This window comes from Mesorhizobium sp. CA16 (assembly GCF_020165175.1).
Classification (GTDB): Bacteria; Pseudomonadota; Alphaproteobacteria; order Rhizobiales; family Rhizobiaceae; genus Mesorhizobium.
Genome location: NZ_JAIUHP010000001.1, coordinates 618,231 through 675,901, shown reverse-complemented (window position 1 = coordinate 675,901; position 57,671 = coordinate 618,231). Strand labels below are relative to the sequence as shown.

Sequence of the window (57,671 nt, the reverse complement as noted above, 5' to 3'; positions counted from 1 at the left end):
ATGCCGTGCTGATCGACTGCCACTCGATGCCGGCCAGTATACGCGTCGGCGACAACGGCGTGCGGCCCGACTTCATCATCGGCGATCGGTTCGGAATTTCGGCCTCGCCGGCGCTCACCGAGATGGCCATCGGCCTGCTTGTCCGCATGGGCTACACCGTCGCGCATAACAAGCCCTATGCGGGAGGGTTCATCACCGAACATTACGGCAGGCCGGCGCGGCATCTGCATGCGTTGCAGATCGAGGTCAATCGCGGGCTTTACATGGACGAGCGGACGTTCCAGAAATCGGCCGGCTTCGACGCCTTGGCCTGCGACCTGACCCGCTTCTCGGCCGACCTGATGTCGATGCCCGACCACCATTTCGTCGATTTGCCGCTTGCGGCGGAATGACGGCGCGGTTGGCGCGCCGAGTTCTTGTATACGCAATTCCGGACGGAAAACCGCTTCACATTTTTCCTGGAATTGCCTGAAAAAAAGACCGCATCGTTTTCACGACACGGTCGAAGTCTAGGGAGGAAACGCCCAAGGAGGGCATGGACAGGAAAACCTGTCCGATGACAAAATTATTGTGCGCCGCACAAATGTCAATCGACAGCGGGCTTTTTTAATTCAATATGATGTGGAAATTCCGCTTCGGCGGCTCAGATGTGACATTCGGGCAACAGAAAACGGGCGTCTGACCGGTCTTCAGCGCGCCTGTTCGGCGAGAAACAGGCAGCCGGCAACGGCCGCGATGGGGGAGAGCGACTTGGATATCAGCACCGATTTCATGCGGCGCATCGCGCATGCCGCCGCCGCCGAAACCCTGCCGCGCTTCCGCAGCCAGGGGGCGGTCACCAACAAGCTTACGGGAAGCTTCGATCCGGTAACGGAGGCCGATCGCGAAGCCGAGCGCGCGATCCGGACGCTGATTTCGTCCGAATATCCCGAGCACGGCATCCTCGGCGAGGAGCATGGCAGCCACAACCTCGCCAGCCGACATGTCTGGGTGATCGACCCGATCGACGGCACCCGCGCGTTCATTTCCGGCATCCCGGTGTGGGGAACGCTGGTCGGGCTGACCGTCGACGGCGAGGCGGTCGCCGGCATGATGTCGCAACCCTTCACCGGTGAGCTGTTCTACGCCAACGCTTCCGGGTCGCATTATGAAGGACCGGGCGGCCCGCGCCGGCTCGCGACCCGCAAGACGACCGAACTCGCGCAAGCGACGCTGTTCACGACTACGCCGGCATTGTTCCAGGGCGATGCGCGCAAGCGCTATGACCAGTTCGAGACAAAGGTGCAGCTCGCCCGCTACGGCACCGATTGCTACGCCTTCGCCATGCTGGCGGCCGGCAGCATCGACATCGTCGCCGACCCGGGCCTGAAGCCCTACGACATCGTCGCGCTGATCCCGATCATTGAGAAGGCCGGCGGCGTCATCACCACTTTCGAAGGCGGGCCGGCGGAGAAGGGCGGCGATATACTGGCGGCCGCGACGCCCGAGCTTCATGCGGCAGCGATGGCGGCGCTGCGCGGCTGATCGGGCGCGCTCAGGGAGCATCACCCGTGCCGGGGATGAAGGCGTCGAAAGCCGCCAGGAGCTGCTCGCGGTAGATGTCCTTCTCCTGCAGGATCTCGTGTTGCGCGCCGTCAATCATCAACAGCGAGCCGACGCGCAGTTTCCTGGCATAGGCCTCCACCGCCTTGGTCGAGACCACCCGGTCGGCGCCGGCGGCGACGATCAGCATCGGCACCTTCACCCTTGCCATGAAATCCGGATCGCTGACGGCTTTCGCGGCCGCGGCGGCGGCCCTCAGCCAGCGGATGGTTGGACCGCCGAGCGCGAGCTGCGGCCAGGCCTCGTAGATTCCGACATTGCGCCGGTAGCGCGCAGGATCCGAGGTCACCTTGTTCACCTCGAAAGCGGGCGGCACTTTCGGGCGCGGACCGAGCGCGGCATAGAGCCGGCCGAGACCCAGCGCGCAGAAAACCGTGCAGACGCGCCGGACCGTGGCGATCGAGACCGGCAGGTCCGGCACCTCGAGAAAAGGAGCCAGCAGCACCATGCGTCGCACCCGGTTGACCATCGACGGCGAGGCAAGCAGCGCAATCACCGCGCCCGTGGAGTGCGCGAGGATGTAATAGGGGCCGCGGCAGTCGGGCAGCACGATTTCCTCGAAGAATTGCTCGAGATCGCGCGTATAGTCACGGAAGCTGCGGACATAGCCGCGCTGGCGGTCACGCAGCAGGCGGCTGGAATCGCCCTGGCCGCGCCAGTCGAGGATGGCGACGCCGAAGCCGCGATCGGCGAGATCGCGGATGGTCTCGAAATATTTCTCGATGCATTCGTTGCGCCCGGTCAGCAGAACCACCGTGCCCTGCAGCGGGCGGCTGACAGCGGCAAAGACGCCATAGCGGATCTTCTTGCCGTCGCGTGTGGTGAAGAAGCCGCCCGCGGCATTCTGCGGCGGGGGATTGTCCTCGGTCAGATGGAAAAGATCCGTCATGCGGCGTCGTTGCTTGTTCTTTGCCCGGACGGGCGAGGCGTCGGCATGGTGATAGACGGCCAGGCGGCAAAAGCAAAGGCGTTGCGAGGATCTACGCGGTTGCCGCGCATGACCCCGAAAATCAGAATCGATTTCGGAAAGGATCATGCGCGAAATCAAAAGGGCTACTGCGTCCTTAGCGCGTCCAGAGGACGCGCGGCGCTGTAGCGCGGGGAAGGCCGGAAGTGCCTGCGGTGCACTTCCGGCCTCTGTCGATCCGGGAGGAAGGGACGTTGCACCCGGTTCGGCCTCGTCGCGGCGCAGGGAAGGGGGGCGCCGCTTGTCTCTCTGTCTTGACGCAATTTCGGACGGAAAACCGCTTCACACTTTTCCTGGAATTGCTCGAACTTGACCAAAGCCTAATGCCGCATGACTGAACGGATGCCGAAGCCGTGGTTCATCCACCGTTCATGAACGTGGCTGCATTGCGACCAAGGAAAACCTTGAAATGGCTTTTTGAGCTTCCCAAATGAATGCTGTGGCCGCCGATGTCGGGGCCGCTGGCCTATCCGGAACGCCTTTCGAGGGTTTCGCAACGGGTCATACGCAAACCATGTTGCTCAAAAGGAGAACACTCATGCGTCACGTTGATTTTTCCCCGCTTTATCGTTCGACCGTCGGCTTCGACCGGCTGTTCACCATGCTCGATTCGCTCGGCCAGCCCGAGACCGCGCAGACCTATCCGCCCTATAATATCGAGCGCACGGGCGAGAACGCCTATCGCATCTCGATGGCCGTTGCCGGCTTCTCGGAAGACGAAATTTCGATCGAAGCCCACCGCAACGTGCTGACCGTCAAGGGCGAGCGCAAGGAAGAGAACAACAGCGAGGGTTCCGAGCTGCTTTACCGCGGCATCGCCTCGAGGTCCTTCGAGCGCCGCTTCCAGCTGGCCGACCACGTCGAAGTGGAAGGCGCCACGCTGAAGAACGGGCTGCTCTTCGTCGACCTCAAGCGCAACATTCCCGAGGAGCTGAAGCCGCGCAAGATCGCGATCACCTCGTCCGCGGACAAGGCCAAGCAGATCGAAACCAAGGCCGCCGCGTAACCCGCGGGGCCCGTAGTAGACAACGTCTCCCTCCCGAGACGAAAGCGGCGCCGCGAGGCGCCGCTTTTTATTGTGCCACCGGCAACGCGCCGTTCTGGCTCTTTTGAAGCATGCAGCGGCGGATCATGAAGGGCGATGTCCGATTTTTCCCTGCTGCTGACACTCACCGTTGCAATCACTTTCCTGCTCGCCGGTATCGTCAAGGGTGTCACCGGCATGGGCCTGCCGACGCTGGCCATGGGATTGCTTGGCACCATCATGCCACCCGTGACCGCGGCGTCGCTGCTGATCGTGCCGTCCTTCGTCACCAATGTCTGGCAGCTTTTCGCCGGCCCGAGTTTTTCGGCGGTCCTGCGCCGGCTTTGGCTGATGATGGCGGGCATTCTGATCGGCACGATCGCCGGCTCGCGGCTGCTCGCCAGCGACAATGTCAAATGGACGACGGCAAGTCTCGGCGCGGCATTGATCGTCTATGCCGCCTATAGCCTGCTCGCGCGGCAGCCTGTCGTTCCCGAGAAAAGCGAGCGCTGGTCGTCGCCGGCCGCGGGTTTCCTCACCGGCCTGGTCACGGGCGGCACCGGCGTCTTCGTGGTGCCCGCCGTGCCTTACATCCAGGCGCTCGGCTTGAGCCGGGACGATCTGATCCAGGCGCTCGGTCTTTCCTTCACGGTGTCGACGATCGCCCTGGCGCTGGGCCTTGCCTCGCATGGCGTCTTCGAGGCGGGACATCTGGCGATGTCCTCGCTTGCCGTGCTGCCGGCCCTGCTCGGCATGTGGCTGGGGCAAATCCTGCGCCGGAAGATCAGCCCGGCAACTTTTCGCCGCTGGTTCCTGATTTTTCTGGTCCTGCTCGGCGTCGAGTTGTTGCTGCGGCCCTTTATGGCCTAGCTGCAGGGGCCTACTTATTATTTGCCGCAAGAACGGCTTCGACATTCCGCCGGTGAACGGCTTCGTATGGCGCGAAATACTCGGTCGCCGTGGTGGCGAAAATCTCGGCGCCGAAGGTCCGCAGATCCTGCTTGGCTAGGTCGGGATCTTGCCGGCAGGCAAGCAGCTTTCGGACGTAAGCCTCGGTGGCGTCGATGAAGCTTCTGTCATAGCCGCCGGCTTCGATCGCCTCAAAGGAACCGTGGTTGGGCAGAATTCGATCGAACTGCCAACTGGACATGCGCCTAAGGTCGACCAGATGCTCGCTCAGGCGCTCCGGCTCCGACAAATAGGTGACCGAGTCTTCCAGCGTGTCGCCTGCCAAAAGCAGGCCGGCGTCAGGCATCAACAGCACCGTGCCGTCATGGCTGTGGATCTCGACCTGGCGCAGTTCGACGGGGATCGCTCCGACCGTCAGGCTGAGGCTGTTGTCAAACGTCCTGTTGGGCAGCACGAGCGGCTTGATCGGCGGGTTGCCGCCCTCGATGTCGGCCCGGCTGCGTTCGAGCGCCAAGGCGGTGAGGCGGTTGGCGATGATCTCGCAATCCTCAAACACCTCGTTGCCGGCGATATGATCGTCATGCCAGTGGCTGAGCACGACGCGTATCGAGGTTACGCCCATCTCCTCAAGGGTTTTCCGGATGAAGCGGGCATGGGGCAGGGATATGTGCGTGTCATAGACAAGCGCCTGCGAGCCGTCGACGATCGCATAGGTGCAGATGCCAAGCGTGTAAGCGCCGTCGTCAAGCCAGTTCGGCTCGTGCGACCAGATGCGAACGCCTTCGATGCGGCCGTCATAGAAGCCCAGCACGTTCGGCGCCGGACGGACCAGCCGCATCGTCGAGCCGAGAGACGGCTTGGTCATCTGGCTGCTCCCGAGTGCCGCAAGCTCAGCCAAGCAACTGGCCGAGACGGTCGATCTCTTGCGTCGTGGTGGCGAAGCTGGCGACGAAGCGGTAGATCGCTTCATTGTCGCCGAGGTGGCCATCGAACCCCTGCGGCACGCCCCACTCGTAGAATTTGGCGCCGGCCGCTTGCAGCTTTTCCGCGGTGGCCCGACCGAGAATGGCAAACACTTCGTTGGCCTGCGGCAGCCAGGCGAGCTTGCCGGCCGGCGCATCCTCGATCGTCTCGGCCAGATGCGCGGCCATCGCATTGGCGTGGCCTGCCATCCTCAACCACAGATCGTCGGTGAAATAGGCCTCGAACTGGGCCGAGATGAAGCGGGCCTTGGAAAAAGTCTGTCCGGCGCGCTGGCGCAGCAGGCGCAGATCCTTGCCGACATCCGGATTGAGAACCACGACCGCATCGGCCATCCAGCAGCCATTCTTGGTGCCGCCGAAGGATATAAGATCGACGCCGCTCTTCCAGGTCATTTCGGCCGGGCTGGCGCCGGTCGCTGCGATCGCATTGGCGAAGCGCGCGCCGTCCATGTGCAGCGGCAGCTTGTGGCGGCGGCTGACCTCGGCGATCGCCTTGACATCGTCGACGCTGTAGACCGTGCCGACCTCGGTCGCCTGGGTCACGGTGACCGCCATCGGCTGGCCGGCGGGGGCCAGGTCCTGCGAATATCGCTTGATGGTCCGGTCGAGAGCCTCCGGGGTCATGCGCCCCAGCGGTCCCGCCACCGGCGCCATGCGCGCGCCGCCGGTGTAGAAACCCATCGCGCCGAACTCGTCGACATTCATATGCGCTTCGAAATGGCAAAGCGCGATGCCGCCGATGCGGTTCAACGCAGCCATCGAAAGCGCGTTGGCCGCCGTGCCGGTCGCGACGAAGAAGACCTGCACCTCGCGCTCGAAGATCTCGTTGAAGCGACGATAGACGGCGCGGTCCAGATCGCCGTCGCCATAGGCGGTCGCGATGCCTGCGGCATGGCGCGACAGGTTGGCCGAAATGTCGGGATGGACGCCCGCCCAGTTGTCGGATGCAAAGAACATCGAAAAGTCCGTATTGTGATTGGCGAAAGCGGCGGGACTTGATCGCTTCGGCAGTCGAAGCGCAAGGGCCAATCGTGGGCAAAGCGGTGAAGCCAGCAATCGACGCCAAAATGCCTGGACCAAAGCTTGCGTTTCCGGCGCCTGTCACGAAATTTTGTGTCGCGCAGCGCCCAAGTTTTTTGTGAATCGGTCTTGTGCGGCTGTCTGATTTCTGCCATAAAAAATTTAGGACAGTAGTGCTGTCTTATTTTGTCGCACAAAACAGGCCGGACTGGCGTATCATCGCTGCCATTCCGGCCATTGTCGCGAGCGGCGGGTAGACGGCCCGGCTCTGGCCTGTACGATACCGGATGCGAACCGGGCGTATAGCCGTTTGGTTCGGTGGATTTCGCGAGACGTGCAGCAACATGAAGGGGAAGCATCATGCTTCCCAAGGCAAACCAGCGTCCTGAGACAATCGGGGCCAAGGTGGAGAACGGAGGATAGGACGATGACGGAACTGACGCCATCTGCGATCAACGGCCAGGCCGCGCAGACGAAAGCGGCAGCCGTTAAAAATACCGTCCTGGCCAAAGGGCTGCGAACCGCCAACGGCATGACCGCGCAGGGCCTCTATGATCCGCGCAACGAGCACGACGCCTGCGGCGTCGGCTTCATCGCCAACATGAAGGGCGTGAAATCGCACGGGATCGTCGAGGACGGCCTGGCGATGCTGGAAAACCTCACCCATCGCGGCGCCGTCGGCGCCGATCCGCTGGTCGGCGACGGCGCCGGCGTGCTGGTGCAGATCCCGGACGCTTTCTTCCGCGAAGAAATGGCGGTCGTGGGCGTCGAACTGCCGCCGGCCGGTCAATACGGCGTCGGCCACTGGTTCATGCCGCAGGACGCGGCGCTGCGCGCCCATATCGAAGAGATCATCGCCGAATCCGCGCAGTCGGAAGGGCTGCCGCTTATCGGCTTCCGCGACGTGCCGGTCGACAATTCGTCGCTGTCGAAGGCGCCGGATATCGTGGCGTCCGAGCCGTTCCATCGGCAGGTGTTCATCGGCCGCACGGCCGACATCCCGGACGACGAGGAATATGAGGCGCGGCTTTACCTGCTGCGCAAGGTGATCTCGGGCCGCATCTATGCCGAGAACGACAACAAGGATGTCGGCGCCTATTGCGTGTCGCTGTCGGCGCGCACCATCGTCTACAAGGGCATGTTCCTGGCCTACCAGGTCGGCGCCTATTACAAGGACCTCAAGGATCCGCGCTTCGAGACGGCGCTGATCCTGGTCCACCAGCGCTTCTCGACCAACACCTTCCCGTCGTGGAAGCTGGCGCATCCCTATCGCATGGTCGCGCATAATGGCGAGATCAACACCGTACGCGGCAACAACAACTGGATGGCGGCGCGCCAGGCCTCGGTCGATTCCGAGCTGTTCGGCAACAACATCTCGAAGCTCTGGCCGATCTCCTATGAAGGCCAGTCGGACACGGCGTGCTTCGACAACGCGCTCGAGTTCCTGTTCCAGGGCGGCTACTCGCTCACCCACGCCATGATGATGCTGATTCCGGAAGCCTGGGCCGGCAACAAGCTCATGGATGCCGACCGCAAGGCTTTCTACGAGTACCATGCGGCGCTGATGGAGCCGTGGGACGGACCGGCGGCAGTGGTCTTCACCGACGGCCGCCAGATCGGCGCCACGCTCGACCGCAACGGCCTGCGCCCGGCGCGCTACATCGTCACCGACGACGACCGCGTCATCATGGCGTCGGAGGCCGGCGCGCTGCCGGTGCCGGAGGAAAAGATCGTGCAGAAGTGGCGGCTGCAGCCCGGCCGCATGCTGCTGATCGACCTCGCCAAGGGCCGCATCGTCTCCGACGAGGAGATCAAGTCGGAGATCGCGACCAGGCATCCCTACAAGACCTGGCTCGCCAACACGCAGCTCATCCTCGAAGACCTGAAGCCGGTCGAGCCGCGCGCGCTGCGCAAGGATGTCAGCCTGCTCGATCGCCAGCAGTCCTTCGGTTACACGCAGGAAGACACCAAGCTTCTGATGGCGCCGATGGCGACCACCGGCCAGGAAGCGGTGGGTTCGATGGGCACCGACACGCCGATTTCGGCGATGTCGGACAAGTCGAAGCTGCTCTACACCTATTTCAAGCAGAACTTCGCCCAGGTCACCAACCCGCCGATCGACCCGATCCGCGAGGAACTGGTGATGAGCCTGGTATCGTTCATTGGGCCGCGGCCCAACATCTTCGACCTCGTCGGCACGTCGCGCCGCAAGCGGCTCGAAGTGCGCCAGCCGATCCTGACGAATGGCGATCTGGAAAAGATCCGCTCCATCGGCCACACCGAGGACCGTTTCGACACCAAGACGATCGACATCACCTATGGTTCGAACGAGGGTGCCGCCGGCATGCAGGGCGCCATCGACCGGCTCTGCGAGCGGGCGGAGGCGGCGGTCGCCGGCGGCTACAACATCATCATCCTGTCCGACCGCCAGGTCGGGCCGGACCGCATCGCGATACCGTCGCTGTTGGCGACGGCGGCCGTGCATCATCACCTGATCCGCAAGGGCCTGCGCACCGCGGTCGGCCTCGTGGTGGAATCCGGCGAGCCGCGCGAGGTGCATCATTTCTGCTGCCTGGCAGGCTACGGCGCCGAGGCGATCAATCCCTATCTCGCCTTCGACACGCTGCTCGACATGCACAAGCGTGGCGAGCTGCCGGAAGAGGTCGACGAATACGAGGTGGTCTCGCGCTACATCAAGTCGATCGGCAAGGGCATCCTCAAGGTGATGTCCAAGATGGGCATCTCGACCTACCAGTCCTATTGCGGCGCGCAGATCTTCGACGCCATCGGGCTGAAGTCAGACTTCGTCGATAAGTATTTCACCGGCACAGCGACGCTGATCGAAGGCGTCGGCCTGGACGAGATCGCCACCGAGACGCTCAGCCGCCACAGTGATGCCTTCGGCAGCGATCCGGTGCTGCGCAACAATCTCGAGGTCGGCGGCGAATACATGTTCCGCATGCGCGGCGAAGCGCATATGTGGTCGCCCGACGCGGTGGCCAGCCTGCAGCACGCCGTGCGGCAGGGCTCCTGGGATACGTTCAAGGAGTATTCGGCGCAGATCGACAGCGCGACCGCGCGCGCCCAGACCATTCGCGGCCTGTTCAAGATCAGAACAGCGGAAGAGACCGGCCGCAAGAAGGTCGCGATCGAGGACGTCATGCCGGCGGCCGAGATCGTCAAGCGCTTCTCGACCGGGGCGATGTCGTTCGGCTCGATCTCCAGGGAAGCGCACACCACGCTGGCGCGTGCCATGAACGCCATCGGCGGCAAGTCGAACACCGGCGAGGGCGGCGAAGAGGCCGACCGCTATCTGCCGCTGCCCGGCGGCGGCAAGAATCCGGAACGCTCGGCGATCAAGCAGGTCGCGTCGGGCCGCTTCGGCGTCACGGCGGAATATCTGGTCAATTCCGACGTCATGCAGATCAAGGTGGCGCAGGGTGCCAAGCCCGGCGAGGGCGGCCAGCTGCCCGGACACAAGGTCGACGCGACCATCGCCAAGGTCAGGCACTCGACGCCCGGCGTCGGCCTGATCTCGCCGCCGCCGCATCACGACATCTATTCGATCGAGGATCTGGCGCAGCTGATCTACGATCTGAAGAACGTCAATCCGGCGGCCGATGTCTCGGTCAAGCTGGTGTCGGAGGTCGGCGTCGGCACGGTCGCGGCGGGCGTCGCCAAGGCGCGCGCCGACCACATCACCATCTCGGGCTATGACGGCGGCACCGGCGCTTCGCCGCTGACCTCGCTCAAGCATGCCGGCAGCCCGTGGGAAATGGGCCTTGCCGAAACGCATCAGACGCTGGTGCTCAACGGCTTGCGCTCGCGCGTCGCGCTGCAGGTCGATGGCGGCCTGCGCACCGGGCGCGACGTCATCATCGGCGCGCTGCTCGGCGCCGACGAGTTCGGCTTCTCGACTGCGCCGCTGATCGCGGCCGGCTGCATCATGATGCGCAAGTGCCACCTCAACACCTGCCCGGTCGGCGTGGCGACGCAGGACCCGGTGTTGCGCAAGCGCTTCAAGGGCACGCCGGAGCACGTCATCAACTTCTTCTTCTACGTGGCGGAAGAGGTGCGGGCGCTGCTTGCCGACATGGGCTTCACCCATATCGACCAGATCATCGGCGACACCGATCTCCTGGAAAAGCGCGACGTCATCCAACACTGGAAGGCGCGCGGGCTCGATTTCTCCAAGATGTTCTTCAAGCCGGACGCGCCGCACGAGGCGCTGCATTGGACCGAGCGGCAGAAGCATCCGATCGACGACGTGCTCGACCGCAAGCTGATCGAGTTGGCGAAGCCGGCGCTGGACGCCAAGCAGCCGGTCACCATCGAGCTGCCGATCCGCAATGTCGACCGATCTGTCGGCGCTATGCTTTCGGGTGAAGTCGCCAAGCGTTTCAAGCACAAGGGCCTGCGCGAGGACACGATCAAGGTGAAGCTGACCGGCACCGCCGGCCAGTCCTTCGCCGCCTTCCTGGCGCGCGGCGTCTCCTTCGAGCTGGTCGGCGCCGGCAACGACTATGTCGGCAAGGGCCTGTCGGGCGGCCGCATCGTTATCCGGCCGCCGCAAGAGGCCAAGATCGTCGCGGCGGACTCGATCATCGTCGGCAACACGGTGCTCTACGGCGCCACCGAAGGGGAGGCGTATTTCGCCGGCGTCGCCGGTGAGCGTTTCGCCGTGCGCAATTCCGGCGTGGCCGCCGTCGTCGAAGGCGTCGGCGACCATGGCTGCGAATATATGACCGGCGGCATCGTCGTCGTGCTCGGCAAGACCGGGCGCAACTTCGCGGCCGGCATGTCGGGCGGCGTCGCCTATGTGCTGGACGAGAAGGGCGATTTCGCCGAGCGCTGCAACATGGCGATGGTCGAGCTCGAGCCGGTTCCGGAAGAGGACGACCTGATGGAGAAGCTGCTCCATCACGGCGGCGACCTCGACCACAAGGGCCGCGTCGACGTGTCGGGCGACATGACCAGCCATGACGAGGAACGGCTCTACCAGTTGATCTCGAACCACGTGCATTTCACCGGTTCGGTACGCGGCCGCGAAATCCTCGACGATTGGCAGAACTTCCGGCCGAAATTCCGGAAAATCATGCCGGTGGAGTATCGCCGCGCGCTGATCGAGATGGAACGCATGCGCATGAGCGTGGCGGCGGAATAGTTTCGGGCATGGCCGGAAAGATGACTTTCCGGCCGGCCTCCTCACCAACAATCCTGACCTCCAGAGCATGATCCCGACAAGTGGGAACGGGTTTTCGGCGAAGGTCATGCTCCAACAAGGTGCGGTTGCCACGGCAGCCTTATGGGGTTAACGGGTGCGCGACAAAAGCGTGCCTTCGGACAGCAGGGACTGGACTATGGGCAAGGTAACAGGCTTTCTCGAGATCGACCGGCAGGTGCACAAGTACCAGCCTGCCTCGGACCGCGTCCGGCACTTCCGCGAATTCACGCTGCCGATGTCGGACAAGGAAGTCGAGAAACAGGCCGCGCGCTGCATGGATTGCGGCATTCCGTTCTGCCACGGGCCGACCGGCTGCCCGATCCATAATCAGATCCCGGACTGGAACGACCTCGTCTACAATGGCGACTGGGACAACGCGATCCGCAACCTGCATTCGACCAACAATTTCCCCGAGTTCACCGGCCGCATCTGTCCCGCGCCCTGCGAGGAAGCCTGCACGCTGAACCTCGAGGACATTCCGGTCGCCATCAAGACGGTCGAGCAGGCGATCGCCGACAAAGCTTATGAGACCGGCCACATCCGGCCCTATCCGCCGGAGAAGAAGACCGGCAAGAGGGTTGCCGTCATCGGCTCCGGCCCGGCCGGCATGGCGGCGGCGCAGCAGCTCGGCCGCGCCGGGCACGACGTGCATGTCTATGAGCGCGAAAGCCGCCCCGGCGGGCTGATGCGCTACGGCATACCGGACTTCAAGATCGAGAAGCACTATATCGACCGGCGCATCGAGCAGATGCAGGGCGAGGGGGTGACCTTCCATTGCGGCGTCAATGTCGGCGTCGACATGAAAGCGGCCGATCTGCTCGGGGAATTCGACGCCGTGCTCTATTGTGGCGGGTCGGAGACGCCGCGTCCGGCCGGCATTCCGGGCAGCGATCTCAGCGGCGTCTATGACGCCATGCCCTATCTGGTGCAGCAGAACCGTCGCGTCGGCGGCGAGCCGATCCAGTCGGTGGCCTGGCCCTCGCACCCGATCATTGCCGGTGGCCAGCATGTCGTGGTCGTCGGCGGCGGCGACACCGCGTCCGACTGCATCGGCACCGCCTTCCGCCAGGGCGCGGTGCGCGTGACGCAGCTCGACATCCGCCCGCAGCCGCCGGAGAAGGAAGACAAGCTTGCCGTCTGGCCCTACTGGGCGACGAAAATGCGCACGTCCTCCTCGCAGGCCGAGGGCGCCGAGCGCGAATTCCAGGTGGCGACGCTCGAGTTCATCGGCGAGGAAGGCCAGCTGACCGGTGTTCGCTGCTGCGAGGTCGACGACAAGCGCAAGCCGATCGCCGGCAGCGAGTTCGTCATCCGCGCCGATCTCGCCTTCATCGCCATCGGCTTCGCCGGTCCTGCGGGCGACAGCCTGATGAAGGAGCTCGACGGCAAGATCAAAGTCGTCACCGACAGCCGCCGCTCGAACAATGTCGAGGCCAACGATCGCGACTACAGGACCAGCGTAGACAAGCTCTATGCGGCGGGCGACGTGCGCCGCGGCCAGTCGCTGGTGGTGTGGGCGATCCGTGAGGGCCGCCAGGCGGCGCGCTCGATCGACGAGGCGCTGATGGGATCGACGGTGCTGCCGCGGTAAGGCTTCAAAGCACTCGCTGAGCCGTAAGCTTCTTGAAGCGCCTAACCGGCCAGCAGCTTTACCGCCCAGTAGAGGCCGATGGCCATCTGGACCGCGAACGCGGAAAATCGAGCCTTGACCGCGTTTGGACTTGTCGACGCCAGATGAATGGCCGACTGGATTAGCCGCGCGGCGACAAACCAGTATGCAAGGGGGTCGGTGATCCCCGTCCGCGAAGTCATCATGGCCACGCCCATGAGGCCACCGAATATCGGGAGTCCCTCAATGCAATTGGCGTGGGCTCGCGCAAGCCGCTGCAAAAAGGGCGAAAGACCTGCGTTATCCGGCGTGAAGCCATTTGCCGGGATGCGGCCGCTCACCACAAGATGGGTGCGCAGGATCTCCATCCATACAAGCAGGAGGAGGGTCCAAGTTACGAAGCCAAGCAAGGCATAGCCCGTCGCCGACATGTTCGCCCCCCTGTAATCCCAGCGGGATAGAACAATGCCATTGTTCGGCCTGGCGTGAAATCGCTTTCGCGCAGGACGATCTAAGGGTGATCTCATCCCGACGAATCCGATGGACGTCGATTAAGGGCTGGCGGGCGTGGAGTCCGACTCGACGGCTGCTGTCGCCGGCTGCGTCTTCGGCGGCCACGAAAAATCGTCGGCGCGGCCGGGCGAGGCGGCGGGCGCCTTGCCTTCGACGATCAGTTTTTCGCCTGGCAGGTTCGGATCGGCCCTGGCCGGCTGCGCGGCGCCGAGCAGCTCGGTGCCGCCGTCGAGCGCCGGGTCGCCGAGAAGCATCGGCGCGGTGCGGTCGACGATGACGGGCGCCGCGGCCGGCTTCGGCGCCTCAACCGGAGCTCCGGCCGGCGCCGACACGGTCGTGACGCTTCCCGGCGCGGCCAGGCCGAGGATCTTCGCCAGCGGCTTTTCCGTGTAGAAAGCGAGCTTGCGCTTGCCGGCCTTGGTGACGTTGATGCCGTCGTCGGAACGCAGGCGAACCGGCTGGCCGTTGATATCCGGGCCGGAGATAACGAAAGCGCCGTTCTCGTCGACGAAGCCGTCCCATACATCGACGAATTCGCCACCGTGTTTCTGGGCGGCCGAGTGATAGATGTCGTTGAACGCGAGCATGTCGGAGTTCATCTTCGACACACCGAAAGCCGGCATGCCGACCCAAAGGAACGGCACCTTGGTGTCTTCTATGGCCTTGCCGAGCGCATCGGTGCGGCGCTCATATTCCTTGGTCCAGTTCTCCGAGCGCGGCTGCTCGCGCACGTCGCCGACCTTCATCTGCTGGCGGTCGTTGGAACCCAGCATGATGATCACGGCTGCCGGTTTCTCGGTTTCGATCAGCGATTTTATCTGGGCTGGCCAATTGTAGACATCGTCACGAACGAAACCGGACGAACCGTTGGCGCGGGTGACGATCCTGACGGCGGGATTGTCGGCAAAGGCGGTGTCCAGGCCCTCGGCCAGCCCGCCCGCCAGAAAATCGCCGACCACCAGCACGACATGGGCGTCGTTCGTCTTCTCGACGATCGGCGTTTCCGGCTCGGCCGGCGGGCGCGGCTTGGATTTCTTCTTCGGTTTCGGCCTTGATTTCTGGATTTCGAACGGTGGCTCGACGCGTTCGCTGCGGCGCGGGAACAGAAGGTCACGCAACGACCAGCCGCGGCTTTCCTCCTGCGCGAATGCCGGTGCGTGGAACGCGCCGACGGCAGTGACGACGAGCACGGCCAGGGCGAGAACCAGGATCGGCGCCCGGCGAATGCCCTGCCTGATACGCGCAACCGAAACCAAACACCTCTCCATCCCTTGGCGCATGACCGGAAGACGTGGGAAAGTCATGCGCAAGCCGAAGCGCTACAGCATCCTTGCCGTCTTTGAGAGGATGCTGGCGCTTCCCCAGGCTCTACTGCTTGCGGAGCCATTTGAGCACTTCCAGGCTCGGATAGCCATCCTGGTTCAAGCCGACCTTGGCCTGGTAGGCCATGATGGCGGCTTTCGAGCCGTCGCCGATCTTGCCGTCGAACTTGCCGTCATAGTAGCCGTGATCTGAAAGCCGCTTCTGTAGTTCCTGCCGTTCCTCGAAGCTGAGCTTGGTGAAAGGCCGCTGCCAGTCCTGCACCAGGCCGGTGCCGCCGGCGATCTCGTCGGCCAGAAGGCCCACGGCCAAAGCGTATTTGTCGGCGTTGTTGTAGGCCTTGATGACGGAGAAATTCCTGATCATCAGGAAGGCGGGTCCACCTCGGCCGTCCGGCACTTTCAACGTCGCCTTGTCAGTCAGGTTCTTGAACGGCTTGCCGCTGGCCCTGACGACGCCGAGCGCCTGCCATTGGGCGATCGTCTTTGCGCCGCCGGGCAATTTGCCGGCTGGTATGGAGACCTCATAGCCCCAGGTCTTGCCGGCCTGCCAGCCGTTCTTCTTGAGCAGATTGGCGGAGGTCGCCAGCGCGTCGGGGATCGAACTCCAGATGTCGCGCTTCCCATTGCCGTCCATGTCGACCGCATAGCGCTGGTAGCTGGTCGGGATGAATTGGGTCTGGCCCATCGCGCCTGCCCAGGAGCCCATCAGATGGCTTTCATCGATGTCGCCGGTCTGCAGGATCTTCAAGGCCGCGATCAATTGGGTGCGGGCATATTTCGACCGCTTCGGATCGCCATAGGCAAGCGTCGCCAGCGAGCGGACGACGTTGCGCATGATGTCGTCGCGCTTGAGCGTCTCGCCATAGTTCGATTCCATCGACCAGATGGCCAAAAGGATGTTGCGGTCGACACCGAACCGCGCCTCGATGCGATCGAGCCACGGCCTCCATTTCTTCGCCATCGCCTGGCCGTTGGCGACTGCCTGGTCGTGCACGCGGTTGTCGAAATAGTCCCAGGCGGGCGCGGTGAATTCCGGCTGGGTACGGGCCTTTTCCAGCACGACCGGGTCGGGCTCGATGCCTCTCATGGACTGATCGTAGACCGCCCCCGAAACGCCGCCCGCCACCGCGGTTGCGCGGAAATCCGAGACCCACTGGCGGAATCCGGCATCGGCGAAAGCGGGTCCGGCGGGCATCAGCAAGGCCAGCGTGAGGCCGGCGGCCGTCGCCAGTGCCGTCAGGCGCCTCGCGGTGTTGCGAACGGACATCATTTCCTCCTTCGTCAAATCAGGAAGATCATTCAACGCCGAACCGGGTTAGCATTTGGTTTACCATAGGTCCCGCGGGGAACGAAAAGAGGTGTCGCGGCTTTAGTTCTCACGTTCACTGCTCGCCCTTAATCCAACATTCCGGCGTGAAAATGATTTCCGTCGGGAAATGTTTGGGGATTGCGGAGCGTGCCGCCGAGCGGATAATTGGCTGAAACGCAGGGGGTGTCAGCATGAAGCGCGTTCGCAAGGCAGTTTTCCCGGTCGCCGGCCTCGGCACGCGGTTTCTTCCGGCCACCAAGGCCATCCCGAAGGAAATGCTCACCGTCGTCGACCGGCCGGTCATCCAATATGTGGTCGATGAGGCACGCGAGGCCGGCATCGAGCATTTCATTTTCGTGACCGGACGCAACAAGGCGGTCATCGAGGACCATTTCGACGTACAGTTCGAGCTGTATGACACGCTTGCCCAGCGCGGCAAGGACGATCAGCTCGCCCGCCTGCAGCGGCTGCAGCCGGCGCCGGGACAGACGAGCTTCACGCGCCAGCAGGTGCCGATGGGCCTTGGCCACGCCGTCTGGTGCGCCCGCGAGCTGGTCGGCGAGGAGCCGTTCGCCTTGCTTTTGCCGGACATGATCATGCAGTCGGAAAAGAGCTGCACGAGGAGTATGGTCGAACTCTATGCCGAGACCGGCAACAACATCGTCGCCGTGCAGGAATGCGATCCGGCGGAAGCGCATAAATACGGCATCGTCGGCCGCGGCGAGGACGCGCATCACGGCTTCCGCATCACCGGCATGGTGGAGAAGCCGAAACAGGGGACCGCGCCCTCCAATCTTTACATCAACGGCCGCTACATCCTGCAGCCGGAAATCTTCGGCATCCTGGAGAGCCAGGAGCGTGGCGCCGGCAACGAGATTCAGCTGACCGACGCGATGCTGAAGCTGGAGAAAGAGCAGCCCTTCTACGGCTATCACTACAAGGGGCGCACCTTCGATTGCGGCTCGCCGGAAGGTTTCGTCGAGGCCAATGTCGCCTTCGCGCTGTGGCGCAGCGACATGAGCGGAAGCATGGCGGGCGTCGTCCGCACGCTGCTGGACGAGGTGCGGCCAGTAGAGCGGCGCGGCGCCGCGTCTTAGCCTATGCCGATATTCAGGTGAGGCCGGTCTGCGAACGGCAGTTTCCTGCGCTTCCGGTGCTCACGTACTTTGAGTACGCTCAGCTCCGGTTCTCGGAAGCCACCGTTCTCGACTCGGCCTGACCTGAATCTCGGCATAGGCTTGGCGGTTGCTGCCCTTCAGCGCTGGACCTTCAGGCCGAGATAGACACTGTTGGTCGTATAGTCTCGGCCAGGCAGATTGCTGGTCAGCTTCTCCGTCCTTACCCTGGTGGTGACCCCGGCATAGCGGTTCAACCACCAGGTCAGCCCGGCCTCGGCGCTCAGGATCAAATCGTGGCCGTCGGAGCCGGTGTAATCGCGCCAGTCGAGGCCGAGCGCCGAGTTCGCCGTCAGATTGGCGCGGATCTGGCGCTCGCCGGTCAGACGGCCGGAGTAGAGGATATCGCCGCTCTCATTAGCCGTTGTGGTTGTTTCGACCCTGGTCTTGCCGGTCAGGCCAATAGTAGTGCCGCGCTCGGGCGACCATTTGAGGTCGGCATCGATGCTCGGACCCGCTACCGCCGGAAGGCGGTTGTCGTCGATCGCCTCACGCAGCCAGCCGACGGAAAATTCGCCGGACAGCTTCTCGCCCATGTCGAGCTCGAGCGCGGCCCGCGCACCAAGCCTGGTCGAGGATCGCTGGAAGCCGTCGGTGTCGACGCGCAGGTCATAGAGGCGCCGCCCGGCCTCGACTTCCGTGAACGGCGTCAGCGCCGGCGAAATCTCGTAACCGGTGCGCAAGGTTGCCGTGTAGAGCGTGGAGTCGCGGTCCTTCTGTGAAACGGTGGTGCCGTCGGAGAGCTCGGCATCGCCGTAGAAATCATGCGAGACCGCGCCGGTCAGCGCGTAGCGCATCTTGCCGACACTCTTTTCGAGACCGACGCTGCCGTCGACGGTCTGGCGCAGCGGCTGTTGGGTGACACCGGCGATCGCATCCGGCGAGGAGGCCGATTCTGGCGCGGCCTCGTAGCCCAGCTTGGCGATAGCGCGCAGCTCGTTGTCGAGGTCAACATTGAGCTGGCCCTCGATACGGCCCTGCGCGTCGTTAATCTTCTGGCCAGAGACGGTATTGCGGAACTGGCCGTAGCCGGTAATCAAAGCCGAATTCTCCCGCCAGTCGGAGGTCGCGGTGAAGCGCAGCGCCGTCTCGGACAGAACCGCCGATTTGCCGGTGCTGCTGGAATCGGCGTTGGAGGTCGCGGTGAAGCCCTGCTCGAGTGTCGGCCGGAAGAGAAAGGTGCCGACCTTGATGCCCGGCGCGGCGAAGGGATCCTCCTCCGGTTTGACTTTCAGGCCTTCGATGGAGGCGGTGCGCTCCTGACCGGGGTCCAGCTTCTGCTTGTCGACGCTATCGATGGTGACGGTACGGCGGTTGCTGCCGTCTTCATCGCCGGTGGCGGTGGCGTCGGTCCGGTTGCCTGTGCCGACGGTCGCGGCGGTGGTCGTGCTGTCCGTCGCTTCGCCGGTTTTCTTCTTGGCCTTTTTCTCGTCGGCGGTCTTGGCGCCGGCTTTGGCGTCCTGAGCACGCTGCTTTGCCGTCGAAGGTCGGCGGGGTTTTACCGGAGCCTTCGTGACGGCCAATGGATCGTCCGTTGCCTGCGGCTGATCGAAGATGCTGTCCGTCGCGCCCGCCGTCTGATCGTCATCGGGAACGGCGCCGGGGCTTGACGGCTGGTAGGTCGTCGATGCCGTGTCCTGGACTGCGGCGGGCGGGGTCTGACCCTGCGATCCCCGCGCCCGCCTGGCCTTGCGCTGCTGGTCGGCGAGTATGGCCGATTCGGAGACCTCGCCGCGCAGCTCGGTTTCCTGCGAGAACGCCGGCGCGGGACGCAGCAAGGCAAGTGCGCTTGCCGTCAGCAGCAGTGCTGCAACGGCAAGGCCCTTCCGACCGATTTTCGTTTCTGGCTGGCCCCCGGACATCGTCACCACTGCTTGCGCGGCGCGGTTGCGCCATACTTACCGAACCGTAAATGCGGATGGTTAACGGAGGGTTGAGAGAGCCGCCTCTGGGCCCCCAATCGCAGGTTGAAGGCAATTCCGTTGGACAGGGGCGCGGCAAAGCGCTAATCGCTTGCGCCATGCATGCGGGGTCCCCAGAAAGAAAGCAGCCGGACAGGCAGGCCGTGATCGAATCGGCGCTGAGAACGGTGGCGACGGAGCAGACCGGCGTGGCGGCCCTCGCCGCCGCGCTCGCAAACGGGCTGACCGAGCCTTTTGCCGCCGCGATCGACCTGATCTCGCGGATCGAGGGCCGCGTCATCGTCACCGGCGTCGGCAAGAGCGGCCATATCGGCGCAAAGATCGCCGCGACGCTTGCCTCGACCGGCACGCCAGCCTTTTTCGTCCATCCCGCCGAGGCCAATCACGGCGATCTCGGCATGATCGCCAAGGACGACGCCATCATCGCCATGTCGTGGTCGGGCGAAAGCAAGGAATTGATGGGCATCGTCGCCTATTCGAGGCGTTTTTCCATCCCGCTGATCGCCATTACTTCCGGCGAGAGCTCGGCGCTGGCGCGTGCGGCCGATGTGGTCTTGCTGCTGCCGGTCGTGCCCGAGGCTTGTCCGCACGGGCTGGCTCCGACGACATCGACGCTTCTCCAACTCGTACTGGGCGACGCGTTGGCCATCGCTCTGCTCGAAGCGCGGGGCTTCACGCCGGATCACTTCCGAACCTTGCACCCCGGCGGGCAGCTTGGGGCCAATCTGACCCTGGTGTCGGAGATCATGCGGACCGGCGATCAGGTGCCGCTCGCCCTGCTCGGCACCAAGATGCCGGAAGCGGTGATGACGCTGTCGCAGAAGAAAGTCGGGTGCGTCTGCATCGTCGATACGAGCGGCAAACTGGTCGGGATCGTGACCGACGGCGACGTTGCACGCAATCTGCATCGCAATCTGGCCGACGTGACCGTCGATGAGGTCATGACCCGCACGCCCAAGACGATCGATCCGCAGACGCTGGCGGGCACGGCGATCGCCATGCTCAACGAGCACAATATCGGCGCGCTGGTCGTGACCAAAGACAAAATGCCGGTGGGCGTGGTTCACTTCCACGACCTGCTGCGCATTGGCGCAGCTTAGCCACGCCCTTTCCTGGAATTGCCTTAGTCCCAGCCCGTCCGATACCTGTCTCGGGTCAGGCCGCCTCGACCGTCAGCTCCAGGTCGGTGTCGGCGGCGCCGACAACGCGCACTTGCGTGCCGGCAGGGAGGTCAGGACCGGAAACGCGCCACAGCGTGTCGCCGAGCTTGATGCGGCCGCGGCCGTCCTTGATCGGCTCGGCCAGCGTCGCCAGCTTGCCCACCATTTGCGCGCCGCGGCGGTTGAGCAGCGGCTGGTCGGCATCGTCGTGGCGCCCGGCCATCAGTTTCTTGCCGACGAAAGCCGAGATCAGCGACAGGATCAGGAACGCCAGCACCTGCACCTGCCAGGTCCAGAAAGCGGCGTCCCATATCGCCAGCGACACGGCGCCGACGATGAGCGCGGCGATGCCGATCCACAGCATGAAGACGCCCGGCGCGACGATCTCCATCACCAGGAGCACGAAGCCCAGAACCATCCAGTTCCACGGGCCGAGTTCGGAAACGATACGGTCGAACATGGGAGCAGCCTCCTATGATCTCAGGTTTCGTTCGGCCGAACCAGCGGCGGGCGTGCGGCCTGCCGCTGCGCGCCGGCCGTACCTTCACTCCTGAAAACTTCCTTGGCGATCTCGCCGATGCCGCCGAGCGTTCCGATCAGCGACGAGGCTTCAAGCGGCATCAGCACCACCTTGCTGTTCGTGGCCGAGCCGATCCTGGTCAGCGCCTCGGTATATTTCTGGGCGATGAAGTAGTTGAGCGCCTGCACGTCGCCCTTGGCGATGGCTTCCGACACGACCTGCGTCGCCTTGGCCTCCGCTTCGGCCGAGCGCTCGCGCGCCTCGGCGTCGCGGAAGGCTGCTTCCCTGCGGCCCTCGGCCTCAAGGATCTGCGACTGCTTGAGGCCTTCGGCGGCCAGGATCTGGGCGCGCTTGTTGCGCTCGGCCGTCATCTGGCGGCCCATTGATTCGATCAGATTGGCCGGCGGATTGATGTCCTTGATCTCGACGCGGGTGATCTTGATGCCCCACGGATGCGCCGCCTCATCGACGACGCGCAACAGGCGCTCGTTGATGGCGTCACGGTTGGACAGCAATTCGTCGAGGTCCATCGAGCCCATGACGGTACGGATGTTGGTCATGGTCAGGTTGAGAATGGCGTTCTGCAGCCCGGCCACCTGATAAGCGGCCTGCGCGGCATTGAGGATCTGGTAGAAGGCGATGCCGTCGACACCGACGATGGCGTTGTCGCGGGTGATGATCTCCTGCGTCGGCACATCGAGCACCTGCTCCATCATATTCATCTTGGCGCCGACGCGCTCGAAGATGGGGTTGATGATGTTCAGGCCAGGCGTCAGCGTCTTGGTGTACCGGCCGAAGCGTTCCACCGTGTAATTATAACCTTGCGGCACCGTCTTGATGCCTTTGAAAAGAAGGATGATGACCAAGAAGACAAGAACAATGATGGCAATATCGAAACCGCTGAAGCCCATTTCGTTTCTCCCTCAAAAGGCGGCGACCTCACGGAATCACTTAAGTGTGTTTCCGCAGCGTTACAATCAGGTGATCGGGAATATTGGTTAGCGAAGGCTTTTGCGCACCGGTTTCGAGCCTGTCGGTGAAACAGGTCACACCCAGCCGGAAAGCTCGCGCCGCGCCAGCGCTTCGATGACCGCCATGCCCTCGGCGCCGTCGTTGAGGCAGGGGATGTGCGCAAAATTCTCGCCGCCGGCGTGATGGAAGGTTTCGGCCGCCTCGCGGCCGATCTCGTCCAGCGTCTCGATGCAGTCGACGGAGAAGCCGGGATTGACGATGGCGATCGATTTCACGCCGTCCTTGGCCAGTTTCTCGACGGTGACGTCGGTGTAAGGCTGCAGCCATTCCTGCGCGCCGAAACGCGACTGGAAGGTGGCGATGAGCTTCTTCTCGTCCCAGCCGAGCCTTGCCCGCAGCAGCCGCGTGGTCTCCAGGCAATGCGCCCCGTAGGGATCGCCCTTGTCGGAATAGGGCTTGGGGATGCCGTGATAGGAGGCGATCACCACCTCCGGCACGAAGTCGAGGGTCGCCAGATGCTGCTCGATCGAACGCGCAAGCGCGTCGATATAGACCGGTTCGTCATAATAGGGCGGCACGCTGCGGATCGCCGGCGCGCGCCTGATCTTCATCAGCGCGCGGAACAGCTGGTCGTTCGCGGTCGCCGTCGTCGTCGCCGAATATTGCGGATAGAGCGGAAAGCTGAGGATGCGGTCGCAGCCCTGGTCGACCAGCTTCTGAGTGACGCTTGCCGTCGAGGGATTGCCGTAGCGCATCGCCCAGTCGACCACCACATCGGGCAGATCGGTAAGTGCGGCGGCCAGCTTCTGACCTTGAGCGCGGGTGAAAGTGCGCAGCGGCGATTCGTTCATCTCCCGGTTCCAGATACGGGCGTAGTTGGCGCCGGATTTTTTCGGCCGGGTCGTCAGCACCAGTCCATACAGGATCGGATACCAGATCGCCTTGTTGAGCTCGATGACGCGCGGGTCGGAGAGGAATTCGCGCAGGTAGCGCCACATCGGCCGGAAGTCTGTGCCGTCGGGCGTGCCGAGATTGACCAGCAGGACGCCGATCTTGCCCGGCCTGACCGGCGCGGCATGCGCCGGCGGCAGGCCGACGGCCTTTGCGGCTTTGGCATCGGTGGGGTCGGCAACGGTCATCAACAATCTCCGGTAGCGCCGCGGAACCTAGCGATGCCCTGCCGGTTTTCAATGCTGCGTCTGGCCGCACCTTATCGCGTCAGGACCTCAAAAAGGAACACCCGCCCGGTTGCCCGGACGGGTGCGATCAGTCCCGGCCCGAGCGTTACTTCGCGGCAGGCGGAATGGTCAGCGTCGCGCCGAGCGGCAGGCGCCGCGGCTTAAAGTCCTTGTTGGCTTCGGAGATGAGCTTCCACTTGGTGGCGTCGCCATAGGCTTTCTTGGCCAGGTCCCAATAGGTATCGCCGGCGGCAACGGTGTGGCTGGTCTCGGCCGGTTTCGCTTCGGCCTGCGTTGCCTGCGCCGGCTTGGCCGGCTCGGCTGCGGGAGCAGGCGTTGCCGGGGCGGTCTCGGCGGGCTTTGCCGGTTCCGCGGCCGGCGCCGCGGGCGCGCTCTCTGCCGGCTTCGCGGTCTCGGTGGGCGCGGCCGGAGCGGTTTCAGTAGAAACCGCCGGCGGCGTGCCGGCAATGTCGCTGGAACCGGAAGGCGGAGCCGGCATGGCGGGCTCGCCGCTTGCCGGCGACGTCTCGGCTGGTTTTGCTGCCCCGTTCGCAGGCGCCTGGGTGGCGGGGGCGGTCTCGGCAGGCTTCGCCGGTTCCGCAGGCTTGGCCGGCTCGGCCGCCGTCGCCGTTGCCGCAAGCTCGGTGATGCGGCCGTCGAGCTTCGGCGTGTAGGGACGGTGGGCGCCGAGATAGTCGGCCACCACCTGCTCCAGGCCTGGGCCGTAGTCATAGGCGTCGGTCGCCTTGTCGGCGAAAACCTTGTAGCCGTCGCCGCCCTGGCGGACGTAGTTGTTGGTGGCGACGAGGTACAGCTTGTCCGGGCTGATCGGCGTCCAGGCGCCGTTCTCCATCACCTCGACCGATTTGACGCGGCCGGCATTGGGCGCGACGGATCTGTCGAAGGAATATTTGATGCCGGCAACCTGCGGGAAGCGGCCGGCGCCGTCCTCGATTTGGCTGAGGCCGTTTTCAAGGCCCGCAACCAGGTCCTTGCCCGAGATCTTGAAAGTGGCCAGCGTGTTCTGGAACGGCAGCACGGTCAGCACCTCGCCCATAGTCACTGTGCCCTGGTCGATCGAGGCGCGCAGGCCGCCGCCATTGGAGATGACGATTTCGACGCCCTGGCCCTTGGTGCGGTCGAGAATGGCGTCGGAGACGAGATTGCCCATCTCGCATTCGCGCGCGCGGCAATTCTCGCGGCTGCCGTCGATGGCCTTGGTGGTCTCGGCCACCTCCTTGTTCTTCAGCGCCTCGATCGGCGCGCCGAGCTCCTTGATGCGGGCAAGAACGGCGGGATCAGGGGTGATCGACTTGTCGAGATAGATCGGCGCGCCGCTCGCCTCCTTGACGACGCCGTTGTCGTCGAACACGACCTTGAACTCGCCGAGATATTTCGAATAGGACGCCGCCTGCACCACCGGCACCTTGTAACCGTCGGGGTTGTCGACCATCGTCGGGTACGGTCCCTCGGCCTTCGGGTCGGTGTTCGACAGAAGCGTGTGGCTGTGGCCGCCGACCACCACGTCGACACCCGGGATTTTCGCTATGACGTCGCGCTCGCGCCTGTAGCCGATATGGGTGACCGCGATGATCTTGTTGATGCCTTGTGCCTTGAGCTTCTCCACCTCGGCCGTGATCGACTTGACATCGTCGGCGATGGCGATGTTCGGGCCGGGCGAGGCGAGTTCCGGCGTGTCGTTGGTGATGGCGCCGACGATGCCGATCTTCTGGCCACCGACCTCGACGACGATCGAAGGCTTGATCTTGTCCTTGGCGCCGGACTTGTCGTTGGGCACGACATTGGCGCTGACGATCGGGAATTTCGCCTTGTCGAGATAGGGAACCAGCGCGGTCTCGCCGTCGTCGAACTCGTGGTTGCCGAGCGTTACCGCGTCGGGCTTGATCTGATTGAGGAATTCCTCTTCCGCCGCACCCTTGTAGGTGATGTAGAACAGCGATCCCTGGAAACTGTCGCCGGCATTGAGCAGCAGCAGGTTCTGGCCTTCGAGCTTCTTGCGCTCCTGAGCGATCGCCGTGATCAGCCGGCCGGCGCCGCCGATGCATTCGCCCTTGGTCTCCTCGTCGGCGGAGCAGGTCGACTCGTATTTGTTGTTGCCTTCGATGCGGCTGTGCCAATCGTTGAAATGCAGGATGTTCAGCGTGTAGTCGGCAAAAGACGCGCCTGCCGACAGGCCGAGCGCCGATGCCGACAGGGCTAGGATCGCGGCAATCTTCTTCATCTTCGTCTCCCGGATAAGCTGACTTCGAATATGCTTAGCGCCCTCGCTTGACTGGAAAATAACAGTCAGCTCCGGTCATGTTCACATCGGGTTCCGTTCGATGCAAGCACAAATCAGGGAGATGTTTGCCGGCACAAAAAAGGACGGCGGCTTGCGCCGCCGGCCCTGTCGGCTGACGATTTGCGAACGCTCAAGCTCGGCGCGTCAGCACGAAATTCTGGCCGCTGGCGCTGGTGCAATTGAGTTGGCTGATGGAGACCATCAGGCAGTTGAAGCTGACCGGCGTCTGGCGGATCAGCGAGGTGCCGTGGATCTCGACCGAGGTCGCTCCGGTCATGGTGTAGCTGCCTTCCGACAGCTTCTGGCCGGTGTCGGTGGCGACGGTGGTGAAGCTGCCGGCCGCGAAGGTCGACAGGCCGGTGCCCTTGGCGTCGATCCAGTTGCCCTCGACGCCCTTCGGCGCCGCCATCGAAGGCTGGTCCGCGGGGCCGGTGGTGGTGCAGGCGGCCGCAGCCAGAAGGCTTGCCGCGGCGCCTGCCGAAAGCAGTTTGCGCGCAATGGTCATTTTGAAAATCCTCTCCTCAGTCCGCCGATACTCAATCGCCCGATTTCCGGGCGATTGCAAGGCGCAGAGGGAGAGCGTCTCCACCGTTTCACGGAACGGGCGAACAGCTCTATCCCCTTGTTTTCACGCAAATCCGGACGGAAAACCGTTTCACACTTTTCCTCGAATTGCTCCGGTAGGTCCGGCTGCTATCGGACCAGAATGTTGCGGAACTGCCACGGGTCGTCCTTGTCCAGGTCCTCGGGGAAGAGACCCGGCCGGTTATCCAGCGGCGTCCAGTCGGTGTAGTAGCCCCTGACCGGCCCGAGATAGGGAAGTTGCACTTCGAGGCAGCGCCGGTAGTCCATCTCGTCGGCCTCGACGATGCCGGCGGTCGGGTTCTCCAGCGCCCAGACCATGCCGGCGAGCACAGCCGAGGTGACCTGCAGGCCGGTGGCGTTCTGGTAGGGGGCGAGCTTGCGCGCCTCGGCCAGCGACAGCTGCGATCCATACCAGTAGGCATTCTTGTCGTGGCCGTAGAGCAGCACGCCGAGCTCGTCGACGCCGTCGACCAATTCGTTCTCGTCGAGCACGTGGTGGACGGGCTGCGACTTGCCGGCGGCGCCGAACATCTCGTCCAGCGACAGCATGGCGTCGTTGCAAGGATGGTAGGCGTAGTGGCAGGTCGGGCGATACTGGACCTTGCCCTTCTTCGAGCGCACGGTGAAGAAGTCGGCGATCGAGATCGACTCGTTATGCGTCACCAGCAGGCCGTATTGCGCGCCGGGCGTCGGGCACCAGCTGCGCACGCGCGTGTTGGCGCCGGGCTGTTCCAGATAGATCGCCGCTTTGGAGCCGTGCTTGTGCTTCTTGCCGTTCTTAGGCATCCAGTTTTCATGCGTGCCCCAGCCGAGCTCGGCCGGCTGCAGGCCCTCCGAGATGAAGCCTTCGACCGACCAGGTGTTCCAGAACACGTTCATCGGCTTCGGCTTCTTCGTGCGCTGGGTGTCGCGCTCGGCGATATGGATGCCCTTGACGCCGGCCTTCTTCATAAGCCTGGCCCAGGCCTCGCGGTCTTCCTGCGCGGGCTCGGAAAACTCGAGACCAAGATCGGTGGCGAGGTTGACCAGCGCCTTCTTGACGAACCACGAGACCATGCCGGGATTGGCGCCGCAAGTGGAGACCGCCGTCGGGCCGCCCGGCTTGTCTTGCTTTTCCTTGATCATCGCCTCGCGCAGCGCATAGTTGGTGCGGCTGGCATTATCGGCCTCGGTATCGAAATAGAAGCCGAGCCACGGCTCGACGACGGTGTCGATGTAGAGCACGCCTAGCTTGCGGCACAATTTCATCAGGTCCACCGAGCCGGTGTCGACCGACAGGTTGACGCAAAAGCCCTGGCCGCCGCCATTGGTCAGAAGCGGCGTCAGCAGCTTCTTGTAATTCTTCTCGGTCACCGCGTCCTGCATGAAGGTGATGCCGCGCTCGTCGAGCAGCTTGCGGTCGGTGTCGCGCGGGTCGATGACCGTCATACGCGACTTGTCGAACTTGAAATGGCGCTCGATCAGCGGCAGCGTTCCCCGCCCGATCGAGCCGAAGCCGATCATCACGACGGGACCGGTGATTTCACCGTAAACGGGCCAGTTTTCGTTCGCCATTTTTTCGCACACTCCTTCAAACACGCGCAAAACCGGGGCCTTTTGCCCGACGGCCAAGCGCTACAACCACAGATCATTGTCATAAACCAGCGAAAAGCACCAACCGCCGGCCAGGCCCGGCTAGCACCTTGGTTAAGGCGTGCAGGCCATGCCGCTGAGGAATTCGACCAGCCGGTCGCGGTCCGCGGTCAGGCCCTTATAGTCGAGTTGTTGCTGATCCAAGGCCAGGAGCTGCTCCGCGAAGGAGACGGCGAGGGCTGCCCGTTCAGGATGGCGAATGAGCAGCTTGAGCGGATCGAGATGGATGCGGATGGTGAAGAGGATGTCGCGCGACAGGGGAAGCTTGCGCAGAGTCTGGCGTTCGACGCGGATGAAGGCGTGGGCGTCGACATCGCCGTCGGCGAAGCGGCTCGGGCGGTTCGTGGCGCGGTCGATGCGTTCGACATTGGAGAGCGGATGATAGAGCGCATCGTCGGCTTGGATCGACCAGTTGAAGCGCTCGACCGCCTGGCCCTGCAGGCCGTCGAACATGCGGTTGATGAGCTCGGCCGGCCGCGTGCCGGGCCCGAATCCAGGCACCGGTTTGTGAATCTCCTGCAATGGCTTGCCGAATTTTTCCTGCAGCGACCAAGACGAAGGGAAGCAGAGCGAGCCGGCGGCGAGCCGCCAGCCGTGCTCGCCGCGGCGCATCAGGATCAGATCTTCCTGGACGAGCAGCGAAGCCTTGGCCAGCGGCGCCTCGCGCAGGGCAGGAGGCAGCCTGTCGCTTGCCGTCTCGAAACCGATCGGCTCGACATCCTCTCCGTTGCGACGATGCGTGCCGGGATGCGCGGCTTCGAGATGCGCGACGAGCAGGTCCAGCACTTCGCGCTGAGCCTCGCTTGTGCCGTCTTCCTCGACAAAGACCTTTTCCGGGATTTCCCCATAGAGCCGTTGCTTCTCGGCCAGATGCGGCAGCAGCAATTCATCGACCTCAATCCAGCGGTCGAAGTCGAGCGGCTTCAGCCCGATGGTGAAGAGTTTCGAGGACCCGTCATAGGGCGTGTGGGTCGGCTGGCGGATGGTCATGCCTGTTTGGGTGCTATCCAGTTTATGTCTCCGGCGCGGTCAGCCAAGCCGCGCCGGGATCAGCCCGCGCAGCGAGTTGCCGACGAAGATCGCCTTCGCCGCCTTCAGATCGTCGAAGCTGTAGATCGCTTCCACGGCGCGGCCTTCGTCCAGAAGCGCGCCGCGCAATATTCCAGGCAAAAGGCCGCAGTCGAGCCGCGGCGTGGCAAGCGGGCCGTCGCCGAAGTCGGCGAAGAGATTGGTGATCGTGCCCTCGCAGAGCTCGCCGCGCTCGTTGGCCAAAACCACTTCGTCGGCGCGGGTGGCGAGATATTCGGCGCGCGCCTGCGCGTAGACCTGGCGCAGGCTTGTCTTGTGGCGCAACAGCGTGTTGGCCGAATCGAGACGGATCCGCGCCAGCTGCAGCCGCCAGACCTTGTCGGCGGGCAGCGGTTCATAGACTTGAGCCGCGGCCGTCGCTTCGCCATTGCGCTGCAAGGCAAGACGCACGCGCAAGGCAAGCTTGTTCCCGCCGACGGCGTTTGAAAGCACCTGGCCGATCCGTTCAGGGTCGCAGGTGAAGCCGAGTTCGGCGGCGGAGGCGTAAAGCCTCGCAAGGTGGCGCTCGAAGCGCAGGAAGCCCGAGCCAGGCTCCCAGCGCATGGTCTCGATCAGCTCGAAGCCGGCACCGTTCCCGTCGCGAAGCGCGCTTTCAACAGGCACTCCCGATACTCCTCCTCGGCGGTCGAATCGAAGACGACGCCGCCGCCGACATTGTAGACGGCCTCGCCGTCGGCAAAGAGCGAGATGGTGCGGATCGCCACCGAAAAACGCATCCTGCCGCCCGGCGCGATCCAGCCGATGGCGCCGCAATAGACGTCTCGCGGCGCATCTTCCAGCTCATGCAGGATTTCCATGGCACGGATTTTCGGCGCGCCGGTGATCGAGCCGCAAGGGAAGAGCGCGGCGAAGATTTGGCGGATGCCGATACCAGGCAAAAGCCTTGCCCGCACGTGGCTGACCATCTGGTGCACCGTCGGATAGGTCTCGATGCGGAACAGTTCCGGCACGTCGAGCGTGCCGACTTGGCTGATCAGCGAGATGTCGTTGCGCAAAAGGTCGACGATCATTCGGTTCTCGGCCTGGTTCTTCTCGTCGTTGCGCAGGAAGGCCTTCAGCCGGGCGTCTTCGGCCTTGGTCGCGCCGCGCGGCGCGGTGCCCTTCATCGGATGCGTCTCGATCATGCCGTCGGCATCGATCTCGAAGAACAGTTCGGGCGAGCGCGACAGGACGATCGGATCGCCGAGCGAGACCAGCGCGCCGTATTTCACCGGCTGGCGTTCGGTGAGCGCGTCGAAGGCCGCAAGCGGATCTCCGGACCACTGCGCACGGACCGGAAAGGTGAGGTTGCCCTGATAGCAATCGCCCTTGCGGATGTGGTTGTGAAGGCGCGCGAAACGGCCAGCATAGTCCTCGGCCGACCAGGCTGCGCGGGCATCGAAGATTGGACTATTGCTGGCTGACGCCCGTGACTGCGGGACCTCCTCCTCGTCCGGCGCATCGAATACACCGAGGCAAACCAACGGCGCGCGGCGGCCATCGGGCAGCAGCGGCACCAGTTTCGGCTCGAGCAGGTAACCTGCTTCGTAGGAGAAATAGCCCGCCAGCCATTTGCCGGAGTCGGAGGCGGCCTGGGCCCTTTCAAGCGCAGGCCCGAACTCTTCAGCCTCGTGCGCGACGATGATCTCATCCGGCCGATCGAAGACCAGCTGACGAGCGGTCGCGTCGTTGCGGAAAATGGCTGCGGGCAGGGACATAAGCCTCGGATGCGGACAATTCAGCCGACCGCTCTATATGGGGGTTCGGCGTGGCGCAATCGAGGGAACGGCGTCGAACGGCGTAAAGGCGGCTGGGCCAAAACAAAGACGGCGCCCGTGAGGACGCCGCCTTGCTTCAACAAGCGGATTGTTCAGCTGTTGCTTGCGGTTCCGGCCGTCGGGAACTGGCGGGCGAATTCGGCCTCGTTGCCCGAAGCCAGCAATTTCGCCTGCTCGATCCACTTTTCACGCGCGATGCGGCCGTCGAAATTGAGCACCTCCTCGATGCGTTTGACGTCGGCGGCGGTCCAGGCGGCGATCTGGGCGTAGGTGGTGACGCCCTGGCCTTTGAGCAGCCTTTCATTGACCGGCCCGATGCCGATGAGGCGGCGCAGATTGTCTGCCTTGCCGGACGCGGCCTGCGGCGCTGCCGCCTTCTTTGCCGCGGGTGCTGCCGTCTTCTTCGGCGCGGCGGCTTTGGCCGCCGGCTTCGGTGCCGCTGCAGTCTTCGTTGCGGCCGGCTTCTTTGCAGCGGCGGGCTTTGCGGGCCCGGCCTTTGCCGCCGCCGATGTCGTCGGCATCAGCGCCGACGGCGCCGGCGTGGCGGCCTTGTCGGCGCCGGCCTTGGCGGAAGGCGTGTCGCGCAGCCGGCTTTCGAGATCGGCGCGGGCACGGCCGCTGGCGTCGAGCTCGCCCTTCAACCGATCGCTGTCGGAGCGCAGCCTGTCGCGCTCGCTTCGCGTGCGGTCGAGATCGCCACGCACGCTGTCGAGGTCGCCGCGCAGACGGCCCCAGATGAACCAGCCGACCAGGATACCCACAACGAACGCCAGGAGCATGTAGAAAAAAGTGCTCATTTCCCTCTCCAGTCCGATCTGTCGGCCGAGGCCCGGAAAGGCGAGCTCACGCCAGGGATCGTCAAAGGTTCCGTGATCGGCGCAATCGCCGGCTTCAATCGAGCCATCGGCGTTGGCCTTGTCCGAAGCCGACGGCCGTCATCGCATTCGCCGTAGCGGCGCGACCAGCCATCTCTGGCCTGCGCGATGCGTCCGGCTGAGCTTGAGGCCGGACGCTATCATATGGCTTGTCGAAAGCCAGTTGAAAAATGCGCCGGAGAGTTATTCAAGAACAGCTATTTAGGGCAAGAATAGATTCTTGCTAATATGCGTCTTGGCTAAACTATAGCTGCCGATGCGCCCTTCGTTGCTGTTCACCTCTCGAGCGCTTCCAACTCGTCGATCAGCGATCCGATCACGCCAAGGCCGATCTGCCAGAAAGCGGGATCGGTGGCGTCGAGGCCGAAGGGCGCCAGAAGCTCCGAATGATGCTTCGTGCCGCCGGCGCGCAGCATCTCGAAATACTTCTCCTGAAATCCGCGCTCGGCATTCTGGTAAACGGCGTAGAGCGAATTCACCAGGCAATCGCCGAAGGCATAGGCATAGACGTAGAAAGGCGAGTGGATGAAGTGCGGGATGTAGGTCCAGAAGACCTCGTAGCCCTCGCGCAGCTTGATCGCGGGCCCCAGGCTCTCGGCCTGCACCTCCAGCCAGAATTCGCCGAGCCTGTCCGAGGTCAGCTCGCCGTTCTTGCGCTCGGCATGCACCTTGCGCTCGAACTCGTAGAAGGCGATCTGGCGCACGACGGTGTTGATCATGTCCTCGACCTTTTGGGCGAGCATGGCCTTGCGCTCGCGGCGGTCAGCGGTCTGCTCGAGCAGCGAACGGAAGGTCAGCATCTCGCCGAAGACGGAGGCGGTCTCGGCCAGCGTCAGCGGCGTCGAGGCCATCAGCGCGCCCTGGCCGGCGGCCAGCACCTGGTGCACGCCATGGCCGAGCTCATGCGCCAGCGTCATCACATCGCGCGGCTTGCCCATGTAGTTCAGCAGCACATAAGGATGCGCCGACGGCACCGTCGGATGGGCGAAGGCGCCGGGCGACTTGCCCGGTCGCACCGGCGCGTCGATCCATCTGCGATCGAAAAAGCCGCGGGCGATCTCGGCCATGTCGGGCGAGAAGCGCTGATAGGCGGAAAGCACCGTGTCCCTGGCGTCGTCCCAGCGGATCACCGCCTGCGGCGTCTCCGGCAGCGGCGCGTTGCGGTCCCAGTGGTTCATCACCTCCATGCCGAGCCAGCGCGCCTTCATCGCGTAATAGCGATGCGACAGCCGCGGATAGGCTTCGCGCACGGCCGCGGTCAGCGCGTCGACGACGTCCCGCTCGACGCGGTTGGCGAGGTGGCGCGAGTCGGCGATGTCCTGGAAGCCGCGCCAGCGATCGGAGATTTCCTTGTCCTTGGCTAAGGTATTGGTGATGAGGGTGAAGGTGCGCAGGTTCTTGCGGAAGGTCGCCGCGAGCGCCTCGGAGGCACGGCGGCGAACCTCGCCATTGGCATCCTGCAGTCGGTTCAGCGCCGGCTCGAGCGTCAGCTCCTCGCCGTCGACGTCGAAGCGCAGGTCGGTCATCGTCTCGTCGAACAGGCGGTTCCAGGCGCCCCGCCCGGTGACCGACTTTTCGTGGAACAACTGCTCGACGCGATCCTCGAGCTGGTAGGGCTTGTCCTTCCTGAGGTCGAGCACCCAAGGCCGGTAGTGGCCGAAGTCCTTGTCGGCGGCCAAGGCGTTCTCGATCGCCGCATCGTCGATCAGGTTCAGCTCGAGCGCGAAGAACAAGAGATGGGCGCCGGCGTCCGTCATCTTTTCCTGGACGTCGCCATAGAGCTTGGCGCGCTGCGGATCGGCGGTGTTGCCGGCATAGACGAGCCCGGCATAGGAGACGATGCGGCCGATCAGTTCCTCGAGCGCCTCATAGGTTTTCAGCGCCTCGCCAAGCCGGCCGGCGCCGCCGCGCCCGGCCTCGGTGGCCAAAGTGCCCTTCCAGCGGGCCTCGAAGGCGATGGCGTCGCTGGCCGCCTTGGCGATGTCGCGCTTCAACTCGGGCGCTTCCATGCTCGAATAGAGATCGGCGAGATTCCACTCCGGCAAGTCGCCAAGCTCCGCCGCGCCCTGGCCCGACGCTGGGGCCGCAAGCCGCCGACCAAACATCATGCGCATCGACAATACCTTCTTTGAACCAAGGCCAGAATCAAAGGGGAAAGGAGAAGCCGGTCAAATCCTAAGGAATTCGTTCACCGGGTTTTTTGAAACCTTATTTAGAACCCTGTGCCAAGATGATCCATGGGATTTTCTCGGGCGGACAACTCAAACAGTCATGACAGGTTCCATACTCATAGTCGATGACGATCCGGTGCAGCGCAGGCTGGTCGAGGCCGCGTTGACCAAGTTCGGCCACACCGCGATCATCACGGATAGCGGCGCCGCCGGCCTCGACGTGCTCGACGGGCCGAACGCGCGCGAGGTCTCCGTCGTCATTCTCGATCTCGTCATGCCCGGTCTCGACGGCATCGGCGTGCTGAAGGCGATGCGCGAGCGCGCCATCAACATTCCCGTCATCGTGCAGACCGCCCAGGGCGGCATCGAAACCGTCGTCTCGGCGATGCGGCACGGCGCCTTCGACTTCGTCGTCAAGCCGGCATCGCCCGACAGGCTGCAGACCGCGATCTCCAACGCGCTCAAGGTGGAAGCCGTCGAGGACGAGATGAAGCGTGCGTCGCGGCGGCGCGGCGGCGGCCACCTCACCTTCAAGGACATGATCACGCGCAGCCCGGCAATGGACCGCGTGATACGCCTCGGGCAGAAGGCGGCGGCCTCCAACATCCCGATCCTGATCGAGGGCGAATCCGGCGTCGGCAAGGAACTGGTGGCGCGCGCCATCCAGGGCAGCGGCGACCGCCGCTCAAAGCCCTTCGTCACGGTCAATTGCGGCGCTATTCCCGACAATCTGGTCGAATCGATCCTGTTCGGCCATGAGAAGGGCTCCTTCACCGGCGCCACCGATAAGCACATCGGCAAATTCGTCGAGGCGAATTCCGGCACGCTATTCCTCGACGAGATCGGCGACCTGCCGCTCGACGTCCAGGTCAAGCTTTTGCGTGCCGTGCAGGAAGGCGAGGTCGATCCTGTCGGCGGCCGCTCGACCGTCAAGGTCGATATAAGGCTGATCTCGGCCACGCACCGCAACCTTCTACAGCAGGTCAAGGACGGCAAGTTCCGCGAGGACCTGTTCTACCGGCTGAACGTCTACCCGATCTTCGTGCCGCCGCTGCGCGACCGCCGCGACGACATTCCCTACCTGGTCCGGCATTTCATGGAAAAGGTCGCTCCGACCGATCCGCGCCGCCGCCTTGCCGGCATATCGGCCACGGCGCTTGCGATGCTGCAGGCCTATGACTGGCCGGGCAACATCCGCCAGCTGGAGAATGCGGTCTTCCGGGCGTCGGTGCTTGCCGAGGGCGACGTGCTGACCGAGGAGGAATTCCCGCAGATCCGGGCGCAGGTGGAAGGAACCGTGAATCTCGGAGCGGAACCGAGGTCCGCCATCACCGATACGGTTGCGGACACGACTCGCCAAGGGGATGAGACTGTCGCAGATGCAATGGGAGCCGGCTTGTCCGACGGCGAAGCGTCAGCCAGGCCGCAGCCGCGTTTCGGAACGCTCCGTGCGCTCGATGAGCGCGGCAATGTGCGGGCGCTGGCCGACGTCGAGCTCGAGATGATCAAGCTTGCGATCAACCATTACAACGGCCAGATGAGCGAAGTCGCCCGGCGATTGGGCATCGGCCGCTCGACACTCTACCGCAAGTTGAAAGAATATGGCATTGATCCCGAAGCTGGTCGCGTCGACCGGCTTGCCTCATGAGGGGCAAGCCTCGAACCAGCTTGCCTGCCTAAAATCCGAATCAAATTGTCGCTTTTGACCTGAAAACGCTTGGTTTTCAGCGGTTGGCGTCGCCGAGGATCACGCATTAAGGCTAACGGTAACAGATCGTGTTCTCGGCGAGACCGGATTCTTGATATAAACCAGCGGTTTACCACGAAATGCTGTGCGTCATTTTTGACGGGATATCGCCACGGTGTTACCGCATTTCGGCTTCAATAAACGATGATTAACCATTAGGATCGATATTCGGATGTGAAAACGACGCATCCGTTTGGTCAAATCCGGGGACAAACGGCAGCCTGCAAGGCCATTTGATTTGAACAAAGTCGAACGACACAACAACGGGCGGCATTTTAACATGAGCGTCTGGCCGAGGTGGCTGACGTTCGTGATTTTGGCCGTCGGTTTTCTGTCCGCGGCGACGTCGGGCGCCCGGGCCGAGGTTCGTACGCTCAAGCTCTATCACCTGCACACCCACGAGAAGGCCGAGATCGTCTACAAGCGCAACGGCCGCTACGATCCCGAAGGCCTGCGCAAGATCAACATCATCCTGCGCGACTGGCGCCGCAACGAGCCGACCAAGATGGACCCGCGGCTGCTCGACCTCGTCTGGGAAGCCTATCGCGAAAGCGGCGCGACCGACTATATCCAGGTCGTCTGCGGCTATCGCTCGCCGTCGACCAACGCGCTGTTGCGCTCGCGCAGCCGCGGCGTCGCCGAGAAGAGCCAGCACATGCTGGGCAAGGCGATGGATTTCTACATCCCCGGCGTGCCGTTGAAGAAACTGCGCAACATCGGCCTCAAGATGCAGGGCGGCGGCGTCGGCTATTACCCGACTTCCGGGTCGCCCTTCGTGCATATGGATGTCGGCAACGTGCGCCATTGGCCGGGCATCAGCCGCCAGGAACTGGTCAGTCTGTTCCCCAACGGCAAGACGCTGCATGTGCCGAGCGACGGACGCCCGCTGCCCGGCTATGAGCAAGCAGTGGCAGCTTACCAGGCCCGCAAGGGGGCCGGCACCCCGAACATCGAACTGGCCAGCGCCGGCGGCTCGACCAAGCGCTCCGGCGGCCTGCTCGCGGCCCTTTTCGGCGGCGGTGCCGACGAGGCCGACGACGCCGCCGATGAAAGTGCCCCAGCGCCCCAGCGGAAAGCCGTGAAGCAGGTTCAGGTCGCTACTGCTGCCACGGCACGCGACAGCAATCTTCCGGGCATCGCGATTGTTTCGCCGAAGGATGCCAAGCGCGCCAGCATCCCGCAGATCGCGGATGACGGCGCCGACGAGCAACAGCAGGATACGCCGGAGACGATCATCGCCGCCCTGCCGCCCAAGGAAATCCCGCTGCCCGATTTCGCGCCGCGTCCGAAGGTTGATGTCGGCCAGCAGACGCCGCAGAACGTGCCGTTCGCCATGGCGGATGCCTCGGCGACGACGGAGCAGGCGGTTTCGACTGCGCAGGCGCCGGTGCCGGACAAGGTTCCGTTCGCCACGGCCAGCGCCGCCGAGGCCGCGAGCACCGATCCGGCCCAGGTAGCGGTCAACAACATCCCGCTGCCGACCTGGCGTCCCGACCGCTCGGCGACGCCGGCCGATCTGGCGCCGAAGGACAAGAGCGTGCTTCTGGCGCTGGCCGAAACGGCTTCGCAGGACAAGAGCGCGACCGACGCGTTCTCCGTGCTGCCGACCGCACGGCCGCAGCCCGGCAAGCAGGACGAGGTCAAAGCCGTTCTCGAACAGGCCAATGCCACCGTCGAGGCCGATGGCGTCGGCGGCGCCGAATATCAGCTTGCGTCGCTGACCGAGCCGGAGCCGCGCTCCGCATTCAACGATCCGTCGGGCGTCGATGCGGCCTCGCCGCGCCAGGCCATTGCCGCGCTCCCGGCCGGGAGCGATCCGGCGCAGGCGATTGGCGCCGGCGTGAAGACGACGGCCAAGGAAGCCAGGGCGTCAGCCCACGATCTGAAGCCCGGGCCCAAGGCCATGGTGGTGGCGACGCCGCCGCAAGCCGCGCGCTGGGCGTTGGGCAGCGGCGTCAACATTGCCACGGTATCCGACCCGACGACAGCGCCGCGCTATGCTTATAACATCGTGCATACGCCGCCGAGCGAAGTGTATACGGCCGGCTTCCAGGCGGATGGCGGGGTGCCGGACGCAAGCCGGTTCACGGGCAACGCGGTGAAATTCCTCTCGGTCGCGCGCTTCCAAACGAAATAGGCGAGCCAGCGTGGCCGCTGAAAAGCCGCGTTGGCCCGCCAGCGCGGCCTTGCTTTATGGGGCGGACCGATTACTTCTTGAGCTTGCTCGCCTCACGCGCCAGCGCTTCGATCTCGTCCCACTTGCCGGCCTTGATGAGATCGTCGGGCGCGACCCAGGAGCCGCCGACACAGATGACGTTGGGGAGGCTCAGATAGTCGGCGGCGTTCTTGGCCGTGATGCCGCCGGTCGGGCAGAATTTCACGTCGGCGAGCGGCGAGGCGAAAGCCTTCAGCGAAGCGATGCCGCCGGACTGCTCGGCCGGGAAGAATTTGAGGAAGCGCAGGCCGGCTTCGCGCGCGGCCATGATCTCGCCGGGCGTGATGGCGCCGGGCAGCAGCGGCACGGGGCTGTCCTTGGCCGCGTCGAGAAGCTGACTGGTGATGCCGGGGCTGACGATGAATTTCGAACCGGCGCGGGCTGCTTCTTCGAACTGCTTGGCATCGAGAATGGTGCCGGCGCCGACGACCGCGTCCTCGACCTCGGCCGCGACGCGGCGGATCGCTTCCAGCGCATCGGCGGTGCGCAAGGTGATCTCGATGGCCCGCAAACCGCCACGCGAAAGCGCGCGGGCGAGCGGCACGGCATCTGCCACGTTGGCGATCTTGAGCACCGGGATGACCGGCTGACCATTGAGGAGCGACAGGAGCTTTTCGGTTTTGCTGGTCATGTGCTGGTCTCCATCTCGATCGTTTTAAACCGATTAGCAGAAGGGATATGCCAAGTCCACGAAGCCCGGCGTGTCGTGATGCCGCGTGGCCAGCTGAATATCGGTCGCCTTGAAACGGCTTTCAGCACGGTCTAGTGGCATGACCATGACAACTGCTACGGAGATTCAGCCAGTCCGGGTCGCCGCGCTCTACAAATTCGCGCGGCTCGACGGATACGAGGCCCTTCGCGCGCCGCTTGCCGCCTTCTGCTGCGGCCGCGGCATCAAGGGCACGCTGCTTCTGGCGCGTGAAGGCATCAACGGCACCGTCGCCGGCAGCGAGGAAGCGATTGCCGCGCTTGTGGACCATCTGCAAGCCATCGAAGGCCTTGCCGGTCTCGAAGTCAAATACAGCGCCGCCGCCGAAATGCCGTTCCACCGCATGAAGGTGCGGCTGAAGCGCGAGATCGTCACCATGGGCGTCGAGGATATCGATCCGGCGGCGAGCGCCGGAACCTATGTCGCGCCGGCCGACTGGAACGCGCTGATCTCGGACACCGACACGCTCGTCATCGACACCCGCAACGCCTACGAGGTCTCGCTCGGCACTTTCCAGGGTGCGGTCGATCCCAAGACCACCAGCTTCCGCGAGTTCCCCGCCTGGGTCGAGCAGCATCGTGGAGAGCTCGAAGGCCGCAAGGTGGCGATGTTCTGCACCGGCGGCATTCGCTGCGAGAAGGCGACGGCCTATGTGAAGTCGCTCGGCCTCAAAAACGTTTTCCATCTCAAGGGCGGCATCCTGAAATATCTGGAGGACGTGCCGGCCGAAGAGAGCCTCTGGCAAGGCGAATGTTTCGTGTTCGACGAGCGGGTCTCCGTCTCGCATGGTCTGGTCGAGGGGGAGGCGGAGCTCTGCCGGGCTTGCCGGCATCCGCTGACGGTCGAGGACCGGCTGTCGCCGAAATACGCAATCGGCGTCTCATGCCCGCATTGCTTTGAAGTGCGGTCCGACGAGGATCGCGAGCGCTATGCCGAACGCCACCGCCAGGTCGAGCTGGCGCAAGCGCGCGGCGGCAAGCGCCATATCGGCAATTAGAGCGGCCAGTTCTGCGAGCGAAAAGCTGGCCCCGTCATTGTAATGTCGATGCACGGGGCCTACCTCTTGCCGGTCCGAAACCCTGCCCGGGCGCGTTCGCCGGGCCCATTCTGGAGGCATTGATGCTCGATCCCAAGAAGCTGCTCGACGACCTTCTCGGCTCGCAAATCCCCGGGACCGGCTCGACTGTCCGCGACAAGGCGGGGCAGGCGGTGCAGATGGCAAAGGACAATCCGCTCGCCGCCGGCGCGCTGGCAGCCGTGCTGCTCGGCACCGGCACTGGCCGGCAGGTGACGGGCGCGGCCGTCAAGCTCGGCGGCCTGGCTGCGATCGGAGGCCTCGCCTACAAGGCTTATCAGAATTACAAGGCCGGCAAGGAGCCGGCGCAGGCACCGGCCGCCGGCGAGCCAGAGCTGCTGCCGCCGCCGGCCGACACCGCCTTCCACCCCTCGCAGGCGCCGCAGGGCGAGGCCGAGTTCACGCTGACGCTGGTCAGGGCAATGATCTCGGCGGCGAAGGCAGACGGCCATGTCGACGATGACGAGCGCAAGAAGATCGCCGACAAGCTCAAGCTCGCGGGCATCGGGGCCGAAGCGGAAAAGTTCCTGCTTGCCGAGCTCGAAAGCCCGCTCGATCTCGACGCGCTGATCGCCGGCGCCAAGACCGATGCGCAGAAGCTCGAGCTTTATACCGCCTCGCGGCTCACCATCGATCCCGACACGCGCACCGAGCGCGGTTATCTCGACCTGCTCGCCGGCCGCCTCGGACTGCCGGACGCCCTGGTCGATCATGTCGAGGCGACGGTTTCGGCGGCCAAGGTGCCGGCGGGAACGGCGCCCAATTCGCCGTGGTGATTCGGCGTGGTAAACGTCCTTCGGGGAGGCCTTGCCGGTCGTTAATCTTCCGTTAACCCAGCAAGCGCATCATTCTAATCAGTCGGACCGGCTTTTCTTCCTCCCAAGCACGGTTCAGATCGGGGCGGTCGCCAATGGCCGCCCTTTTTGTTGGCCTTTTCTTTATTGCCAACAGCGGCTTGCCATGACCCCAGGCATTTGCGATGCCACGTCTTTCCATCCATGACCGGAGGACGGCGATGACAGCCATAGCAGAGAAGACCGCCATCGTTACCGGCGCCGGCACCGGCATCGGCAAGAGCGTCGCGACGGCGCTGCTCAAGGCAGGCTGGAACACGGTGTTCTGCGGCCGCCGCAAGACGCTGCTGGATGAGGCGATCGCAGAGGCAGGGAAGACGCAGGCCAAGGCATTGGCCATCGCCTGCGACATCAGCAAGGCCGAGGAAGTCGACGACATGTTCGAGACCGTGCTCGAAGGCTTCGGCCGCGTCGACCTGCTCTTCAACAATGCCGGCATGGGCTACAAGTCGACGCTGATCGACGAGATTCCGGTCGAGGTCTGGAACGACGTCGTCGGCGTCAATCTCACCGGATCGTTCCTGTGCGCTCGCGCAGCCTTCGGTGCGATGCGGCGGCAGAAGCCGATGGGCGGCCGGATCATCAACAACGGCTCTGTGTCGGCCTATGCACCGCGCCCAGGCTCAGCGCCCTATACGGCGACCAAGCACGCGATCACCGGGCTCACCAAGACGCTGGCGCTCGACGGCCGGCCCTTCGACATCGCCTGCGGCCAGATCGACATCGGCAATGCGCTGACCGAGATGGCGCAGCCGATGACGGTGGGTGTGCCGCAGGCCAACGGCTCGATCGCCGCCGAGGCGGTGATGGATGTGCAGCGCGTCGCCGACGCGGTGCTGCATATGGCCAGCCTGCCGCTCGACGCCAATGTGCTGTTCATGACGGTGATGGCGACGAAGATGCCATTCGTTGGGCGTGGATGAGCGCCTGATCGATCACTTGTTCAGGAACGCCTCGATCCGCTCCAGCGCGCGCAGGATGTTCTCCTCCGAATTGGCGTAGGAAAGCCGGATATAGCCTTCGCCGAGCACGCCGAAATCGGGGCCGCCGATGAGCGCCACGCCGGCGTCTTCCAACAGCGCCGAGGCAAGCTTCTTGGCCTTCCAGCCGGTCTTCGAGACATTGGGGAAGGCATAGAAGGCGCCCTTCGGCGTGATGCAGGAAATGCCCGGGAGCGCGTTCAGCCCTTCGACCACGATCTTCCTGCGGTTGTCGAAGGCGCGCATCATCTTCTCGACGTCGTCTTGCGGGCCGTCGATCGCGGCGATGCCGGCGAACTGGCTCGGCGCGTTGACGCAGGACCAGCAGTTCACCGCCAGCTTGCGAACCTTGTCGTAGAGATGCGCGCCCTTGTCGCCGTTCGGCCAGATCGACCAGCCCATGCGCCAGCCGGTCATCGCCCAGGTCTTCGACCAGCCGTTGAGCACGATCAGCCGGTCGCGGATCTCGGGGAAATTGAGTAGCGAGCAGTGGGTCTCGCCGTCATAGGTCATGACGTCGTAGATCTCGTCGGACATGATGGCGACCTCAGGGTGCTTCTCCAGGCCCTTGACCAGCTTCTCGATCTCGGCCCGCGGGGTAACGCCGCCGGTCGGATTGGCGGGCGAGTTGAGGATCAGCAGCCTGGTCCTGGGCGTGATCAGCGCCAGCGTCTCCCCGGCCGAGAAGGCAAAGCCGTTCTCCTCGCGGATCGGAACCGGCACCGGAGTGGCGCCGGTGAACTCGATCATCGAGCGGTAGATCGGAAAGCCGGGATCGGGGTAGAGGATCTCGGTGCCGGCCTCGCCGAACATCAGGATCGCGGCGAACATGGTCGGCTTGCCGCCGGGCAGGATCATCACGTTCTCGGGCGACACCTCGACGCCGGTGGTGGTCAGCGTGCGGCGCACGACGGCCTCGCGGGTGGCCAAGAGGCCGTTTGCCGGCGTGTAGCCATGGTGGCCGTCGCGCAGCGCCTTGATCGCCGCCTCGACGATGTGCTGCGGCGTCTTGAAGTCGGGCTGGCCGATGCCGAGGTTGACGATGTCGCGACCCTGATGGGCAAGCGCGGTGGCCCTCGCCAGCACCGCGAAGGCATTTTCCTCGCCGAGACGGTCGAAGGCCGCGATCGTGTGGAGCATTTTTCCCGATCCTGTGGTTCTTTCTGTGAGCGAGCGTTTTTGTGACCGTCCGCAGGCAAAAGTCAAACGGATTGGAATGGCCGTGTCGGAAGATCTGAAGAATTGGCAGCCGCGCCCGCGGCCGGAGCGCAAAGCGATAGAGGGACGCACCGTCAGGCTCGAGCCGCTGAGCGCGGCAAAGCATGGCGACGGCCTCTACGAGGCCTCCTCGGTTTCGGATGCCGGCGGACGTTTCGCCTGGCTGCCGGACTATCCGCCAGAGACCCGCGCGGCCTTCCAGCCTTGGCTGGACAAGGCCGAAGCGAGCGAGGACCCGCTGTTCTTCACCGTCATCGACAAGGCGAGCCGCAAGATCGCCGGGCGCCAGACGCTGATGCGCATCGACGCCAACAACGGCGTCGGCGAAATCGGCAACATCTATTGGGGCCCGCTGATCTCGCGCAAGCCGGCCGCGACCGAGGCGCAGTTCCTGTTTGCGAAATATCTCTTCGACGATCTCGGCTACCGCCGTTACGAGTGGAAGTGCAACAACCGCAACGAGCCCTCGAAGCGCGCCGCCGAGCGCTTCGGCTTCACGTTCGAAGGCATCTTCCGGCAACACCTTGTGGTCAAGGGTGAAAACCGCGACACGGCGTGGTATTCGATCATCGACAAGGAATGGCCGGCCTTGCGCAAAGCCTATGAGGGCTGGCTCGATCCGGCGAATTTCGATGGCGAAGGCGGCCAGAGGCGGCGGCTTGAGGATTTCCGCGCTGATTTCGGCGCGTGACAGGAGTTCAGCGATGGCGCATGACCACGCTTCGCACGATCACGGCCCGGCCGGTGCCGGCCATGTGCATGGCTCGACCGACAAGAAACGGGTGCTGATCGCGACCTGCCTGACCGCGGGCTTCATGGTCGCCGAGGCACTGGGCGGCTGGCTGACCGGATCGCTGGCGCTGGTCGCCGATGCCGGGCACATGCTGGCGGACGCCATCGCGCTCGGTCTTGCCTGGTATGCCTTCCACCTGACGGGCCGTCCGGCCACCGGCCGTCTCACCTATGGCTTCGCCCGGGTGAAGACGCTCGTCGCCTACACCAACGGCATCGCCATCTTCGTCATCGCGCTCTGGATCGTCTACGAGGCCTGGGGGCGGCTGATGAACCCGGCGCCGGTGCTCGGCGGGCCGATGCTGGTGGTGGCGGTGGCAGGCCTTCTGGTCAACATCGCCTCCTTCTTCGTGCTGCATGGCGGCGATCGGGAAAGCCTCAACATGCGCGGCGCCATCCTGCATGTGCTGGGCGACCTGCTTGGCTCGGCCGCGGCAATCGCGGCAGCCCTCATCATCCTGGCAACCGGCTGGACGCCCATCGATCCGATCCTGTCGGTGCTGGTGTCGCTGCTCATTCTCTCGACGGCATGGTCGCTGATGCGCCAGGCGGCCCACGTCCTGCTCGAAGGCGTGCCGGCCAGCCTCGATCGCGACCTGATCGCCAAGGACATCGAAGGCGCTGTCAAGGGCGTGCGCGAGGTGCACCATATGCATGTCTGGTCTCTCGACGGGACCTCCAACATGGCGACGCTGCATGCTTGCCTGAATGACGGCGTCGATGCGCATGTGGCGGTGAGCGCCATCAAGAAACGGCTTGCGGCCGAGCATGGCATCGAGCATGCCACTGTCGAACCCGAATTCGGCCAATGCGCGGACAGCCATGACGAGCACGACCACCATCATGATCACGACCATGCGCATGATGCGCCGCGCGATCGCCGGCACTATCACTGATCGCGGCGTGATGATGAACCCGAACAGCCTCGAACTGAAGAACGCCAGCTGATGGATCGTGACACCCGCAACGCGGCGACGGCCGCGGCCGTGATACTGCTCGTGTTCGGCCTCGCCGCCTATTTCCTGCCGGCCATCATGCTGGCCGCCGGCAAGGTGTCGACGGTGCTCGCGGCCGTCATCGCCGTGATCTTCATGGTCGGTCTGTTCGTCGTCCTGTGGCTGCGCGGACGCAGCCAGCGCAAGAAAGGTCTCTGAAGATGAGAATTCTGATCACGGGCGCGGCCGGCATGGTCGGCCGCAAGCTTATCGCGCGGCTCGCCAAGGAGGGCGCCTTACGCGGGCGCAAGATCACGGCGCTCGACCTGCATGACATCGTGGCGCCGCAGGCGCCGGCGCTCGCCGGCGTCGATGTCTCGATCCACACCGGCGATCTTTCCGCGCCCGGCGCCATGTCCGCTCTCGTGGCTCCGCGCCCGGATGTGATATTCCATCTGGCGGGCATCGTCTCGGGCGAGGCAGAGGCTAATTTCGACCTCGGCTACCGCGTGAATCTCGACGGCACGCGCACCCTGTTCGACGCCGTGCGGCTGGCGGCGTTCGCGCCGCGCCTCGTCTTCACCTCGTCGATCGCCGTGTTCGGCGCGCCGTTTCCGGACGTCATCCCGGACCAATTCCATCCGACGCCGCTCACCTCCTACGGCACGCAGAAGCAGATGAGCGAAGCGCTGCTCGCCGACTATACGCGGCGCGGTTTCTTCGACGGCATCGGCATCCGGCTGCCGACGATCTGCGTTCGCCCCGGCAAGCCGAACAAGGCGGCGTCGAGCTTCTTCTCAGGCATCATCCGCGAGCCGCTCGCCGGCCAGGAGGCGATCCTGCCGGTGCCGCGATCGGTGCTGCATACTCATGCCAGCCCGCGTTCGGCGGTGAATTTCCTCATCCACGCGGCCGAGATCGACGGCGACAAGGTTGGTCCGCGCCGCAACCTCACAATGCCGGGCGTCGCCGTCACGGTCGGCGAGCAGATCGAGGCGCTGGAACGCATCGCCGGCGCCGAGGTCGCGAAACGGATCCGCGAGCAGCCCGACGAGACCGTCTGGGCGATCGTCAAAGGCTGGCCGACGCGGTTCGAGGCCAGGCGGGCGAGGGAACTCGGTTTCGCCGCCGAAAGCAGTTTCGACGAAATCATCCGCGCGCATATCGAGGATGAGCTCGGCGGGAAGATCGCCTGACGTCTGCCGACACCAGGTGATGCGGGCCTGACCGAAGCTCGACCCAGCTTCGGACACTGCTTTTGATCAGACACCGCCCGACAGGCTGGCCGACAACAGCAGCAGGCCGACCAGGAAAATGAAGGCCGCGCCGCCGATCTCGACAATCGAATGGATGCGGTTGCCGAGCCGTCCGTCGCCGGCGAAATAGACGGCCCAGTTCTTCGCCGTCACTGCGAGCGTCGCCAGCGCCGAGACGGTGATCGCGGTGCCGATCGACATCGCCAGCACCGACAGCAGTCCGCCGACCCACAGGCCGTTGAGCAGCGCGAAGCTCAGCACGATCAGCGCGCCGGAGCAGGGGCGGATGCCGACGGCGGCCACCGCCGACCAGGCTGTGCGCCAGTCGAAGCGGTCGCCCGAAAGCATCGCCGGGTCCGGCGCATGCGAATGACCGCAGGCGTCGCAGACTTCTCCTGGGCCGTGGTGGTGGTGGTCGTGATCAATGTGATCGTGCCCGTGCGAATGATCATGATCGTCATGCACGTGCAGTGCATGCGCATGAGCGTGCGAATGCCCTGCGTGCCCGCCATGCGAATGGCCGGCATGAGCGGCCGACAGGCTGTAGGCAGGCGTCCTGCCGAACAGGCGCAGGATCGACGGACCGAGCTTGCGCCACAACAGCCAGGCGCCGAACAGCGTCACCAGCACGTAGCTCGAGATTTCGAGGAACCAGGCCGCGTCGGTCATCGAGATCGCGGTGCCGCGCAGCACGAAATAGGCAAGCATCATGACGACCACCGCCGTCAGCCCCTGCAGCATCGCCGAGACGAAGGAGAGCATGATGCCGCGTCTCAACGCCACTTCGTTGGCGACCATATAGGAGGAGATCACCGCCTTGCCGTGGCCGGGGCCGGCGGCGTGGAAGATGCCATAGGCGAAGGACAAGCCGATCAGCAGCCAAAGCTTGCTGCCGTCCTGGCGCATCGCCTTCATGGCGGCCGCCAGCGAATGGTAGAACTCCTGCTGACGCAGATTGATCCACATCAGGATATGGGCGAACGGACCGGTGGTGGTGGGCGCCATGCCGTCATTGGTGCCGATGCCCAGCGAGCTTTGCGCATGCGCCGCGACAGGCAGATGGGTCACAATCAAGGCGGCGGCCAAGAGCCCGAGGGCCAGTCGGATATTCGTGGGATGCCCCACGAATATCCGTTTGGATTCCCTTGTTTGTCGCAGGTTCCGATCGCAAAACCGTGAGACACTTTTGCGGAACCTGCTTGCGCGCAGCGACGGTTTCATCACCAAATCATCCTTCCGGCGGGCAGTTCAACTCGAGCTTGGTGGCGAAGATCTTGCTCATGTTGGTGCCTGTCGGATCGTTGAAGAACGCCTCCGTCAGGGTCTTCTGGTTTTCCTTGATCGCCTCGTCAGGATCGGGCCGGATGACCTTTTTGGTGCAGGTCGATGGCAGGCCTTCGACGGCAAGGTTCGCGTCGTCGGTGAAGTCGATCGCCGTATAGAAGGTCGGATCGTAGACGCCGATGTCGACCTTGCCGGCGAGCTTGATCGGCGTCTTCGGCTGCGACTCGAACAGGATGATCAGCTGGTCGTTGTCGAAGTTCGCCATCAGATGCGGCGGCGGCGCCATCGGCACGTCTTTGCCATCTTGGGTGACGAGCTGGAAGTAATTGAACTCGGCAAGCGAGGAATGGACGGTGTCGGCCACTTCCTTGAGCTCTTTGTCATCAAGTTTCAGATCGGAGTTCTTGTCGAACTCCATCATCACCGTACTCGAAAAAAGGTCGTCGAAGCGCCAAAGGTGGCGCAGCGCCGTCACACTTTGGTGATCCTGGCTGAGGATCACGTCGAGGCGAGCCTCGGCGAAGACATGCGGGTGCACCTCGGCCTGCTCGACCGAGGCGAACGTGGCCGCGAGGGCCGAAGCCAGCATGGTTGCTTGCCGTTTCAGATGCATTCCGGGCCGCGATTCCATCGACTTCGGGAGTGAGGGCCCGAGAGTTAACATAAAGGGGGCGAAATTGGGACGCGGGTTATCACGCTGTGTCGCGCGTCTTGAACCACTGCACCAGGAAATCGACGAGGACCCTTACCTTGGCCGGCAGATAGCGGCGATGCGGGTAGACGGCGAAGATGCCGGTGCCCGCCAGGAGACGATCGTCGAGCGCGGTGACCAGCTTGCCGGACGCGACGTCGGGGGCGGCGACGAAATCCGGCAGCATGGCGTAGCCCAGGCCGGAGAGCGCGGCGGCTCTTGCCACGATCGGGCTGTTGACCTCGATCGGGCCCGAAACGGCGACGCTGATGGAGTCCTCGGCATCGCCCTTGAAGCGCCAGTTGGCCAGCGAGCGGCCGTTGGTGTCGACGATGCAGGGCATGTTGGCGAGATCCTGCGGACGTGTCGGCTTGCCGTGCCTGGCGATCAGCTCCGGCGACGCGCAAAGCCTGACCGAGAACGGCGCCAGCCGCCTGGCGATCAGCGAGGAGTTCTCCAGCCGCGAGATGCGCACGGCAAGGTCGAAGCCTTCCTCGACAAGATCGACGAAGCGGTCGTCGAGATGGATGTCGAGCACGATGTCGGGGTGCTGCCTGGCGAAGTCGACCAGTGACTGGCCGATCGGCGCATCGGCGAAGGTGCGGGCGGCCGACAGCTTGATCCTGCCGCGAACGTCGCCGGAAGACTCGCGCACAGCCTCGGCGAGGCTGTCGACCTCGCGCACGATCTCGGAGGCGCGCTGATAATAGGTGTGGCCGGCTTCGGTCAGCGAGAACTGGCGCGTGGTGCGGTTGAGCAGCAGCGCGCCGAGCTCGTCCTCCAGCTCGCGCACATATTTCGACAAAAGCGCCTTGGAGCGGCCGATCTTGCGCGCCGCGGCCGAAAAGCCTTCCGCCTCGACCACGTCGATGAAGGCGCGCATGCGCGTCAATGTATCCATGGTCAGACCTTTCGTGCCGCGTCGAGAATCCTGCGGCCGAGCCGTATCAGGGCAACGTCGCTGCCGAAAGGGCCAAGCAGCGAAAGGCCGAAGGGCGCGCCGTCGACGGAGCCGATCGGCAAGGTGATCTGCGGAAAGCCCGAGAGACCGGAAAGGCACAAGAGATGCAGCGCCCTTTCGCGATAGGCCTGGAACTGTTCGGGCGTGCTTGAAGCGAGTGGCGCCGCGCCGGGAACCGTGGGCAGCACCAGAAAGCCGTTGTTGCCGAGCAGCGCCTCGAATTCGGCCCGGAACGCCAGGCGGCGCGCGGCTTCGCTGGCGACAGTTTTAGCGTCGATGGTGCGGCCGAAGCCGAAACGCTCCTCGACGCCCGGGCTGAGCCGGCCGCCGGCCGCGATCCAGGGGCCATGCTCGCGCCAGGCCTCGAAGGCCTGCAAGCGGCGGAAGCACCAGTAAAGCTCGTCCGGGAAAGAGGCGAAGGCGTATTCGGTCTCTACCGGCTGCCCGATGACGCCGGCCGCCAGCGCCTTCATGCGCGCATATTCGGCGGCTTCGGCCGGACCGATGACGAAGGCATCAAGCCAGCGGATCGACAGCGGCCGGTTGAGCGGATGCTGGTGCGGGTCGCGGCCAAGCAGCAGCTTGCCGACCGCCTCATAGGTTTCGATGTCGTCGGCGAACCAGCCGAAAGTGTCGAAGCTCGATGCCAGCTTCATCGCGCCGTCGAGCGGGATACGGCCATGGCTGGTGCGCAGTCCGATCAGGCCGCAGAAGCTCGCCGGCGCGCGGATCGAGCCGCCGGTGTCGGAGCCGGTGGCAATGTTCGCCAGCCCGCCGGCAACAGCGGCCGCCGAGCCGGAGGAGGAGCCGCCGGTGACGCGCTCGGGCGCGGCGGGATTGATCGGGTAGGGGAAATGCGCGTTCTGGCCGAACAGCGAGAAGGCCAGCTCGTCGGTCTGGGTCTTGCCGACGAATCGCGCGCCGGCGTCGAGGATCGTCTGCACCGCTTGCGCCGTGCGCGAGGCAGCGTGCGCCTCCTCGAATTTTTGCGGATTGCCGCAGCCGGTGCGGTAGCCGGCGACGTCATAGATGTCCTTGACGGCCAGGCGAAGGCCTGCGAGCGGGCCCAATTCCGCATTCGCCACAGGCATTTGGCGCAGATCGAGGAAGGCGTTCAGCGGTCCTTGAGTTCCTGGCATCGTTCGATTTCCGGATACGGTGCGACCAACATTGTTCGATGCCAGAAATTTTACAACCTGGGCTTACGATTTTTATTGATTGTGAAACCCTTCGCTCTTATATCGCGCTTGCCCAAAGTCGCACGTGCCTGTGGGTGTCCGCCGATCCTCGAATGGTGAGGGCAATCGGTAAGGTAACTGGAGCCAACCCCTCCAGTCGGTCAGTGGCCAACCACAAGACCGAGGACACCTTGAAGCAACGACGGTGCGGGCCTTTCTGGTTCTCTTCCGGTTGTCCAAAGACCGGGGTTACTAAAGAGGCACACCTTCATTGCCGGCAGTGCGGACGGGGTCTCCCATCCAAGCCAAGGCAGACAAAGCGAACCGAGGCCGGGCAAGGCCAAGGTTCACCGCCGCGAGACGGCGATTCATGGTTCCGGGGTCTCCACCGGCTGGTTCCATGGATTTTCCGTCCCGCCTTTGTCCACCGCGAGTTCGCGAGGCTGAGCGCCCGCGTTCCGCAGCCTTTGTGCGCGCCGAAAGGCGCCAATGGAGAGACCTCGATGGCCACTCAGCGCATCCTTGATTTCCTCGCCACCCGACGTCCGAACGGCCCTTGCCTCGTCGTCGACCTCGATGTCGTGCGCGACAATTTCCGCGCCTTCGAGAAGGCGTTGCCCGATTCCAAGATCTACTATGCGGTGAAAGCAAACCCGGCGCCGGAAATCCTGCGCCTGCTTGCTGCGATGGGCTCGTCCTTCGACACCGCATCGGTTGCCGAGGTCGAGATGGCGATGGATGCCGGCGCGCCGGCGGACCGCATTTCCTTCGGCAACACCATCAAGAAGGAGCGTGACATCGCACGCGCCTACCAACTCGGCATTCGCCTCTACGCGGTGGACTGCGTCGAAGAGGTCGAGAAGATCGCGCGTGCCGCTCCCGGCTCGCGCGTGTTCTGCCGCGTGCTGACCGACGGCGAAGGCGCGGAATGGCCGCTGTCGCGCAAGTTCGGCTGCGTGCCGGCGATGGCCGTCGACGTGCTGCGTCATGCCAAGGGCCTCGGCCTCGATGCCTATGGCGTGTCGTTCCATGTCGGCTCGCAGCAGACCGACCTGTCGGCCTGGGATCGCGCGCTGGGCGACGCCAGGAAGGTGTTCGCGACGCTCGCCGAGGAAGGCATCGTCTTGAAGATGGTCAACATGGGCGGCGGCTTCCCGACCCGTTACCTGAAGGACGTGCCGGCGGCCCAGGCCTACGGCCAGGCGATCTTCTCGGCCCTGCGCAAGCATTTCGGCAACGCGCTGCCCGAGACGATCATCGAGCCGGGACGCGGCATGGTCGGCAATGCCGGCGTCATCAAGTCGGAAGTCGTGCTGATCTCGAAGAAGGCCGACAACGACAATGTGCGCTGGGTGTTCCTCGACATCGGCAAGTTCGGCGGTCTCGCCGAGACAATGGACGAGGCGATCCGCTATCCGCTGGTCACCCGCCATGACGGCTCGGAGACCGCGCCCTGCGTGCTCGCCGGCCCGACCTGCGATTCGGCCGACGTGATGTATGAGAAGACGCCTTATCCTCTGCCCTTGTCGCTGACCATCGGCGACGAGGTGCTGATCGAAGGCACCGGGGCCTACACGACCACCTACTCGGCGGTCGCCTTCAACGGCTTCGAACCTCTCCGATCCTACGTGATCTGAGCATTTCGCAAGAAACCGCTCAGATCAAACCGGCGCGGGCGCCTGTCGCCCGCCCGGGCTCGCTTGTGGGACAGATCTCCGCTCGTGAAGGATCGCGGACATGGAATACCTGACCAAATCGGCCTTCGCGGCCACTGAAATTGCCCCCTCATCCGGACCGTTGGCTGAGCTTTTCTCCGCGGGGGAGAACGGCTCGACGGCAGTGCTTCTTGGCGCATTTTCTTACGGCGAACCCGTTTCCACTTCGCCTGAAAATGCGTTTGCGCCCTCCCTGGCCTTGCGGGCACAGGCTGGCTCGCGCGGCGCGCCGGACGAGGGGGCCGCCCAGGCGCCGGCCTTCGTCATTCTTGGCGAAGGCGCGGGCGACGTCGCGGCGCGCGAAGCGCTGCTCGACCGCGCCATGGGGCCGAAGCGCAAGAAGAAGTCATCCGAGAAGCTGCGGCGCGGCCGCCGGCCCTCGGAAGGCCTGGCCTTTGTCGCCCGCGATGCGTCGGGCGCGGTCGTCGGCACGGTGCGGCTGTGGGATGTGAGGTTGGGCGAGGGCGGTCCGGCAGCGCTGCTGCTCGGCCCGCTCGCGGTCGAGCCGGGATTGAAGAGCGGCGGCATCGGCTCGGCGCTGATGCGGCACGCACTCGCCGAAGCGGCGCGGCTCGGCCATGGCGCGATCCTGCTCGTCGGCGATGCGCCCTATTACGGGCGGTTCGGCTTCTCAGCCGACCGCACGGGGGCGCTTGCCATGCCCGGCCCCTATGAGCGGCACCGGCTTCTGGCGCTGGAACTGCAGGAAGGCGCGTTGGACGGCGCCAAAGGCACGATCAAGGCCGCCGGCCGCAAGATCAAAGGACAGGCGCTGGGTTTCGTCGCCTGAAGCCTTTGTTTTCACGCAATTCCGGACGGAAACCCGCTACGCACTTTTCCTGGAATTGCTTTAGGTTCGACAAAAACAGCAACGCCGCCCATCGGGCGGCGTTGCTGTTTTTGCGAAGGATCAGCCGAGCAGCTGGCTGAGCGCCATGGCGACGGTCATGTCGCCCTCGACCTTCAGCTTGCCGGACATGAAGGCCATGGTCGGATTGAGGTCGCCGGCAATCAGCGAATCCAGATCGTCGAGCGACAGCTTGACGGTGCAGTCGGTCGGCGCATCGGTGGTCGAGACGGTCGCGCCGTCGATGACGATGACGCCGTCGCTGCCGGTGTCGAACTTGACCGAATGCTCGAAGCCGGCGCTTGCCACGCGCGACTTGATCTTGTCGGCAATCTCCTGAACGCCCATGGCGGTTCTCCTCGTTGGTTGCGTTGACGCGCACCGGCGCTTGGCCGCTGGGCGAGGTAGACGCGCCGCGCTCCAGCGCGACCACAGGCGCATATAGCTTCGAGTTGACGTTTACGTCAACGCGGTCACCATGCGTCATATCGCTTAGGGAAACTGGGCCATGTCTATCGCCGGCGCACGCGGCTAGGCAGTCAATGCTCCGGCGCCTGGAAAGGCTTGGTCATCGCCGCCGCGGTGTCGCCGGCATTCTTGCGGCGCCGAAGCGCGTTGTCGCGGATATCGTCCTTGGACAGGAAGTTGACCTGGTCGATCAGCACGTCGTGCACCAGCTCGACGCCGACGCGGGTGTTGATGGTGTCGCGGATCGACTTGCGGAAAGCGTCGAGATCGATCGATTCCTTCTTGGTGAAATCGATCTGCGGGTTGGAATAGAGATAGGAATAGACCTGGTCGGTCATCAGCGCCTGCGCCGGGATCGACAGCTTCTTTATCTGGTCCGGCTCCACCGTGTAGACGAGCTTGGTGAGGAAATAGCCCTCGATCGTCCCGTCGCGCAGCAACGGCACCGAGATCATGTCGGTCTTGACATAGTCGAGGCCGCCCAGCATCGGCTTCGGCGGCTCGGCCGCGCCGCGCTGGCCCGCCGCCTGGAAGGAATAGAAGACCGCGCCGAGCGTCACGGCGCAGATCCACAGCGCGGCGGCGATGAATTTTATCACCGGGTCTGTCCTTGCGCCTCGATCATCTCATCAGGCTCGGGCCATTCCGAACTCACCGGCCGAATAGGTGCCGTCGGTCTCGGCGCGCTGGATGGCGTTCCTCAAAAGCGTGGCGACTTCGTTGACCGCGTTGAGATGGGCAAGGATCGCCGCCTCGTTCCTGGCCAGCTTCTGGCGCAGCCGCAGCAGGCCTTCGCGATGCTGCTCGAGGAATTCGATCTCGTTGGCGCCCTTCATGGCGCGGTTCAGCTCGTAGAGATACCGGCTCTTGCGCGCGTTCGAGGCCTTGAGATCATAGGCCGTTCCGCTGCGGATGCCGGCGGTTTCCTCGTCCACGACTTCCTCGATGCGACCGATGATGGCGGCGAGGTTGCCGGGTCGCGCGGCGGCGGGCGCCTCCATTGCGCTGGTGCGTGCGGGAAGGTTGGAAAGCTCCGTTTGGTCGGCCATGTAGGTCCCTAGATCTTGATATCTGTTTTTATGATCGTCTCGTCGCCGGTCATCGACCGTGCTGCTTTGCGCTCAAGCTCCTCGATCATCGAGGTCGAAAGCCGGGTCTGCCGGTCGATCTCGGTTTTCTGCGCTCCACCGGCAATGGGGCCGACCGGCACCTTGTGCTTGCCGTCGAGATAATGGTCGGCAAGCATGGATCTGGCGATGCCGATGCCGCCATGCGCGGCCATGACATCGGCCACCTTTTCGGCGAGCTGCGACTTCCACATGTCGCCGGCCAGGCCCTTGCCGTAAACACCCTCGGTGTCCTTGGGCATCATGTTCTGGATGAAGGTGGTCAGCACCATCGCCTCGAAGCGCTGGAACTTCTTCGCCGGATTGGCGGCTTCCGCCTTGTCGGCCGTTGCGCGCGAGAGAATGGAGCCGGCATCGACCGTCGCGGATGGATCGACAGAGAAAGGCGCCGAGGTGCCATTCGCCCTTCTCGCGAGCGCCGCGCGCGCGGCCTCGACATCGGCCGGCTCCGCTGCGCGGGCAACGTCCATGACGATGTCGCTGGGTGGGGAAATGGCCAAGAAAGTCCGCCCTTTGTCGGTTTTGTTAGTTGCACAATGACTGAAGAAGCTTGTGGCAGGCTTGCGATGATCAGCCGTCGGAGGTTCGCTTCTGCATGATCAGATCGAGCCGCTCGCGGTCGGAGCGTTCGCGCTCGTCGCGGCGGCGCTCGTCCTTGTAGGCGCGCTCGACCATGTTGGTGCGCGCCGTCGCAGTGGCGATCAGCGATACTTCCTGGCGGGCGTTCTCGAGGTTCCGTTCCTGACGGCCGAGCGCGTCGGTGATGCGGCGGTGGTAGATTTCCGGAAAGAGGGAACCCAGCGAGCTGTCGGTGTCGAAGCGCTCGATCAGCTCCTTGGCCTCCGTTTCGGCCTTGAGGGCGGCGGCGAGGAAGCCGGCATGGCGGGTCTCGTGCAGCGCTTTCAACTGCTCCTGCACCTTGACAAGTTTCTTCAGGCGGTCTTTGCGCGCAGTCATGGCTATCTCGCCAGCGTGAGGTCGACGAAGCCGTCGACGAACAGCGACAGCAAGGTGCCGACGGCGAAATAGAAGATGATCATTCCGCCGGCGATGACGAAGGGCAGCGAGATGAAATAGACCGGGATCTGCGGCGTCAGCTTGTTGACGAAGCCGATCGTCAGATTGACCAGGATGGCATAGGCGACGAACGGGCTGCCGAGGCGGATGACCAGGAAGAAGGCATCCGATACCGTGTCGGTGACGTCGACCAGCGCGGCCTGCGGGTTGAAGAACACGTTGACCGGAGCGACCGTGTAGGAGGCGACGAGCGCCTTGACGATCTCGTGGTCGAAGTCGAAGACGAAGAGCAGAAGCAGCGCCGAGAACGAGATGATGGCGGCAAGCGCCGCCTGCGGTTCCGGCTCCTCGATCGCCGGTCCGCCCGAGCCGCCATAGCCGATCAGCATGGCGATGGCCGAACCCATGAAGCGCAGCGCCTCCATGTAGAGCCTGGTCATGGCGCCGATCAGGCCGCCGACCAGGAGCTCCGAGAAGATCATCGGCGCCAGGATCTGCGGGCGCGGATCGACGAACGGGTAGATGCGGTCCCACAGGAAAGCGAGCAGGCCGCCGGTGGCGGCGAGCGAAACGAACAGCCGGATCTGCAGCGGCACGCGGGCGCTGGACAGGCCGGGCATCAGCATGAAGCAGGCGCCGATACGGCAGAAGGCGAGGAAGGCGGCGATGACGACGCCTTGCGAGAGCGCGTTCACGAGATTGTTCCGAGCACCTTGATCTCGACGCCCTTGGCGATCTCGACATGGCTGAGAACGGGAAGCGTCGTGAACAGCCGCTCGATGATCATGCGTACATAGGGACGGGCGTCGGGCGCGGTGACGAGCACAAAACGCTCGCCGGCCTCGAGATGCTTGCGGATCGCCTTGGTGGCGTCCTGGCCGAATTCCTCGAGCTGACGCGGATCGATGTCGAACTCGCGCACCTCGCCCTTGGCGTCGCGTTTGAGGCTCTGATGAAAGGCCAGGTCCCAGCGGTTGCCCAGGCGCAGCACCTTGAGCGTGCCGCCTTCGGAGAGGTCGCCGCAGATCTGCTGCGCCATGCGGATGCGCACGTGCTCGACGATCTGCTCGGTGCGGCGCACATGCGGCGCGATCTCGGCGATCGCCTCGATGATCAAATGCAGGTTGCGGATCGAGACGCGCTCGGCGAGCAGCAGCTTCAGCACGGCCTGCAGGCCCGGATAGGAGATGTGCGAGGTGCATATCTCGTCGGCGAGCTTGCGGTATTCCGGGTCGAGCCGCTCCAGGAGCGCCTTCATGTCTTTGTAGGACAGAAGCTGCGGCAGGTTGTTGCGTATCACCTCGGAGAGATGCGTGAGCAGCACCGACATGTTGTCGGCGAAGGTGAAGTTCTCGCGTCTCAGATCCTCGGCGAAGGTTTCGAGCACGGAATAGGCGCGCATGCCGAAGGCCGGCTCGCGGATTTCCTCGCCGGGGATTTCCGGCACGCCGCGCGTGCCGAGCAGCACCATGATCTCGCCGACCCGCATCTGGTATTCGGCGACCACTGTGCCGTGCACCTTGATCTGATAGCTCTTCGGCGGGATGGCGAAGTCGTCGGCGACGCGCACCTCCGGCACCACGAAGCCATATTGCTGGGCGAATTTCTTGCGCATCTTCGACATGCGGAACACCAGTTCCTGGTGCGCCACCATCAGCCTGGTCGAAAGCTGCTTGCCGATCAGAAGCTCGATCTCGGCAGTGACCAGCGAGGCCTTGACCGAGTTCTTCTCCTCCTCGACCTTGTTGGCCTTTTCCTGCGTCTTCAGGGCTTCGGCGGCGGCACGCTCGCGGCTCAGGCGCAGCGGGATGATGTAGCCGAGGCCGGCCATGCCGCCGGCGAGCGCGAAGAAGGGGAACAGCGGCAAACCGGGCATCAGACCGAGGATGACCAGCAGCGAGGCCGCGACATAGAGGGCGCGCGGATGCGCGCCGAGCTGGCCGAACACCGCCTGGTTGGCCGAGCCGCGCGTGCCGCCCTTGGAGACGAGCATGCCGGCGGCGAGTGAGACGATGAGGGCCGGGATCTGCGTGACGAGGCCGTCGCCGACCGACAATTTGATGAAGACGTCGGCTGCCTGGCCGAGGCCCATGCCGTGGCGCAGATAGCCGATGGCGATGCCGCCGACGATATTGATGGCGGTGATGATCAGGCCGGCGATGGCGTCACCGCGCACGAATTTCGAGGCGCCGTCCATCGAGCCGAAGAAGGAGCTCTCCTCCTCCAGCTCGCGGCGGCGCAGCTGCGCGGTCTTCTCATCGATCATGCCGGCGGAAAGGTCGGCGTCGATCGACATCTGCTTGCCGGGAATGGCGTCGAGCGTGAAGCGCGCGCCGACCTCGGCGATACGGGTCGCGCCCTTGGTGATGACGATGAAGTTCACCACGATCAGGATCATGAAGACGATGAGGCCGATGACGAAGTCGCTCGACATCACCAGCTTCGAGAAGCCCGAGATGACATAGCCGGCGGCATGCGTGCCCTCGTTGCCGTGCGACAGGATCATGCGCGTGGTGGCGATGTTGAGCGATAGCCTGAGCATGGTGGCGATGAGCAGCACGGTCGGGAAGGACGAGAAGTCGAGCGGCCGCTGGATCCACAGCGCCACCATCAGGATCAGCACCGAAAGCGCGATCGAGAAGGCGAGGCCGATATCGATCAGGAAGGCCGGAATCGGCAGGAACAGCACCGCCAGGATGAAGACGATGCCCAGCGCGAAGAAGATGTCGCGGCCGTTCTTGACCGCCAGGCCGGACGGAAGTGTTTCGCTGATCGCCATGTC

Annotated in this window: 50 protein-coding genes (1 of these 50 only partly in view); 19 read left to right on the top strand and 31 right to left on the bottom strand. The window is 64.2% G+C overall.

Annotated elements, in window-relative coordinates:
- Together LB525_RS03300 and hisN are read left to right on the top strand one after the other, a co-directional pair.
- Positions 1-392, top strand: partial view of an N-formylglutamate amidohydrolase gene (locus tag LB525_RS03300; protein WP_095766700.1) — the 3' end only. 565 nt of this gene lie to the left of the window's left edge; only the last 392 of its 957 coding nucleotides appear in the window; the start codon falls outside the window, past its left edge; its stop codon occupies positions 390-392.
- Positions 393-750: 358 nt separating this feature from the next.
- Positions 751-1,524: a histidinol-phosphatase gene (gene hisN, locus LB525_RS03295; protein WP_224524173.1), complete on the top strand. Its 774-nt coding sequence runs from the start codon at positions 751-753 to the stop codon at positions 1,522-1,524.
- A gap of 10 nt (positions 1,525-1,534) precedes the next feature.
- Here hisN and LB525_RS03290 read toward each other — a convergent pair whose 3' ends face one another.
- A complete protein-coding gene (locus LB525_RS03290; protein ID WP_224543412.1) occupies positions 1,535-2,491 on the bottom strand; it encodes an alpha/beta fold hydrolase in 957 nt (318 codons plus the stop codon).
- A 616-nt stretch (positions 2,492-3,107) separates the two neighbouring features.
- Between LB525_RS03290 and LB525_RS03285 the strand changes: the two genes are divergently transcribed.
- Together LB525_RS03285 and LB525_RS03280 are read left to right on the top strand one after the other, a co-directional pair.
- A complete protein-coding gene (locus LB525_RS03285) occupies positions 3,108-3,575 on the top strand; it encodes an Hsp20 family protein (RefSeq protein ID WP_095766320.1) in 468 nt (155 codons plus the stop codon).
- Between the two features lie 135 nt (positions 3,576-3,710).
- Entirely contained in the window at positions 3,711-4,463 is a 753-nt protein-coding gene (locus tag LB525_RS03280) for a sulfite exporter TauE/SafE family protein (RefSeq protein WP_224543411.1), read from the top strand.
- Between the two features lie 10 nt (positions 4,464-4,473).
- Here LB525_RS03280 and LB525_RS03275 read toward each other — a convergent pair whose 3' ends face one another.
- Both LB525_RS03275 and LB525_RS03270 read right to left on the bottom strand, forming a co-directional pair.
- The gene (locus LB525_RS03275; RefSeq protein ID WP_224543410.1) at positions 4,474-5,367 is read right to left on the bottom strand and encodes an MBL fold metallo-hydrolase; all 894 of its coding nucleotides are present in this window, start codon (positions 5,365-5,367) and stop codon (positions 4,474-4,476) included.
- A gap of 25 nt (positions 5,368-5,392) precedes the next feature.
- The gene (locus tag LB525_RS03270; protein ID WP_224543409.1) at positions 5,393-6,442 is read right to left on the bottom strand and encodes a threonine aldolase family protein; all 1,050 of its coding nucleotides are present in this window, start codon (positions 6,440-6,442) and stop codon (positions 5,393-5,395) included.
- 490 nt (positions 6,443-6,932) lie between these two features.
- On the opposite strand from LB525_RS03270, the gene gltB reads away from it, so the two are divergent.
- On the top strand, positions 6,933-11,669 hold the full coding sequence (gene gltB, locus LB525_RS03265) for a glutamate synthase large subunit (protein ID WP_224543408.1): 4,737 nt from the start codon (positions 6,933-6,935) through the stop codon (positions 11,667-11,669).
- Positions 11,670-11,865: 196 nt separating this feature from the next.
- Positions 11,866-13,320 carry a glutamate synthase subunit beta gene (locus LB525_RS03260; protein ID WP_140541860.1) on the top strand — a complete coding sequence of 485 codons (1,455 nt, stop codon included), beginning with the start codon at positions 11,866-11,868 and terminating at the stop codon, positions 13,318-13,320.
- A gap of 41 nt (positions 13,321-13,361) precedes the next feature.
- On the opposite strand, the gene LB525_RS03255 is transcribed toward LB525_RS03260, so the two are convergent.
- From LB525_RS03255 to LB525_RS03245, 3 genes are all read right to left on the bottom strand, one after another.
- On the bottom strand, positions 13,362-13,769 hold the full coding sequence (locus LB525_RS03255; protein WP_224543407.1) for an MAPEG family protein: 408 nt from the start codon (positions 13,767-13,769) through the stop codon (positions 13,362-13,364).
- A 120-nt stretch (positions 13,770-13,889) separates the two neighbouring features.
- Positions 13,890-15,107, bottom strand: a complete 1,218-nt coding sequence (locus LB525_RS03250; protein WP_224543406.1) for a DUF459 domain-containing protein — start codon at positions 15,105-15,107, stop codon at positions 13,890-13,892.
- A gap of 112 nt (positions 15,108-15,219) precedes the next feature.
- Complete coding sequence (locus tag LB525_RS03245; protein ID WP_224543544.1) at positions 15,220-16,440, bottom strand: lytic murein transglycosylase; 1,221 nt, start codon at positions 16,438-16,440, stop codon at positions 15,220-15,222.
- 233 nt (positions 16,441-16,673) lie between these two features.
- On the opposite strand from LB525_RS03245, the gene galU reads away from it, so the two are divergent.
- Positions 16,674-17,579 (top strand): UTP--glucose-1-phosphate uridylyltransferase GalU, encoded by a 906-nt coding sequence (gene galU / locus LB525_RS03240; protein ID WP_224543405.1) that lies wholly within the window; start codon positions 16,674-16,676, stop codon positions 17,577-17,579.
- Positions 17,580-17,737: 158 nt separating this feature from the next.
- Here the strand turns inward: galU and LB525_RS03235 are convergent, their stop codons facing one another.
- The gene (locus tag LB525_RS03235) at positions 17,738-19,519 is read right to left on the bottom strand and encodes an outer membrane beta-barrel protein (protein ID WP_224543404.1); all 1,782 of its coding nucleotides are present in this window, start codon (positions 19,517-19,519) and stop codon (positions 17,738-17,740) included.
- A gap of 158 nt (positions 19,520-19,677) precedes the next feature.
- On the opposite strand from LB525_RS03235, the gene LB525_RS03230 reads away from it, so the two are divergent.
- On the top strand, positions 19,678-20,679 hold the full coding sequence (locus tag LB525_RS03230; RefSeq protein WP_224524194.1) for an SIS domain-containing protein: 1,002 nt from the start codon (positions 19,678-19,680) through the stop codon (positions 20,677-20,679).
- 55 nt (positions 20,680-20,734) lie between these two features.
- Here LB525_RS03230 and LB525_RS03225 read toward each other — a convergent pair whose 3' ends face one another.
- The 11 genes from LB525_RS03225 to LB525_RS03175 form a co-directional block, all read right to left on the bottom strand.
- Positions 20,735-21,199: an NfeD family protein gene (locus LB525_RS03225; RefSeq protein ID WP_095766329.1), complete on the bottom strand. Its 465-nt coding sequence runs from the start codon at positions 21,197-21,199 to the stop codon at positions 20,735-20,737.
- A gap of 20 nt (positions 21,200-21,219) precedes the next feature.
- Complete coding sequence (locus LB525_RS03220) at positions 21,220-22,170, bottom strand: SPFH domain-containing protein (RefSeq protein WP_224543403.1); 951 nt, start codon at positions 22,168-22,170, stop codon at positions 21,220-21,222.
- A 135-nt stretch (positions 22,171-22,305) separates the two neighbouring features.
- On the bottom strand, positions 22,306-23,370 hold the full coding sequence (hemH, locus tag LB525_RS03215; protein WP_224543402.1) for a ferrochelatase: 1,065 nt from the start codon (positions 23,368-23,370) through the stop codon (positions 22,306-22,308).
- A 145-nt stretch (positions 23,371-23,515) separates the two neighbouring features.
- Complete coding sequence (locus tag LB525_RS03210) at positions 23,516-25,651, bottom strand: bifunctional metallophosphatase/5'-nucleotidase (protein ID WP_224543400.1); 2,136 nt, start codon at positions 25,649-25,651, stop codon at positions 23,516-23,518.
- 190 nt (positions 25,652-25,841) lie between these two features.
- Positions 25,842-26,216, bottom strand: a complete 375-nt coding sequence (locus LB525_RS03205; protein ID WP_095766333.1) for a hypothetical protein — start codon at positions 26,214-26,216, stop codon at positions 25,842-25,844.
- A gap of 188 nt (positions 26,217-26,404) precedes the next feature.
- Positions 26,405-27,850 (bottom strand): homospermidine synthase, encoded by a 1,446-nt coding sequence (locus tag LB525_RS03200; RefSeq protein WP_224543398.1) that lies wholly within the window; start codon positions 27,848-27,850, stop codon positions 26,405-26,407.
- A 132-nt stretch (positions 27,851-27,982) separates the two neighbouring features.
- Positions 27,983-28,918: a heme-dependent oxidative N-demethylase family protein gene (locus tag LB525_RS03195; protein ID WP_224543396.1), complete on the bottom strand. Its 936-nt coding sequence runs from the start codon at positions 28,916-28,918 to the stop codon at positions 27,983-27,985.
- A 39-nt stretch (positions 28,919-28,957) separates the two neighbouring features.
- On the bottom strand, positions 28,958-29,620 hold the full coding sequence (locus tag LB525_RS03190) for an aminotransferase class IV family protein (RefSeq protein ID WP_224543394.1): 663 nt from the start codon (positions 29,618-29,620) through the stop codon (positions 28,958-28,960).
- Positions 29,569-30,714, bottom strand: a complete 1,146-nt coding sequence (locus LB525_RS03185) for an aminodeoxychorismate synthase component I (RefSeq protein WP_224543392.1) — start codon at positions 30,712-30,714, stop codon at positions 29,569-29,571. The genes LB525_RS03190 and LB525_RS03185 overlap by 52 nt, the downstream gene beginning before the upstream one ends.
- Before the next feature lie 152 nt (positions 30,715-30,866).
- Positions 30,867-31,571 carry a proton-conducting membrane transporter gene (locus LB525_RS03180; protein WP_224543390.1) on the bottom strand — a complete coding sequence of 235 codons (705 nt, stop codon included), beginning with the start codon at positions 31,569-31,571 and terminating at the stop codon, positions 30,867-30,869.
- A 353-nt stretch (positions 31,572-31,924) separates the two neighbouring features.
- Positions 31,925-33,763: a M3 family oligoendopeptidase gene (locus LB525_RS03175; RefSeq protein ID WP_224543388.1), complete on the bottom strand. Its 1,839-nt coding sequence runs from the start codon at positions 33,761-33,763 to the stop codon at positions 31,925-31,927.
- Between the two features lie 157 nt (positions 33,764-33,920).
- Between LB525_RS03175 and LB525_RS03170 the strand changes: the two genes are divergently transcribed.
- Positions 33,921-35,468, top strand: coding sequence for a sigma-54-dependent transcriptional regulator (locus LB525_RS03170; protein WP_224543387.1), 1,548 nt, complete (start codon positions 33,921-33,923; stop codon positions 35,466-35,468).
- 379 nt (positions 35,469-35,847) lie between these two features.
- Entirely contained in the window at positions 35,848-37,704 is a 1,857-nt protein-coding gene (locus LB525_RS03165; protein WP_224524230.1) for a DUF882 domain-containing protein, read from the top strand.
- 70 nt (positions 37,705-37,774) lie between these two features.
- Here LB525_RS03165 and LB525_RS03160 read toward each other — a convergent pair whose 3' ends face one another.
- Positions 37,775-38,413, bottom strand: a complete 639-nt coding sequence (locus LB525_RS03160) for a 2-dehydro-3-deoxy-phosphogluconate aldolase (RefSeq protein ID WP_224543385.1) — start codon at positions 38,411-38,413, stop codon at positions 37,775-37,777.
- A gap of 145 nt (positions 38,414-38,558) precedes the next feature.
- On the opposite strand from LB525_RS03160, the gene LB525_RS03155 reads away from it, so the two are divergent.
- The 3 genes from LB525_RS03155 to LB525_RS03145 all read left to right on the top strand — a co-directional run bounded on the left by LB525_RS03155 (position 38,559) and on the right by LB525_RS03145 (position 41,343).
- Entirely contained in the window at positions 38,559-39,488 is a 930-nt protein-coding gene (locus LB525_RS03155) for a rhodanese-related sulfurtransferase (protein ID WP_224543384.1), read from the top strand.
- A gap of 122 nt (positions 39,489-39,610) precedes the next feature.
- Complete coding sequence (locus LB525_RS03150; protein WP_224543382.1) at positions 39,611-40,342, top strand: tellurite resistance TerB family protein; 732 nt, start codon at positions 39,611-39,613, stop codon at positions 40,340-40,342.
- A 239-nt stretch (positions 40,343-40,581) separates the two neighbouring features.
- Positions 40,582-41,343 carry an SDR family oxidoreductase gene (locus tag LB525_RS03145; protein WP_224543380.1) on the top strand — a complete coding sequence of 254 codons (762 nt, stop codon included), beginning with the start codon at positions 40,582-40,584 and terminating at the stop codon, positions 41,341-41,343.
- A 12-nt stretch (positions 41,344-41,355) separates the two neighbouring features.
- On the opposite strand, the gene LB525_RS03140 is transcribed toward LB525_RS03145, so the two are convergent.
- Complete coding sequence (locus tag LB525_RS03140; RefSeq protein WP_224543377.1) at positions 41,356-42,540, bottom strand: pyridoxal phosphate-dependent aminotransferase; 1,185 nt, start codon at positions 42,538-42,540, stop codon at positions 41,356-41,358.
- A gap of 82 nt (positions 42,541-42,622) precedes the next feature.
- Here LB525_RS03140 and LB525_RS03135 point away from each other — a divergent pair, with 82 nt between their 5' ends.
- The 4 genes from LB525_RS03135 to denD are packed head-to-tail and all read left to right on the top strand — an operon-like array spanning position 42,623 to position 45,541.
- Complete coding sequence (locus tag LB525_RS03135; protein ID WP_224543373.1) at positions 42,623-43,309, top strand: GNAT family N-acetyltransferase; 687 nt, start codon at positions 42,623-42,625, stop codon at positions 43,307-43,309.
- Positions 43,310-43,322: 13 nt separating this feature from the next.
- The gene (locus LB525_RS03130; RefSeq protein ID WP_224524246.1) at positions 43,323-44,306 is read left to right on the top strand and encodes a cation diffusion facilitator family transporter; all 984 of its coding nucleotides are present in this window, start codon (positions 43,323-43,325) and stop codon (positions 44,304-44,306) included.
- A gap of 51 nt (positions 44,307-44,357) precedes the next feature.
- Complete coding sequence (locus LB525_RS03125) at positions 44,358-44,564, top strand: hypothetical protein (RefSeq protein WP_224543371.1); 207 nt, start codon at positions 44,358-44,360, stop codon at positions 44,562-44,564.
- 2 nt (positions 44,565-44,566) lie between these two features.
- On the top strand, positions 44,567-45,541 hold the full coding sequence (gene denD, locus LB525_RS03120; protein WP_224543369.1) for a D-erythronate dehydrogenase: 975 nt from the start codon (positions 44,567-44,569) through the stop codon (positions 45,539-45,541).
- A gap of 66 nt (positions 45,542-45,607) precedes the next feature.
- Here denD and LB525_RS03115 read toward each other — a convergent pair whose 3' ends face one another.
- The 4 genes from LB525_RS03115 to LB525_RS03100 all read right to left on the bottom strand — a co-directional run bounded on the left by LB525_RS03115 (position 45,608) and on the right by LB525_RS03100 (position 49,676).
- Entirely contained in the window at positions 45,608-46,675 is a 1,068-nt protein-coding gene (locus LB525_RS03115) for a nickel/cobalt transporter (protein WP_263492675.1), read from the bottom strand.
- 154 nt (positions 46,676-46,829) lie between these two features.
- Entirely contained in the window at positions 46,830-47,498 is a 669-nt protein-coding gene (locus LB525_RS03110; RefSeq protein WP_224543366.1) for a DUF1007 family protein, read from the bottom strand.
- Positions 47,499-47,577: 79 nt separating this feature from the next.
- Positions 47,578-48,477, bottom strand: a complete 900-nt coding sequence (locus tag LB525_RS03105) for a LysR family transcriptional regulator (protein WP_224543365.1) — start codon at positions 48,475-48,477, stop codon at positions 47,578-47,580.
- Between the two features lie 2 nt (positions 48,478-48,479).
- On the bottom strand, positions 48,480-49,676 hold the full coding sequence (locus LB525_RS03100; RefSeq protein ID WP_224543363.1) for an amidase: 1,197 nt from the start codon (positions 49,674-49,676) through the stop codon (positions 48,480-48,482).
- Between the two features lie 542 nt (positions 49,677-50,218).
- Here LB525_RS03100 and odc2 point away from each other — a divergent pair.
- Together odc2 and LB525_RS03090 are read left to right on the top strand one after the other, a co-directional pair.
- Positions 50,219-51,352 carry an ornithine/lysine decarboxylase gene (gene odc2, locus LB525_RS03095; RefSeq protein WP_140842090.1) on the top strand — a complete coding sequence of 378 codons (1,134 nt, stop codon included), beginning with the start codon at positions 50,219-50,221 and terminating at the stop codon, positions 51,350-51,352.
- A 277-nt stretch (positions 51,353-51,629) separates the two neighbouring features.
- Positions 51,630-52,220: a GNAT family N-acetyltransferase gene (locus tag LB525_RS03090; RefSeq protein ID WP_263481553.1), complete on the top strand. Its 591-nt coding sequence runs from the start codon at positions 51,630-51,632 to the stop codon at positions 52,218-52,220.
- Between the two features lie 120 nt (positions 52,221-52,340).
- Here LB525_RS03090 and LB525_RS03085 read toward each other — a convergent pair whose 3' ends face one another.
- The 7 genes from LB525_RS03085 to flhA form a co-directional block, all read right to left on the bottom strand.
- Positions 52,341-52,625, bottom strand: coding sequence for an SCP2 sterol-binding domain-containing protein (locus LB525_RS03085; protein ID WP_027165149.1), 285 nt, complete (start codon positions 52,623-52,625; stop codon positions 52,341-52,343).
- 191 nt (positions 52,626-52,816) lie between these two features.
- Complete coding sequence (locus LB525_RS03080; RefSeq protein WP_224543362.1) at positions 52,817-53,344, bottom strand: hypothetical protein; 528 nt, start codon at positions 53,342-53,344, stop codon at positions 52,817-52,819.
- Between the two features lie 30 nt (positions 53,345-53,374).
- Positions 53,375-53,794: a hypothetical protein gene (locus tag LB525_RS03075; protein WP_224543360.1), complete on the bottom strand. Its 420-nt coding sequence runs from the start codon at positions 53,792-53,794 to the stop codon at positions 53,375-53,377.
- 8 nt (positions 53,795-53,802) lie between these two features.
- Positions 53,803-54,372, bottom strand: coding sequence for a rod-binding protein (locus LB525_RS03070; protein ID WP_224524267.1), 570 nt, complete (start codon positions 54,370-54,372; stop codon positions 53,803-53,805).
- Positions 54,373-54,442: 70 nt separating this feature from the next.
- Positions 54,443-54,829, bottom strand: a complete 387-nt coding sequence (locus LB525_RS03065; RefSeq protein ID WP_224543359.1) for a hypothetical protein — start codon at positions 54,827-54,829, stop codon at positions 54,443-54,445.
- Positions 54,830-54,831: 2 nt separating this feature from the next.
- Positions 54,832-55,584: a flagellar biosynthetic protein FliR gene (gene fliR, locus LB525_RS03060; protein ID WP_224543358.1), complete on the bottom strand. Its 753-nt coding sequence runs from the start codon at positions 55,582-55,584 to the stop codon at positions 54,832-54,834.
- The gene (gene flhA, locus LB525_RS03055; RefSeq protein WP_224543357.1) at positions 55,581-57,668 is read right to left on the bottom strand and encodes a flagellar biosynthesis protein FlhA; all 2,088 of its coding nucleotides are present in this window, start codon (positions 57,666-57,668) and stop codon (positions 55,581-55,583) included. Before flhA ends, fliR begins: the two co-directional genes overlap by 4 nt.
- Positions 57,669-57,671 lie beyond the last annotated feature (3 nt).

Excerpts from the sequence above, each read along its gene's own strand:
- LB525_RS03140 (WP_224543377.1), bottom strand. The coding sequence starts at position 42,540 with ATGCTCCACACGATCGCGGCCTTCGACCGTCTCGGCGAGGAAAATGCC.
- LB525_RS03230 (WP_224524194.1), top strand. The coding sequence starts at position 19,678 with ATGCATGCGGGGTCCCCAGAAAGAAAGCAGCCGGACAGGCAGGCCGTG.
- hemH (WP_224543402.1), bottom strand. The coding sequence starts at position 23,370 with ATGACCGTTGCCGACCCCACCGATGCCAAAGCCGCAAAGGCCGTCGGC.
- LB525_RS03165 (WP_224524230.1), top strand. The coding sequence starts at position 35,848 with ATGAGCGTCTGGCCGAGGTGGCTGACGTTCGTGATTTTGGCCGTCGGT.
- LB525_RS03105 (WP_224543365.1), bottom strand. The coding sequence starts at position 48,477 with ATGGATACATTGACGCGCATGCGCGCCTTCATCGACGTGGTCGAGGCG.
- LB525_RS03260 (WP_140541860.1), top strand. The coding sequence starts at position 11,866 with ATGGGCAAGGTAACAGGCTTTCTCGAGATCGACCGGCAGGTGCACAAG.
- LB525_RS03160 (WP_224543385.1), bottom strand. The coding sequence starts at position 38,413 with ATGACCAGCAAAACCGAAAAGCTCCTGTCGCTCCTCAATGGTCAGCCG.
- LB525_RS03235 (WP_224543404.1), bottom strand. The coding sequence starts at position 19,519 with ATGTCCGGGGGCCAGCCAGAAACGAAAATCGGTCGGAAGGGCCTTGCC.
- LB525_RS03275 (WP_224543410.1), bottom strand. The coding sequence starts at position 5,367 with ATGACCAAGCCGTCTCTCGGCTCGACGATGCGGCTGGTCCGTCCGGCG.
- LB525_RS03285 (WP_095766320.1), top strand. The coding sequence starts at position 3,108 with ATGCGTCACGTTGATTTTTCCCCGCTTTATCGTTCGACCGTCGGCTTC.
- LB525_RS03175 (WP_224543388.1), bottom strand. The coding sequence starts at position 33,763 with ATGCGCATGATGTTTGGTCGGCGGCTTGCGGCCCCAGCGTCGGGCCAG.
- LB525_RS03150 (WP_224543382.1), top strand. The coding sequence starts at position 39,611 with ATGCTCGATCCCAAGAAGCTGCTCGACGACCTTCTCGGCTCGCAAATC.
- LB525_RS03245 (WP_224543544.1), bottom strand. The coding sequence starts at position 16,440 with ATGTCCGTTCGCAACACCGCGAGGCGCCTGACGGCACTGGCGACGGCC.
- LB525_RS03180 (WP_224543390.1), bottom strand. The coding sequence starts at position 31,571 with ATGAGCACTTTTTTCTACATGCTCCTGGCGTTCGTTGTGGGTATCCTG.
- LB525_RS03210 (WP_224543400.1), bottom strand. The coding sequence starts at position 25,651 with ATGAAGAAGATTGCCGCGATCCTAGCCCTGTCGGCATCGGCGCTCGGC.
- LB525_RS03185 (WP_224543392.1), bottom strand. The coding sequence starts at position 30,714 with ATGTCCCTGCCCGCAGCCATTTTCCGCAACGACGCGACCGCTCGTCAG.
- LB525_RS03200 (WP_224543398.1), bottom strand. The coding sequence starts at position 27,850 with ATGGCGAACGAAAACTGGCCCGTTTACGGTGAAATCACCGGTCCCGTC.
- LB525_RS03195 (WP_224543396.1), bottom strand. The coding sequence starts at position 28,918 with ATGACCATCCGCCAGCCGACCCACACGCCCTATGACGGGTCCTCGAAA.
- LB525_RS03255 (WP_224543407.1), bottom strand. The coding sequence starts at position 13,769 with ATGTCGGCGACGGGCTATGCCTTGCTTGGCTTCGTAACTTGGACCCTC.
- flhA (WP_224543357.1), bottom strand. The coding sequence starts at position 57,668 with ATGGCGATCAGCGAAACACTTCCGTCCGGCCTGGCGGTCAAGAACGGC.
- denD (WP_224543369.1), top strand. The coding sequence starts at position 44,567 with ATGAGAATTCTGATCACGGGCGCGGCCGGCATGGTCGGCCGCAAGCTT.
- LB525_RS03110 (WP_224543366.1), bottom strand. The coding sequence starts at position 47,498 with ATGCATCTGAAACGGCAAGCAACCATGCTGGCTTCGGCCCTCGCGGCC.
- LB525_RS03125 (WP_224543371.1), top strand. The coding sequence starts at position 44,358 with ATGGATCGTGACACCCGCAACGCGGCGACGGCCGCGGCCGTGATACTG.
- LB525_RS03085 (WP_027165149.1), bottom strand. The coding sequence starts at position 52,625 with ATGGGCGTTCAGGAGATTGCCGACAAGATCAAGTCGCGCGTGGCAAGC.
- LB525_RS03145 (WP_224543380.1), top strand. The coding sequence starts at position 40,582 with ATGACAGCCATAGCAGAGAAGACCGCCATCGTTACCGGCGCCGGCACC.
- LB525_RS03225 (WP_095766329.1), bottom strand. The coding sequence starts at position 21,199 with ATGTTCGACCGTATCGTTTCCGAACTCGGCCCGTGGAACTGGATGGTT.
- gltB (WP_224543408.1), top strand. The coding sequence starts at position 6,933 with ATGACGGAACTGACGCCATCTGCGATCAACGGCCAGGCCGCGCAGACG.
- LB525_RS03205 (WP_095766333.1), bottom strand. The coding sequence starts at position 26,216 with ATGACCATTGCGCGCAAACTGCTTTCGGCAGGCGCCGCGGCAAGCCTT.
- LB525_RS03290 (WP_224543412.1), bottom strand. The coding sequence starts at position 2,491 with ATGACGGATCTTTTCCATCTGACCGAGGACAATCCCCCGCCGCAGAAT.
- LB525_RS03075 (WP_224543360.1), bottom strand. The coding sequence starts at position 53,794 with ATGGCCGACCAAACGGAGCTTTCCAACCTTCCCGCACGCACCAGCGCA.
- LB525_RS03155 (WP_224543384.1), top strand. The coding sequence starts at position 38,559 with ATGACAACTGCTACGGAGATTCAGCCAGTCCGGGTCGCCGCGCTCTAC.
- odc2 (WP_140842090.1), top strand. The coding sequence starts at position 50,219 with ATGGCCACTCAGCGCATCCTTGATTTCCTCGCCACCCGACGTCCGAAC.
- LB525_RS03130 (WP_224524246.1), top strand. The coding sequence starts at position 43,323 with ATGGCGCATGACCACGCTTCGCACGATCACGGCCCGGCCGGTGCCGGC.
- LB525_RS03220 (WP_224543403.1), bottom strand. The coding sequence starts at position 22,170 with ATGGGCTTCAGCGGTTTCGATATTGCCATCATTGTTCTTGTCTTCTTG.
- galU (WP_224543405.1), top strand. The coding sequence starts at position 16,674 with ATGAAGCGCGTTCGCAAGGCAGTTTTCCCGGTCGCCGGCCTCGGCACG.
- LB525_RS03065 (WP_224543359.1), bottom strand. The coding sequence starts at position 54,829 with ATGACTGCGCGCAAAGACCGCCTGAAGAAACTTGTCAAGGTGCAGGAG.
- LB525_RS03170 (WP_224543387.1), top strand. The coding sequence starts at position 33,921 with ATGACAGGTTCCATACTCATAGTCGATGACGATCCGGTGCAGCGCAGG.
- LB525_RS03100 (WP_224543363.1), bottom strand. The coding sequence starts at position 49,676 with ATGCCAGGAACTCAAGGACCGCTGAACGCCTTCCTCGATCTGCGCCAA.
- LB525_RS03280 (WP_224543411.1), top strand. The coding sequence starts at position 3,711 with ATGTCCGATTTTTCCCTGCTGCTGACACTCACCGTTGCAATCACTTTC.
- LB525_RS03270 (WP_224543409.1), bottom strand. The coding sequence starts at position 6,442 with ATGTTCTTTGCATCCGACAACTGGGCGGGCGTCCATCCCGACATTTCG.